This window comes from Ruegeria sp. YTSA075, assembly GCF_059610245.1.
The window spans coordinates 1-55,766 of record NZ_JBXWNG010000014.1; the positions used below are offsets into that span (position 1 = coordinate 1).

At 57.0% G+C, this 55,766-nt stretch carries 56 protein-coding genes and 2 tRNA genes (1 of these 58 running past the window's edge); 20 read left to right on the forward strand and 38 right to left on the reverse strand.

Going from position 1 to position 55,766, the window contains the following annotated elements; all coding sequences use genetic code 11:
• The first annotated feature begins 141 nt into the window (after positions 1 to 141).
• Complete coding sequence (locus tag AC2FGE_RS18360) at positions 142 to 1,413, forward strand: NAD(P)/FAD-dependent oxidoreductase (protein ID WP_496820777.1); 1,272 nt, start codon at positions 142 to 144, stop codon at positions 1,411 to 1,413.
• Between the two features lie 15 nt (positions 1,414 to 1,428).
• On the opposite strand, the gene AC2FGE_RS18365 is transcribed toward AC2FGE_RS18360, so the two are convergent.
• Complete coding sequence (locus tag AC2FGE_RS18365; protein ID WP_496820724.1) at positions 1,429 to 2,331, reverse strand: LysR family transcriptional regulator; 903 nt, start codon at positions 2,329 to 2,331, stop codon at positions 1,429 to 1,431.
• 72 nt (positions 2,332 to 2,403) lie between these two features.
• Between AC2FGE_RS18365 and AC2FGE_RS18370 the strand changes: the two genes are divergently transcribed.
• The 5 genes from AC2FGE_RS18370 (at position 2,404) to AC2FGE_RS18390 (ending at position 9,579) form a co-directional block, all read left to right on the forward strand.
• Entirely contained in the window at positions 2,404 to 5,616 is a 3,213-nt protein-coding gene (locus tag AC2FGE_RS18370) for a reductive dehalogenase (protein ID WP_496820725.1), read from the forward strand.
• A 127-nt stretch (positions 5,617 to 5,743) separates the two neighbouring features.
• Positions 5,744 to 6,610, forward strand: a complete 867-nt coding sequence (locus AC2FGE_RS18375; protein ID WP_496820726.1) for an FAD binding domain-containing protein — start codon at positions 5,744 to 5,746, stop codon at positions 6,608 to 6,610.
• On the forward strand, positions 6,607 to 7,086 hold the full coding sequence (locus tag AC2FGE_RS18380) for a (2Fe-2S)-binding protein (protein ID WP_353010563.1): 480 nt from the start codon (positions 6,607 to 6,609) through the stop codon (positions 7,084 to 7,086). The genes AC2FGE_RS18375 and AC2FGE_RS18380 overlap by 4 nt, the downstream gene beginning before the upstream one ends.
• Positions 7,086 to 9,341: a xanthine dehydrogenase family protein molybdopterin-binding subunit gene (locus AC2FGE_RS18385; protein ID WP_496820727.1), complete on the forward strand. Its 2,256-nt coding sequence runs from the start codon at positions 7,086 to 7,088 to the stop codon at positions 9,339 to 9,341. The genes AC2FGE_RS18380 and AC2FGE_RS18385 overlap by 1 nt, the downstream gene beginning before the upstream one ends.
• The gene (locus tag AC2FGE_RS18390) at positions 9,334 to 9,579 is read left to right on the forward strand and encodes a MoaD/ThiS family protein (protein WP_496820728.1); all 246 of its coding nucleotides are present in this window, start codon (positions 9,334 to 9,336) and stop codon (positions 9,577 to 9,579) included. The genes AC2FGE_RS18385 and AC2FGE_RS18390 overlap by 8 nt, the downstream gene beginning before the upstream one ends.
• Here AC2FGE_RS18390 and AC2FGE_RS18395 read toward each other — a convergent pair.
• Entirely contained in the window at positions 9,576 to 10,283 is a 708-nt protein-coding gene (locus tag AC2FGE_RS18395) for a lysophospholipid acyltransferase family protein (protein ID WP_496820729.1), read from the reverse strand. The two genes, AC2FGE_RS18390 and AC2FGE_RS18395, sit on opposite strands and share 4 nt — an antisense overlap.
• 142 nt (positions 10,284 to 10,425) lie before the next feature.
• Here AC2FGE_RS18395 and AC2FGE_RS18400 point away from each other — a divergent pair.
• Positions 10,426 to 10,501: transfer RNA gene (locus AC2FGE_RS18400), tRNA-Trp, on the forward strand.
• Between the two features lie 80 nt (positions 10,502 to 10,581).
• Entirely contained in the window at positions 10,582 to 11,238 is a 657-nt protein-coding gene (locus AC2FGE_RS18405; RefSeq protein WP_480828163.1) for an imm11 family protein, read from the forward strand.
• Between the two features lie 106 nt (positions 11,239 to 11,344).
• Here AC2FGE_RS18405 and AC2FGE_RS18410 read toward each other — a convergent pair whose 3' ends face one another.
• A complete protein-coding gene (locus AC2FGE_RS18410) occupies positions 11,345 to 12,271 on the reverse strand; it encodes an alpha/beta hydrolase (RefSeq protein WP_496820731.1) in 927 nt (308 codons plus the stop codon).
• Positions 12,272 to 12,441: 170 nt separating this feature from the next.
• On the opposite strand from AC2FGE_RS18410, the gene lptF reads away from it, so the two are divergent.
• Entirely contained in the window at positions 12,442 to 13,581 is a 1,140-nt protein-coding gene (gene lptF, locus AC2FGE_RS18415; RefSeq protein ID WP_496820732.1) for an LPS export ABC transporter permease LptF, read from the forward strand.
• Positions 13,582 to 13,625: 44 nt separating this feature from the next.
• Here lptF and speB read toward each other — a convergent pair whose 3' ends face one another.
• The 8 genes from speB to AC2FGE_RS18455 form a co-directional block, all read right to left on the reverse strand.
• Positions 13,626 to 14,468: an agmatinase gene (speB, locus tag AC2FGE_RS18420; protein ID WP_496820733.1), complete on the reverse strand. Its 843-nt coding sequence runs from the start codon at positions 14,466 to 14,468 to the stop codon at positions 13,626 to 13,628.
• Positions 14,465 to 15,634: a carboxynorspermidine decarboxylase gene (nspC, locus tag AC2FGE_RS18425; RefSeq protein WP_496820734.1), complete on the reverse strand. Its 1,170-nt coding sequence runs from the start codon at positions 15,632 to 15,634 to the stop codon at positions 14,465 to 14,467. Before nspC ends, speB begins: the two co-directional genes overlap by 4 nt.
• Before the next feature lie 117 nt (positions 15,635 to 15,751).
• Positions 15,752 to 16,975, reverse strand: coding sequence for a saccharopine dehydrogenase family protein (locus AC2FGE_RS18430; protein ID WP_496820735.1), 1,224 nt, complete (start codon positions 16,973 to 16,975; stop codon positions 15,752 to 15,754).
• Positions 16,976 to 17,000: 25 nt separating this feature from the next.
• Entirely contained in the window at positions 17,001 to 18,890 is a 1,890-nt protein-coding gene (speA, locus tag AC2FGE_RS18435) for a biosynthetic arginine decarboxylase (protein WP_496820736.1), read from the reverse strand.
• Between the two features lie 101 nt (positions 18,891 to 18,991).
• Positions 18,992 to 20,077 (reverse strand): DUF1513 domain-containing protein, encoded by a 1,086-nt coding sequence (locus AC2FGE_RS18440; protein WP_496820737.1) that lies wholly within the window; start codon positions 20,075 to 20,077, stop codon positions 18,992 to 18,994.
• A 4-nt stretch (positions 20,078 to 20,081) separates the two neighbouring features.
• On the reverse strand, positions 20,082 to 21,092 hold the full coding sequence (locus AC2FGE_RS18445) for an imelysin family protein (RefSeq protein ID WP_496820738.1): 1,011 nt from the start codon (positions 21,090 to 21,092) through the stop codon (positions 20,082 to 20,084).
• Positions 21,093 to 21,095: 3 nt separating this feature from the next.
• A complete protein-coding gene (locus tag AC2FGE_RS18450; protein ID WP_496820778.1) occupies positions 21,096 to 22,643 on the reverse strand; it encodes a di-heme oxidoreductase family protein in 1,548 nt (515 codons plus the stop codon).
• A 271-nt stretch (positions 22,644 to 22,914) separates the two neighbouring features.
• Positions 22,915 to 24,186, reverse strand: coding sequence for an imelysin family protein (locus tag AC2FGE_RS18455; protein ID WP_496820739.1), 1,272 nt, complete (start codon positions 24,184 to 24,186; stop codon positions 22,915 to 22,917).
• A gap of 248 nt (positions 24,187 to 24,434) precedes the next feature.
• Between AC2FGE_RS18455 and AC2FGE_RS18460 the strand changes: the two genes are divergently transcribed.
• Together AC2FGE_RS18460 and AC2FGE_RS18465 are read left to right on the forward strand one after the other, a co-directional pair.
• On the forward strand, positions 24,435 to 24,992 hold the full coding sequence (locus AC2FGE_RS18460) for a ZrgA family zinc uptake protein (RefSeq protein ID WP_496820740.1): 558 nt from the start codon (positions 24,435 to 24,437) through the stop codon (positions 24,990 to 24,992).
• Between the two features lie 141 nt (positions 24,993 to 25,133).
• Entirely contained in the window at positions 25,134 to 25,922 is a 789-nt protein-coding gene (locus tag AC2FGE_RS18465; protein ID WP_496820741.1) for a hypothetical protein, read from the forward strand.
• Between the two features lie 52 nt (positions 25,923 to 25,974).
• On the opposite strand, the gene AC2FGE_RS18470 is transcribed toward AC2FGE_RS18465, so the two are convergent.
• The 7 genes from AC2FGE_RS18470 to AC2FGE_RS18500 form a co-directional block, all read right to left on the reverse strand.
• Positions 25,975 to 26,051, reverse strand: a tRNA-Met gene (locus tag AC2FGE_RS18470).
• An 85-nt stretch (positions 26,052 to 26,136) separates the two neighbouring features.
• Positions 26,137 to 27,111, reverse strand: coding sequence for an alpha/beta fold hydrolase (locus tag AC2FGE_RS18475; protein WP_496820742.1), 975 nt, complete (start codon positions 27,109 to 27,111; stop codon positions 26,137 to 26,139).
• A 4-nt stretch (positions 27,112 to 27,115) separates the two neighbouring features.
• Complete coding sequence (locus AC2FGE_RS18480) at positions 27,116 to 28,567, reverse strand: flavin-containing monooxygenase (protein WP_496820743.1); 1,452 nt, start codon at positions 28,565 to 28,567, stop codon at positions 27,116 to 27,118.
• Positions 28,568 to 28,798: 231 nt separating this feature from the next.
• Positions 28,799 to 29,512: a DNA helicase gene (locus tag AC2FGE_RS18485; RefSeq protein ID WP_496820744.1), complete on the reverse strand. Its 714-nt coding sequence runs from the start codon at positions 29,510 to 29,512 to the stop codon at positions 28,799 to 28,801.
• Positions 29,513 to 29,892: 380 nt separating this feature from the next.
• The gene (locus AC2FGE_RS18490) at positions 29,893 to 30,132 is read right to left on the reverse strand and encodes a hypothetical protein (RefSeq protein ID WP_496820779.1); all 240 of its coding nucleotides are present in this window, start codon (positions 30,130 to 30,132) and stop codon (positions 29,893 to 29,895) included.
• Positions 30,133 to 30,161: 29 nt separating this feature from the next.
• A complete protein-coding gene (locus AC2FGE_RS18495) occupies positions 30,162 to 31,316 on the reverse strand; it encodes an aromatic ring-hydroxylating oxygenase subunit alpha (RefSeq protein WP_496820745.1) in 1,155 nt (384 codons plus the stop codon).
• A gap of 96 nt (positions 31,317 to 31,412) precedes the next feature.
• Positions 31,413 to 32,318 carry a LysR substrate-binding domain-containing protein gene (locus AC2FGE_RS18500; RefSeq protein WP_496820746.1) on the reverse strand — a complete coding sequence of 302 codons (906 nt, stop codon included), beginning with the start codon at positions 32,316 to 32,318 and terminating at the stop codon, positions 31,413 to 31,415.
• 468 nt (positions 32,319 to 32,786) lie between these two features.
• Here AC2FGE_RS18500 and AC2FGE_RS18505 point away from each other — a divergent pair, with 468 nt between their 5' ends.
• From AC2FGE_RS18505 to AC2FGE_RS18520, 4 genes are all read left to right on the forward strand, one after another.
• A complete protein-coding gene (locus AC2FGE_RS18505) occupies positions 32,787 to 34,613 on the forward strand; it encodes a BCCT family transporter (protein WP_496820747.1) in 1,827 nt (608 codons plus the stop codon).
• Positions 34,614 to 34,762: 149 nt separating this feature from the next.
• On the forward strand, positions 34,763 to 36,304 hold the full coding sequence (locus AC2FGE_RS18510; protein WP_496820748.1) for a trimethylamine methyltransferase family protein: 1,542 nt from the start codon (positions 34,763 to 34,765) through the stop codon (positions 36,302 to 36,304).
• Positions 36,305 to 36,444: 140 nt separating this feature from the next.
• Positions 36,445 to 37,176, forward strand: a complete 732-nt coding sequence (locus tag AC2FGE_RS18515; RefSeq protein ID WP_496820749.1) for an SDR family NAD(P)-dependent oxidoreductase — start codon at positions 36,445 to 36,447, stop codon at positions 37,174 to 37,176.
• Positions 37,173 to 37,907, forward strand: a complete 735-nt coding sequence (locus AC2FGE_RS18520) for an SDR family NAD(P)-dependent oxidoreductase (RefSeq protein WP_496820750.1) — start codon at positions 37,173 to 37,175, stop codon at positions 37,905 to 37,907. The genes AC2FGE_RS18515 and AC2FGE_RS18520 overlap by 4 nt, the downstream gene beginning before the upstream one ends.
• A gap of 4 nt (positions 37,908 to 37,911) precedes the next feature.
• Here AC2FGE_RS18520 and AC2FGE_RS18525 read toward each other — a convergent pair whose 3' ends face one another.
• The 4 genes from AC2FGE_RS18525 to AC2FGE_RS18540 all read right to left on the reverse strand — a co-directional run bounded on the left by AC2FGE_RS18525 (position 37,912) and on the right by AC2FGE_RS18540 (position 42,384).
• Positions 37,912 to 39,171 (reverse strand): NAD(P)/FAD-dependent oxidoreductase, encoded by a 1,260-nt coding sequence (locus AC2FGE_RS18525; RefSeq protein ID WP_496820751.1) that lies wholly within the window; start codon positions 39,169 to 39,171, stop codon positions 37,912 to 37,914.
• Between the two features lie 77 nt (positions 39,172 to 39,248).
• Positions 39,249 to 40,745, reverse strand: coding sequence for an aldehyde dehydrogenase (locus tag AC2FGE_RS18530; RefSeq protein ID WP_496820752.1), 1,497 nt, complete (start codon positions 40,743 to 40,745; stop codon positions 39,249 to 39,251).
• A gap of 3 nt (positions 40,746 to 40,748) precedes the next feature.
• The gene (locus AC2FGE_RS18535) at positions 40,749 to 41,666 is read right to left on the reverse strand and encodes a dihydrodipicolinate synthase family protein (protein WP_496820753.1); all 918 of its coding nucleotides are present in this window, start codon (positions 41,664 to 41,666) and stop codon (positions 40,749 to 40,751) included.
• Between the two features lie 7 nt (positions 41,667 to 41,673).
• Positions 41,674 to 42,384: a GntR family transcriptional regulator gene (locus tag AC2FGE_RS18540; RefSeq protein ID WP_480828197.1), complete on the reverse strand. Its 711-nt coding sequence runs from the start codon at positions 42,382 to 42,384 to the stop codon at positions 41,674 to 41,676.
• Positions 42,385 to 42,537: 153 nt separating this feature from the next.
• Here AC2FGE_RS18540 and AC2FGE_RS18545 point away from each other — a divergent pair, with 153 nt between their 5' ends.
• From AC2FGE_RS18545 to AC2FGE_RS18565, 5 genes are all read left to right on the forward strand, one after another.
• Positions 42,538 to 43,488 carry a GlxA family transcriptional regulator gene (locus AC2FGE_RS18545; protein WP_496820754.1) on the forward strand — a complete coding sequence of 317 codons (951 nt, stop codon included), beginning with the start codon at positions 42,538 to 42,540 and terminating at the stop codon, positions 43,486 to 43,488.
• Positions 43,489 to 43,878: 390 nt separating this feature from the next.
• Positions 43,879 to 44,856 carry a glycosyltransferase family 2 protein gene (locus AC2FGE_RS18550; protein ID WP_496820755.1) on the forward strand — a complete coding sequence of 326 codons (978 nt, stop codon included), beginning with the start codon at positions 43,879 to 43,881 and terminating at the stop codon, positions 44,854 to 44,856.
• A complete protein-coding gene (locus AC2FGE_RS18555) occupies positions 44,840 to 46,375 on the forward strand; it encodes a hypothetical protein (protein WP_496820757.1) in 1,536 nt (511 codons plus the stop codon). The genes AC2FGE_RS18550 and AC2FGE_RS18555 overlap by 17 nt, the downstream gene beginning before the upstream one ends.
• Before the next feature lie 7 nt (positions 46,376 to 46,382).
• Positions 46,383 to 47,108, forward strand: coding sequence for a class I SAM-dependent methyltransferase (locus tag AC2FGE_RS18560; protein ID WP_496820758.1), 726 nt, complete (start codon positions 46,383 to 46,385; stop codon positions 47,106 to 47,108).
• A 4-nt stretch (positions 47,109 to 47,112) separates the two neighbouring features.
• On the forward strand, positions 47,113 to 48,006 hold the full coding sequence (locus tag AC2FGE_RS18565; RefSeq protein WP_496820759.1) for a hypothetical protein: 894 nt from the start codon (positions 47,113 to 47,115) through the stop codon (positions 48,004 to 48,006).
• A gap of 116 nt (positions 48,007 to 48,122) precedes the next feature.
• Here the strand turns inward: AC2FGE_RS18565 and AC2FGE_RS18570 are convergent, their stop codons facing one another.
• From AC2FGE_RS18570 to AC2FGE_RS18645, 16 genes are all read right to left on the reverse strand, one after another.
• Entirely contained in the window at positions 48,123 to 49,130 is a 1,008-nt protein-coding gene (locus AC2FGE_RS18570; protein WP_496820760.1) for a tyrosine-type recombinase/integrase, read from the reverse strand.
• Positions 49,131 to 49,295: 165 nt separating this feature from the next.
• The gene (locus AC2FGE_RS18575; protein WP_496820761.1) at positions 49,296 to 49,613 is read right to left on the reverse strand and encodes a hypothetical protein; all 318 of its coding nucleotides are present in this window, start codon (positions 49,611 to 49,613) and stop codon (positions 49,296 to 49,298) included.
• Between the two features lie 498 nt (positions 49,614 to 50,111).
• A complete protein-coding gene (locus AC2FGE_RS18580) occupies positions 50,112 to 50,540 on the reverse strand; it encodes a hypothetical protein (RefSeq protein WP_496820762.1) in 429 nt (142 codons plus the stop codon).
• Positions 50,541 to 50,819: 279 nt separating this feature from the next.
• Positions 50,820 to 51,158 carry a hypothetical protein gene (locus tag AC2FGE_RS18585; protein ID WP_496820763.1) on the reverse strand — a complete coding sequence of 113 codons (339 nt, stop codon included), beginning with the start codon at positions 51,156 to 51,158 and terminating at the stop codon, positions 50,820 to 50,822.
• Entirely contained in the window at positions 51,155 to 52,075 is a 921-nt protein-coding gene (locus tag AC2FGE_RS18590; RefSeq protein ID WP_496820764.1) for a Lar family restriction alleviation protein, read from the reverse strand. Before AC2FGE_RS18590 ends, AC2FGE_RS18585 begins: the two co-directional genes overlap by 4 nt.
• Entirely contained in the window at positions 52,068 to 52,349 is a 282-nt protein-coding gene (locus AC2FGE_RS18595; RefSeq protein ID WP_496820765.1) for a hypothetical protein, read from the reverse strand. Before AC2FGE_RS18595 ends, AC2FGE_RS18590 begins: the two co-directional genes overlap by 8 nt.
• Positions 52,342 to 52,557, reverse strand: a complete 216-nt coding sequence (locus tag AC2FGE_RS18600; RefSeq protein WP_496820766.1) for a hypothetical protein — start codon at positions 52,555 to 52,557, stop codon at positions 52,342 to 52,344. Before AC2FGE_RS18600 ends, AC2FGE_RS18595 begins: the two co-directional genes overlap by 8 nt.
• The gene (locus AC2FGE_RS18605; RefSeq protein ID WP_496820767.1) at positions 52,557 to 52,832 is read right to left on the reverse strand and encodes a hypothetical protein; all 276 of its coding nucleotides are present in this window, start codon (positions 52,830 to 52,832) and stop codon (positions 52,557 to 52,559) included. The genes AC2FGE_RS18600 and AC2FGE_RS18605 overlap by 1 nt, the downstream gene beginning before the upstream one ends.
• Positions 52,832 to 53,143, reverse strand: a complete 312-nt coding sequence (locus AC2FGE_RS18610; protein WP_496820768.1) for a nuclease domain-containing protein — start codon at positions 53,141 to 53,143, stop codon at positions 52,832 to 52,834. Before AC2FGE_RS18610 ends, AC2FGE_RS18605 begins: the two co-directional genes overlap by 1 nt.
• Positions 53,140 to 53,478: a hypothetical protein gene (locus AC2FGE_RS18615; RefSeq protein ID WP_496820769.1), complete on the reverse strand. Its 339-nt coding sequence runs from the start codon at positions 53,476 to 53,478 to the stop codon at positions 53,140 to 53,142. Before AC2FGE_RS18615 ends, AC2FGE_RS18610 begins: the two co-directional genes overlap by 4 nt.
• 372 nt (positions 53,479 to 53,850) lie before the next feature.
• Complete coding sequence (locus tag AC2FGE_RS18620) at positions 53,851 to 54,108, reverse strand: hypothetical protein (RefSeq protein WP_496820770.1); 258 nt, start codon at positions 54,106 to 54,108, stop codon at positions 53,851 to 53,853.
• Positions 54,109 to 54,120: 12 nt separating this feature from the next.
• Positions 54,121 to 54,369 carry a hypothetical protein gene (locus AC2FGE_RS18625; RefSeq protein ID WP_496820771.1) on the reverse strand — a complete coding sequence of 83 codons (249 nt, stop codon included), beginning with the start codon at positions 54,367 to 54,369 and terminating at the stop codon, positions 54,121 to 54,123.
• Positions 54,366 to 54,944 carry an RAD52 family DNA repair protein gene (locus AC2FGE_RS18630; protein WP_496820772.1) on the reverse strand — a complete coding sequence of 193 codons (579 nt, stop codon included), beginning with the start codon at positions 54,942 to 54,944 and terminating at the stop codon, positions 54,366 to 54,368. The genes AC2FGE_RS18625 and AC2FGE_RS18630 overlap by 4 nt, the downstream gene beginning before the upstream one ends.
• A complete protein-coding gene (locus AC2FGE_RS18635) occupies positions 54,944 to 55,441 on the reverse strand; it encodes a siphovirus Gp157 family protein (protein WP_496820773.1) in 498 nt (165 codons plus the stop codon). Before AC2FGE_RS18635 ends, AC2FGE_RS18630 begins: the two co-directional genes overlap by 1 nt.
• Entirely contained in the window at positions 55,438 to 55,677 is a 240-nt protein-coding gene (locus AC2FGE_RS18640; RefSeq protein ID WP_496820774.1) for a hypothetical protein, read from the reverse strand. Before AC2FGE_RS18640 ends, AC2FGE_RS18635 begins: the two co-directional genes overlap by 4 nt.
• Positions 55,674 to 55,766, reverse strand: the end of a protein-coding gene (locus AC2FGE_RS18645; RefSeq protein ID WP_496820775.1) for a hypothetical protein. It continues 129 nt past the right edge of the window; the window shows 93 of its 222 coding nt (coding positions 130–222); the start codon falls outside the window, past its right edge — the gene reads right to left on this strand; it ends in the stop codon at positions 55,674 to 55,676. The genes AC2FGE_RS18640 and AC2FGE_RS18645 overlap by 4 nt, the downstream gene beginning before the upstream one ends.

Below are 55,766 nucleotides of genomic sequence, written 5' to 3' on the forward strand. Positions count from 1 at the left end.
CTTTGCCCGCGCTGGCCCGGCCCCTGCCGTCCGCAGGACGCAAGGCCAAAGGCCGCGCAGATTTTTGATCAGGTTTGATCTTTGGTTGGAATCGGTTGCCATGACGCGCTATGGCTGCATCGAATGACCAAAAAACGCGCCATGAACACTCCCGAGCATCCCCTTTGGCGGACGACCTGTCGCGAAAGCGTCCCAACGACCTCTCTGTCGTCTGACATAAGTGTGGATCTTGCCATCATAGGCGGTGGCTATACGGGCTGTTCGGCAGCTTTGTATGCGGCGCAGCAAGGTGCGTCTGTCTGTTTGCTCGAAGCAAAAAGCATCGGGCATGGCGGGTCCGGGCGCAATGTGGGGCTGGTCAATGCGGGGCTTTGGCTGCCACCGGAAGATATCCGCAACCATCTGGGGCAGGAAGCCGGTGACAGGCTGATCGATCTGTTGGCGCAGGCACCTGCGGATGTATTCGATCTGATCGATCGACATGGGATCAATTGTGAGCCGGTGCGACACGGAACGCTTCACTGCGCGCATTCTGCTTCTGGTTTCCGTGATCTGCAGAAACGACATACGCAGCTAACAACCAGTGGCGCGCCGGTCGAGTTGTTACCAGCGGAGGAAGCGGCACAAAGAACTGGCAGCAGCGCGTTTTTCGGAGCGCTTTTCGATCCACGCGCGGGCACAATTCAGCCGATGGCATTTGCCACAGGCCTGGCGCGTGCGGCCTCCAAGGCTGGCGCGCATATCAATACAGATAGTGCGGTTCGTAACCTGCGACGCGAAGGGGGAAAGTGGTTGCTTGAGACATCTCGGGGAGAGGTACGGGCACAGGCCGTTATTCAGGCCACAAATGCGTATCATCAGGGCCCTGATGATACAGCGCCCGCCTATGTTCCGGTCTATTATTTCCAATATGCGACCGCGCCCCTGTCGCACAATCTGCGAGCCAGTATCCTGCCTGGGGGCGAAGGGTGCTGGGATACAGGGTTGGTTATGACCTCGTTTCGTTTGGACGGGGACGGGCGGATGATCATCGGTGGTATGGGCGATTTGGGTCGTGCCGGGCGGGGTGTGCATGCCGCGTGGGTGAGACGAAAACTGGATCGGATTTATCCGCAACTCTCAGATCAACCCCTTGTAGAGGGGTGGCACGGTCGGATTGCCATGACGTCTGATCACATTCCAAAGATCACGCAGATTGGCCCCAATGCGTTGTCGGCGCATGGGTTTTCCGGTCGGGGCATCGGGCCCGGAACTGTATTCGGGCGTCTGATGGCGCAAAGTCTTCTTTCGGGTGATCCGACCTGCTTGCCTGTTCCGGCTGTACCCAACTACCAAGAACGCTGGACCGGTCTACGACGGACCTTTTTCGAAACGGGCGCTGCGCTGACACATCTGATCAAGGCACGGTTTTGACCGGGTGATTGACGTTCAACTTCTTAACCGCGCTGCGATCTCTTCAATCCGTTTGCGCAACCAGCGATGGGCGGGATCGTTGGCCATGCGCTGATGCCAGACCATGTAGATGGACACAGGTTCGCATTCGAAAGGTAATGGCGCGCTGTCCAGTTCAGATAACGGCCCTTGTTTCATCAGCGCCGTATCGGTCGAAATCAGGGTGCTTCCCTTGACGAATGAGGGGATCGCGTTGAAATGGGGTAAGGTCACGACGGGCGAGCGGATTTGGCTCTGATCCACCCCACGCATCACTGCCCGCGCGCTGCGGCCATCGGGGAACCGCACATCGATATGGTCGCTTTTGCAATAGCTTTCCCAGCTGTCGGGTGCATCGCGTTGGGTTCTGTCGAAGAACACCATCAAGGGGCTGCACAACAGGCGTTTCTGTAGAATATCTGGCCCATCAGGGGGCAGAGGGGTCAGCATCAGCTGGCATCTGTCACTGCGCAGCACATCCGGGTCCGGAACGCCTGAGGCAATGAAGTCGATCCTCAGCCGAACCCCCTCAGTGCGGGTTGCGCGCAGAAGGTCGGGAAAGATCAGTTCGCGCGGCATATCATTGGTTGCGATGGAGATTTTGGTCTCTTCGGATTGCGGATCAAACGGGCGCTCATCGGCAAGCGCACGCATTCCGTCGAGGACGTTTTGAACCGGCTCTTTCAAGGACAGGGCGCGTTCCGTCGGCGTCAGCCCTTGACCTGATCGCACAAAAAGCGGGTCACCCAGCACATGGCGCAGTTTGCCTAATGTATGGCTGATCGCGGATTGGGTCACGCCCAGCCGGTCGGCAGCTTTCGAAACAGAACTCTCTTCAAGGATCGTCAGAAATGCGCGCAGGACCTTCCCGTCAAGATCTGTGAAATCGATTTTCTTCATATGATATATGATTAGGCATGAATGGATTTGCTGTCCACCGGGCGCTAGACAGTCATCAGGCAAGGGGGCTCTATGGGCATTCGATTTTTCTCGGACAAGAACCGACCTGTGCATATGGGTCCATATCCGTTGGAGCGTCTGACGCGCCAAAGCGCCATGCCCAACCTGTCAACGCTGTCTGATATGCCGCGGCTGAGCTTTAACCGGGATGAACAGCCTGAAAGCATCGTTAACGCGATGGGTGAGTTTCAGGCGATGATGGACACGATCCGAGATGGTCTGGTGAACCCGACCGTATCGGATATCCCCGCCGATCCTGCGACCCGCGCGAACCATCTGAAAGCGTTTGGATATTTCAACGATGCGTCAATGATGGGGTGCGGGCCTCTGCCGCGTGACGCTTTCTTGGATCAACCTCGCCGAAATCCCGATATCAACCGTTTGGCGCATGCCTTGCGCAATCGTCAGACCAAGACGTTGGCTTCTGGCATTGATGTGATCATGGCGGACTTGAAGGACAGCGTTGAGGCAACGCCCGGTCCGATCCATAACCATCACCATGTCATTGTTTTTCTGTACGAACACAACCGCGACCCTGATCCGGGTGAACCCGGCGCGGATTGGATCATGGATGCGCAGGACCACCGTGCTTGCCTTTTGGCGACTGAAAACGCGACGGTTATTGCGAACTACATCCGATTGCTCGGCTTTGATGCGCGGGCGCATTCGGCCATGTCCTCGGATGTTGATCTGGGCAAACTGGCCGTGGCGGCTGGATTGGCCACGGTCGAGAACTCGGTGCTGGTAGCCCCTTGGTTGGGGCGGCGTTTTGGGCTGGCTGCGGTCACCACAGAGATGGAGATTGCGCATGATCAGCCTTTGGCCCCAATGGCGCAGCAGCCCTGGTTCCACACTCAAGGCCCTGCTTGGTGGTTGGGCGCAGGGTTTGCCAAAAATGCGTTAAACCGCGATTCTTATGCCAAAAGGCGCTATGTAGACGGCGCTCATCCGTTTGAAGATTTGAAACGGGTCGAAACACCAACCACGTATATCGACGAAGAAAATGTCGCCCGCGTCCCCAAGCGCGCAGATATGTTCGCCCGCGCCCAGTTCGGGGATATGGGCAAACATCTGCAAGATGCTGCAAAGGGCGGATACTATGTGCGCAAATCCGCCCCAAGCTTTGCGCAACGCCGGGCCCTTGGCGCGTTTGTTCTTTTACAGGATGGCGACAGTGCGGATGTGCCCAAACCCTCGGACGCTGCTCGGAACGCCGCCAACATCAAGGCGGCCAGCTACTTTCTGGGCGTCGATGCTGTCGGGCTCAGCCGCTGCCCGGACTGGAGTTGGTACTCCCACGACGCCACGGGCGAAGAAATCGTACCGCCCCATGATCAGGCCGTCAGCATGATCATCGATCAGGGCTATGAAACGATGGAAGGCGCAAGCGGCGATGACTGGATCAGCGTTGCACAATCCATGCGGGCCTATCTGAGGTTTTCGCTGCTGGGCGGGGTGATCGCGCAGCAGATCAGAAACCTGGGCTACAAGGCCAAGGCGCACACGGTGATGGATGGCGAAGTGCTGCAACCGCCGTTGTTGCTGCTGTCTGGATTGGGTGAGGTTAGCCGCATTGGAGAGGTTATCCTGAACCCCTATCTGGGTCCGCGTTTGAAATCGGGGGTGGTGACAACCGATATGCCGATCGATCATGACAAACCCATCGATTTTGGCCTGCAAAGGTTTTGCGAATCCTGCAACAAATGCGCGCGTGAATGCCCCTCGGGTGCGATTACGGCCGGACCTAAGCTGATGTTCAACGGCTATGAAATCTGGAAGTCCGACAGCCAGAAATGTGCGACCTACCGGATCACGACGCCGGGCGGGTCAATGTGTGGGCGTTGTATGAAAACCTGCCCCTGGAACCTCGAAGGCATCTTCAAGGAACGCCCCTTTCGCTGGGCTGCGATGAACATTCCGCAGGCAGCCCCCGCATTGGCACGGCTTGATGACGCAGTTGGAAATGGCGGGCTGAATGACACCAAGAAATGGTGGTGGGATATCGAGTTGCAGGGCGATGGATCTTATCGGCCCTCAACCCATCCACCTAACCGCCGTGATCTGCAACGGGAGCTTGACCTAAAGTACGAGGATCAGACTTTGGCGGTGTACCCTGCCAATCTGGCCCCGCACCCGTGGCCCTATCCCTTTGCCATGGATCGAGAGGCTGGGATCGCCGCGTATCAGGCGATGGTTTCGGCAGATGAATACAAATCCCGCAAGGCTGCGGGGGATTTGTCTGTTGTACATCGCTATCAGATCGCAGGCGACGCACCTGTGATGCGGGTTGCCGTGACCAAGGTCGATAAGATGACAGCGGATGTTACCAAATACGAGTTCGCATCGCTGGATGGTGCGCCCCTGCCGGGATGGACAGCGGGCGCACATCTGGACGTGCTGGTCGCGCCCGAATTCCTAAGGCAGTACTCGATGTCGGGCGACCCTGCGGACCGGACAACCTATCAGATCGGTGTGCTGCGTGAGGATGAGGGGCGCGGCGGATCCGCCCTTTTGCATCGTATCTTCAGCGAAGGGCGAAAAGTTTTCATCTCAAAACCGATCAACCATTTCGAACTGGACGAAGCGGCGACCAAGACCTTCCTGATGGGTGGCGGTATCGGGATCACGCCGATGATTGCCTTTGCCCATCGCTTGCATGCGCTGGGCCAGGATTTCGAACTGCACTATTCCGCCAGCACGCGCGACGGCGCCGGGTATCTTGAAGACCTGGCGGCAGCCCCTTGGGCAGATCGCGTTCACTATCATTTCTCGGGCGAAGGAACCCGTGCCGATCTGGATGCAATCCTATCGGGCTATCGCGAAGGGTGGCACGTCTATACCTGCGGACCGGATCGTTACATGGACGGCGTGATGCAGGCGGCCACTCGACAAGGTTTCCCTGAGGACGCGCGGCATCTGGAGTATTTCTCGGTTCCGGAAACGCCTGAATATGAAAATCACCCGTTCAGCCTCAAACTCGCACTTACGGGTCAGGTATTGCCTGTGCCAGCCAACAAGGATGCGGCTCAGGTCCTGAATGAGGCCGGGTTTCACGTAGATGTGAAATGCTCAGATGGGATTTGCGGGGTCTGTAAATGTGGGGTCCTGGCAGGTGACGTAGACCACCGTGATTTCGTTCTGTCGGCCAAACAACGTGAAAGCGTGATGATCCTGTGCCAAAGTCGCGCTGCAGAGCCGGACGGCGTGATCGAGATCGACCTTTGAAAAGAGTCTGAAAGCGACATCATTTGACATCAAAATAGGTCGCGCGGGCCATGGACGCCGGAGGGCGGCTGAACTAACGTCCATCCGAACCCCAGTGAATCCTGATCCACAGGCGCGAGGTAAAATCATGGATTATCACAGCCCTGCCAGCTTTGCCGAAGCTTCGGCTCTGGCCGCAAATGCAACGGGCATCACACGATTTCTGGCGGGCGGCACCGATGTCTTGGTGCAGCTGCGCTCGGAACTGGTGACGCCCGATACGCTGATCGACATCAAGAAAATCAACGGTGTACACGACATCACGCGCAACGCCGACGGCAGTTGGACACTTGGCGTTGCCACCACGGGTGCCGAGATGAGTGAACATCCCGAGCTTGGCCGTGACTGGCCCGGTGTGGTCGAGGCGATGGACCTGATCGGATCGACTCAGGTACAGGGGCGCGCGACGCTGACTGGGAACCTGTGCAACGGCTCTCCGGCAGCTGATTCCGTGCCCGCCATGGTCGCTGCTGGTGTGACCGTTTCGGTCACCGGACCAGATGGGACGCGCGAGGTTGCTGTTGAGGACATCCCCACCGGACCCGGCAAGACCTCGCTGGCGAAGGGTGAAGTGATCTCGGCCGTCAATATCCCCGCACGGGACGACAATGCAGGCGACGCCTATCTACGCTTCATCCCGCGTACCGAAATGGACATCGCCGTCGTTGGCGTGGGCGTCAACCTGCGTCTGGACGGCGACCTGATCGCCGAGGCGCGCGTCTCGCTGGGCGCTGTCGCCCCAACCGTCTTGCTGGTAGAAGACTGCGCGAACGCGATCATTGGCAGCACACTGGACGATGCAGCGCTCGATGCGCTGGGCGCGGCAGCCTCTGCCGCCTGCAACCCGATTGACGACAAGCGCGGCACCATAGCGTTCCGTACCGAGGTGGCCGGTGTTCTGGCCAAACGCGCCGCGAAAATCGCCTATGCCCGCGCGAAGGGAGAAGACGTATGAGCAAACTTCACGTATCCACCACCGTCAATGGGGACGCGGTTGATTATCTGTGCGACCCGCGCGAAACTCTGCTGGATTGTCTACGCGATAAACTGAATCTGACCGGCGCGAAAGAAGGCTGCGGCACCGGCGATTGCGGCGCCTGTTCCGTCACAGTCGATGGCCGTCTGGTATGCTCGTGCCTGATGCTGGGCGTCGAAGCTGAAGGCAAGCAGATCGAGACGGTTGAAGGTATCGCGGACGGGGACGTTCTGCACCCGTTGCAGAAGAAGATGATCGAATACGCGGCCCTGCAATGCGGCATCTGCACTCCGGGCATTCTGGTCGCGGCCAAATCGCTGCTGGAAAAGAACCCCAACCCGACCGAAGAAGAAACCCGGTACTGGCTGGCAGGAAACCTCTGCCGCTGCACGGGCTATGACAAAATCATTCGCGCTGTGATGGACACGGCGGCTGAGATGCGGGAGGCGTCATAATGGCTCTGGACGATCGCAAAACTGATTTCACTTTTGTTGGCACGCGACCAAACCGCCCCGATGGTCTGGACAAGGTGACAGGCCGCGCCAAGTTTGGTGCGGATATCACCGCGCCCGGCATGCTGCACGGCGCGATCCTGCGTTCTCCCCATGCCCATGCGCGGATCATCAAGATCGATGCGTCCAAGGCCGAGGCGCATAAGGACGTCAAAGCCGTCATCACCCGCGCCGATTTCGCCAATGTCCCGTTCAAGCCCGGTCTGGAAGGCGAATTCTGGAACGTGCTGGAAAACGTCATGGCGGGCGAAAAGGCGCTCTATGATGGTCACGCGGTGGCAGCTGTGGCGGCGACCTCTGCCCTCGCGGCGCGTGATGCGTTGAAACTGATCGAGGTTAAATACGAGGTCCTGCCACATGTCACCGATGTGGATAAGGCGATGGCACCGGACGCGCCGGTGATCCGTGAAGGTGCTGCGGATTATTCCGTGCCTGAAGGCATGCACCCCAACGTTGTGCGCTATCACGAAAGTGGTCACGGAGACGTCGAAGCCGGATTTGCCGAGGCCGATCTGATCGTCGAAGACAGCTTTGTGACCGAGGCGACCCATCAGGGCTATATCGAACCGCATGCCTGTCTGGGCATGTTGGGCAATGACGGCAAAGGTGAGCTGTGGTGCACCACGCAAGGCCACTGGATTGCGCAGAAAACCTGTGCCGCACTGCTGGGGATCGAGACCTCACAACTGCGTGTCACCGCATCCGAAATCGGCGGCGGCTTTGGAGGCAAGACCACCGTCTTCATCGAACCTGTCTCGCTCGCACTGAGCCGTAAGGCGAACCGCCCGGTCAAGATCGTGATGACCCGGTCAGAGGTGTTCCGCGCCACGGGGCCGACGGCCTCGGCATCGATGGATATCAAGATTGGGATGAAGAAGGACGGTACGATTTCGGCGGCACAGGGCGTGTTCCGTCTGCAAGGTGGGGCGTTCCCCGGCGCGCCGGGCGATATGACCGCCATGTGCGCTTTTGCCCCGTACAACCTGACCAACGTCAAGCAGATCGGATATGACGTGATGGCCAACCGCCCGAAACAGGCCGCTTACCGCGCGCCGGGCGCGCCGATGGGGGCGTTTGCCGTCGAATCGGTGATTGATGAGTTGTGTAACAAGCTAGGTCTCGACCCCGTCGATGTGCGCCTGAAAAACGCCGCGCATGAGGGCACCAAAGCCAGCTATGGCCCGACCTATGAACGCATTGGTCTGGTTGAAACGCTGGAGGCGGCTAAAGCCCACGCGCACTACGCGGCTCCGTTGAAGCCGGGGCAGGGGCGCGGAATTTCCTGTGGATTCTGGTTCAACCACGGCGGTGAAACTTCGGTGTCGCTGGCGCTGTCCGAGGATGGCTCGGCGCAGTTGATGGTGGGTACACCGGATATCGGCGGTTCGCGCGCATCGATGGCTCTGATGGCGGCCGAAGTTTTGGGCATTCCCTATGAAAACATCCGTGTAACCATCGCGGATACCGCAACACTTGGCTACAACGACGTCAGCCACGGCTCGCGCGTAACCTATGCCAGCGGATTGGCCACGATCAAAGCCGCGAAACATGCGGTTGAGAAGCTGTGTGAACGTGCAGCGGCTAAATGGGACATTCCCGTCGATGCGGTAAAGTGGGAAAACGGCTGCGCGGTGCCATCCGGGCCCAATGCTGGAAACTTTGACCCAATGCCGCTGGCTGATATCACAGCCAATATGGGGCGGACTGGCGGACCGATCTCGGGCCATTTCGAAGCGACGCCCGAAGGTGCGGGTGTTTCGTTTGGCACGCATATCGTCGATGCCGAGGTCGACCCGGAAACCGGCAAAACCAGCATCATCCGCTACACGGTCATTCAGGACGCCGGTAAGGCGATCCACCCAACCTATGTTGAAGGCCAGTATCAGGGCGGTGCCGCGCAGGGCATCGGTTGGGCGCTGAATGAGGAATACATCTATGGTGAGGACGGGCGGTTGCAGAACTCAATCTTCCTTGATTATCGCATTCCGGTAGCGAGCGATCTTCCGATGATCGATACGGTGATCGTGGAAGTGCCCAACCCCGGCCACCCGTTTGGCGTGCGTGGTGTGGGTGAAACCGGCATCGTTCCGCCCCTGGCCGCTATCGCCAACGCGGTGTCAAACGCCGCTGGTGTTCGGATGAAGCAATTGCCAATGTCCCCGCCGCGCATTCTGGCGGCGCTTAAGGACAATGGTTGAGGTCCACCTTTGGTCTGGCCTCCGGTCGCTGACCGGGGGCCAGCAGGTAGTGGAGGTCGAGGCCAAGACCACCGGAGAGCTTCTCCAAGCTTTGGTCACCGCGCATCCACAATTGCAGGCCCCGATAGATGCAGGCGTTTCTATCGCCATCGACGGACGTGTGATCGCCACGGGTCTGACCGAACCCATCCCCGAAGGCAGCGAAGTCTATCTGATGCAACGTCTCAGAGGCGGCTAAGCCCCGGGCGACCACGGTTCGCGTCCGACCATCCGGTCGGCCTCGGCCGTGATGTCGTTCATGTGTTGCTCAAGGCTCAGCCGCAGCGCCTCGATTTCCTCTTCACTGGCCTTGCGCGGCACCGTCTCGGTCCATTCGCGGCACAGAAACACGCCCTCATTGCGCCAGGGGCGGGGCATCAACAGGCGATCCCAGGTACCTGCCTCGCGACCATGTTTGGCAGAAAAGGTGATGCCAAAAACCCGTTTGCCCGAGGTGCGCGCCCAGACCAGTGGTACGGTCGACAACACCCGTTCCGGGCCCCGCGGGCCGTCAGCGGCAATCCCGATTGAGATACCCCGTTTTATCTTGCCGATCACTTCGCGCGACACCGCGATGTTGTTCGCGTTCTTGCTGGTCATGGCGATCGTGTCCATGCCGAATAGTTTCTGTACGCGTCCAACCATGCTGCCCGCGCGTGCCGAGGATGTGATTGAACAGATTTCGCCTTTGTCTAGTGGGAAGAAATAAGGCGATTGGGCCAGTCTTTGGTGCCACAGCACAACGATGACCGGTTCCCCCTGTTCGACCAGCTGGTCCAGTTCCTCATACCCGATGCGCTGCCAACGGGTGTTGCGGTTGACCAACCGGATATAACTGGCGATCCGCCGCGCAGCCCAATTCAGTAAAACTTCGCTGTCGGCGATTTTCGTGCGGAGGCTCAAACTGGGTTCCTTTTGTTGCCCGAGCTTTGTCTTACCGCACTGCGCGCGCCGCGCAACTTGTTTGTCTGATGACGAACTGAGAAGGATTGCAAAAAAGCCTCTTGAGTCCGCCGCGCGGCTGGCATATCTGGTGGCGCACCATAGGGGTATAGCTCAGTTGGTAGAGCGACGGTCTCCAAAACCGTAGGTCGCGGGTTCGAACCCTGCTGCCCCTGCCATTCCTCCGCTTCAGTTTCGTATATCTTTTATTGGGGTCGTGCCTTTGTCAGCGTCAGCCAACATTGACCCGGACCAATGTGTGTGGATCGCAACCACAACCAACAATATTAACAAAGTGCAACCTGTTGTTCGGCGCGAGTTCATTGACATACCTACCTGGGAGCTTGCGGAGGCTGAACTCAGTAAGTACAAGCCCCTTTTCGATGCTGTTTATAACGACTGGAAGCGCGGAGATATTCTCACCCCGGAAATGGTAGGCGAGGTCTGGTACTATAATTCGAAGGCGGACTATTATACCGCGCCGTTTATCTCTGGTGGCGGATTGCCGATGGTATCGGAGGCTGCCAAACGTGTTCTGGAGCGCTATGATTTGGGAACGACAGTCTTTCACCCGATCACGTTGATGAACTCCGAAGAGACCGCGCGCACCACATCTGAACCCTACTACCTGCTCAATGTCGCCAATAAACGTTCCATGGGAAATTACGACGTGCTTGGGCCGAGAGGCGACTATAGAGCGCCGCTCAACAATCGGCACGGAATTCGTTTTCGTCCTCAAAGTGGCCAAGAGGCAGAACTTGTTGTCATCCCTGAAGCCTTGGGTGGGCCAGACATATGGCTCGACCCCAAAGTCCCAGAAATACTGTTCCTGTCTGATGCGCTGGTTCAGGGGCTCAAGGCGTCCGGCGTCGATAAAGGCTGGGGCCTTGTGCGCTGTGCCGTAGGCACTCTCTGAACTGCAAACTGCCGGGCCTTGATCCGATTGGGGTTCAAAGGCCTTGGGTGAACGAATGCCATCAGCTCAGATTGGACATCACCGCATTAACCAGACCCACACACCATCAAGCCAACAATAATTGGTCCCCGATATTTGTCTTGTGCCGGGTCGGCATCGTTTTGGCATCCCGCCCGTCGATGGTCAGTGACAGATCTTTATAAAACCCCTCGCTATCGAACCACCAGCGATGGGATTTGGCCATCTTGCGCTGCCCTTTCGGCACGTCGCGCTTGTATTGTTCCTCGCAATAGATGTCCCAATGCCCTTTTGAGGTCAGCTTGGGCATTCCAACGCGGCCGACACGTTCCCTGCCACCGTTCACAAGGCCGCCGGATAGCGCCAGAACCTTGTCCTTGCCGCTGTAGTAGTTGGTAAACCGCTTGCTGCGCTTTTTCAGAACCAGATCGCCCCAGGCGCCTTTTTCCAACCAATCCGCATCCACATCACCCGAGGCGAAGGTGACCTGATCTGCCGACCAGATTTTGTTGCCGGGTCCTGCGGAATCACCGAAGTCAGAAAAGGCGCGCAAGACAACCAAAGCCCCCATAGAATGCGCCAGAATGTGCACCTTGGGCTTGGGTGTCATGCCGAGAATTGGCAACATCCCATCCCCAACCAGATGCGGTGCCACAGCTTTGGCATCTGCGCGGTCGCTGTCATAGGTATGCAGCGACCCGTCGCTGGGCCAGTCAAAGGCGACAACCGCGCCCTTAAATCCGTTGGCCCGGACGCCCTTTTCAATCTTGTCCAACCGATCCAGCATATCCTTCTGGCTGGTATTGAAGCCGTGAACATAGATTAAAACGGCAGAGTCTCCGCCTTGCTGCTGCACAAGCTCCAGCCATTTCGCCTTTTTGATGATGCCCCCTTTGCGGATACGTCCGTCGGCGGTTTTCTGAGTGATATGGACGTAACGCGTTTTCGCGGCAGGTTTCAGGGTGAATTTCTTCTTCTGTGCATTGTAGGTGCGGCGTGAGAAAAATAAGGCCATTTGTTAAACTCCTTTATTAATAATCTGCTGAGTGTCGCATGAACCGCGGTGTTCACAAAACGCAATTTCGCAAGGGTTGGACGGTCGAAGCATAAGGAAGGTCGACAGGTTCCCTCTGCCGATCGAATGGCTTATGGTCAGGTCCGGTAGACACAGACACACGAGGACCCATGTCGCGCTTTGACGGATATTTCCTGCGGCAGTTGCTGATTCTGTTTGGCTTTTTCACGTTGGTCCTTGTCGGGGTGTTCTGGATCACCCGATCCGTCAGCCTGTTTGACCGGGTCATCAGCGGCGGGCAATCGGCGATGGTGTTTCTGGAGTTCACAGCCCTGACACTGCCAACCCTGATCCGCACGGTGATGCCGATGGCGGTTTTTGCAGCGGCGGTTTACGTCACCAACCGATTGAGCCGTGAAAGCGAGTTGACAGTGATGTTGGCGACCGGGTCCAGCCCGTGGAGGTTGGCGCGCGCCGTGGTTCTGTTTGGCCTGATCACGGGTTTGATGATGGCGATCATCAGTGTCTTCCTGCGCCCGGCTTCGGTTGAGCAGCTTGAGATCAGACAGGCCGAGGTCGCCGGGGATGTAACGGCACAGCTGTTGAACGAAGGTGAATTCATGCACCCGGCCGAAAATGTAACGGTCTATATCGGGGGCATTGATCTGGATGGAACACTGCAAGAGGTGTTTGTATCCGACCGGCGTGATCCAGAGAATGCAGTCAGCTATTCCAGCGCCACGGCCTATCTGGTGAACAACAGCACCGGTATTCATCTGGTGATGGTCGATGGGGTGGCTTTGCGCCTGAATGCCGAGGGGCGGACGTTGTCCTCGACCCTGTTTCAGGACGCATCCTACGACATCTCGGAACTGGCCAATACAGGCGGCATGACCCGGCGCAGCCTCGAGGCGATTTCAACGGCAGAATTGCTCTATTCCATGAAGACCATCGAGGAAACGGAATTTCACAGCCGTGGGCATCTGATCGAAGAATTGCATCAGCGCTTCTCGTGGGTTGCGATCTGTATCGCGGTGTCGCTGGCGGGGTACGCAACGCTCATGCTTGGCAGCTTCTCTCGTTTTGGGCTATGGCCACAGATCCTGGGGGCCTTCACAATTCTGGTCCTGCTGGAAGGCGTCAGAGGGTTTGTGTCGCCCGTCGTAATCGACGATCCACGGCTTTGGGGATTGCTCTACCTGCCAGCGGTGATCGGAATACTCATTTCGGTTCTGTTCCTACTTGTCGCAGGTCGACCGGTGTTGAAGAAACGCGTCAGGCCAGAGGGGGCTGTGGCCTCTCCGGCCTGAGGTTGTTGGCGACGCGGGCCTGAGCTGGGTGGAGTGCCCAAGAACTAGCAGGATGCCATCAGACGATAGACGATCTGTGCGGCGGTGAAATCCCATGCAGCGTTGCCATCAGGGGCCAGTTCGACCACGTCAAAGCCAACGCATTTACGGCCTTTCAGGGCGTGTTCAACAAGATGCAGCGCTTGGTAATACCCTAAACCACCGGGAACGGGTGTGCCGGTGGCGGGCATTTGTGAGGGGTCCAGGCCGTCGACATCAAAGCTGACATAGACCAATTCGGGGAAATCCTCGGGCAGGTCGACGGCGTGAACGTTGCCGGTCACCAAGTCTTCGGCATCCATGTGGAAGATGTTGTTCGTCAGGCGGCTTTGCGCCTCTTCGGTTGAAAACGCGCGGACGCCGAATTGTGCCAACCGGATGCCTTCCTCAGCCAGCAGGTGCATGACCGAGGCGTGGCTGTGTTTTTCGCCCTGATATGCGTTGCGCAGGTCTGCGTGGGCGTCGATCTGAACCACGCCAATCGGTTGGTTCAGCGCGCGTGCTACGCCCATCACGGCGCCATAACTCAGCGAATGCTCGCCGCCCAAAGTAACCGGCACTTGGCTCGCGTTGATTGCGGCCTCGGTCCGCTGGGCGAGGCGCTCCATCACCTGGGGCAGAGGGCCGTCACAATCAACCGGGGCTTCGGTGAAGATACCCTCAGCGCAAGGTTCCGCGTGGCCGGTAATGCGTTCAAGTTCGTTGCTGGCTTCGATGATCGCTTCGGGGCCTTTCGCGGTGCCTGATCCATAGGAAACAGTACGCTCTAGCGGGACTGGTATTACGCGGAACCGGGCGTCTTCGGAGCGCTCGGATGCGGTTAGCTCACTGTCGAGGAAAATGCTCATGAAAGGCGGTCCTTAAAGTCATCATAGCCGAACTGCTTGATAAGTTTCAGCTCGTCTGTTTCGCTGTTCCACAAGGCGATGGTGGGCAAGGGAACACCGTTGAACGTGTTGGTCTTGACCATGGAGTAATGCGCCTGATCGAGGAAGGCGAAACGCTGGCCGACTTCCAGAGGTTTATCCCATGTATAATCACCGATCACATCCCCGGCCAGACAGGACGGCCCGCCGAGGCGGTAGGTGTGGCCAGTCTCGGCTTCGCCCAACAGGGCGGGGCGATAGGGGGCCTCGATCACGTCGGGCATGTGGCAGGTGGCCGAGATATCGGTGATCGCGAGGGTCATGCCATTGGTCGGCAGGTCAAGAATTTCGCCCACCAAAATGCCCGCGTCCAGAGCGACGGCTTCACCGGGTTCGAGGTAGACATCGATGTCGTGTTTTTCACGGATCGTTTTGATAAAATCCACCAAGCCATCACGGTCATAGTCGTTTCGGGTGATGTGATGTCCACCTCCGAAGTTCAGCCATTTGAGCGCGCCGATGAATGGTGCCAGCTTGGGTTGAACCGCTTCCCAGGTTCGGCGCAGCGGCTCGAAATCTTGTTCGCAGAGCGTGTGCATATGCAGGCCATCGACGCCACGCAGAGTATCGGCGGTCAATTGACTGACCGGGGTGCCCAGGCGTGAGCAAGGGGCGCAGGGATCGTATTTCGGTATCTCGCCTTCAGAGTGTTCCGGGTTGATGCGCAGGCCGACTTGTACGCCTGCCGTTTGCGCTTTGGCGAGGAACCGGTCTTTTTGAGCGGGAGAGTTGAAGATAATATGGTCAGACAGGGACAGGATTTCGTCGATCTCGGCGTCTTTGTATCCGGCGCAAAAGGTTGCGACCTCACCACCATATTCCTCGCGGCCCAACCGTGCCTCATAGATGCCGGAGGCGCAGGTGCCGCCGAGGTGTTGGCGGACCAATGGGGCCAGCGAGAACATCGAAAACGCCTTGAGCGCGCTGAGCACATGCGCGCCGGAGCGGGTGCCGATTTCGGAGAGGATGGTCAGGTTCCGCTCGACAGCTTTTTCGTCGACCACAAAGCAGGGTGTGGGGACGCGGCTGAGGTCGAAATTGCGGAAGGCACCAGCGTCACCGGCTTGGGTTTTCATCATGTCGGACATGTCCGGCGTCTCCGATTGTGCAGAGGCCGGGGGCGCTACCGTCGCCATTGGTGCTCGGACCAATGGCGCATCAATGGCGACCCCCGAGGTATTTTTGAACAGAAGAAGTTCAGGAGATTAGAATTCGACCGGGCCGTCGAGTTCGTGGACCTGCCACGGCAGGCCGTGATCGTTCAACATATCCATAAAGTCATCGGGGTCGAGCTGTTCCATGTTCCAAACGCCCGGCTCAGTCCAATTACCTTTCAGCACCTGTGCCGCGCCGATCATGGCGGGGACGCCCGTGGTGTAGCTGACGGCCTGGCTGCCGACCTCGGCATAGCATTCCTCGTGGTCGCAGATGTTGTAGATGTAGAAGGTTTTCTCGCCCGATCCGTCCTTGGCCTGACCTGTGGCAATGTCGCCGATGCAGGCCTTGCCTTTGGTTTCCGCCCCCAGATCGCCGGGATCGGGCAGCAGGGTTTTCAGGAACTGGATCGGGATGATCTCCTTGCCGTCATGCATCACCGGGTCGATGCGTGTCATGCCGACGTTTTCTAGGACCTTGGCGTGCATGATGTAGGCGTCGCCGAAGGTCATCCAGAAACGGGCGCGCTCGATCTCGGGGAAGTGGGTGCTGAGCGATTCCAGTTCCTCATGATACATCAGGTACATGTTCTTGGGGCCGATGGCGGGGAAGTCGAACTCGACCTTGTGGGTCATGGCGGGGGAGTGCTTCCACTCGCCACCTTCCCAGTGGCGGACCTCGGCCAGCACTTCGCGCAGGTTGATTTCCGGGTTGAAGTTGGTCGCAAATTCCTGATCGTTGCTACCGCCATTGGCGTCCAGCACGTCGATCTGGCGGATGGTATCCAGCTTGTGCTTCTTCAGCCATTTCGCGAAGACGGATGTCACGCCCGGATCAAAGCCCGAACCGAGGATGGCGGTCAGCCCGGCCTCTTTGAACCGCTCTTGATAGGCCCATTGCCAGTGATATTCGAACTTGGCCTCATCCTCGGGTTCGTAATTCGCAGTGTCGAGGTAGTGGATGCCGGCCTCAAGGCAGGCATCCATCAACACCAGATCCTGATAGGGCAGGGCGAGGTTTACAAGGATTTCGGCTCCGGTTTCCTTGATCAGCTTGACCGTGTCTTCGACCTTGTAGGCGTCCAGTTCTGCGGTGGCGATATCAACACCCACACGCTCTTTCACAGCTTTAGCGATGGCGTCGCATTTCGACTTGGTCCGGCTGGCCAGAGTGATCTCGGTAAAGATGTCCGAGTTCATCGCCATCTTGTGCACGGCAGCGTGGGATACGCCGCCAGCGCCGACAACCAGTGTTTTTCCACTCAAAGAACCCATGGGGGTCATCTCCTCTCACAGGGGGTTATTCGTAATAGGTGTAGCCGTTGATCGAGTCGCGATAGGCGCTCATCAGGGTTTTGCGGTCCTTGGCTTGCAGAGTACCGGTCGAGATCGCCTCGTCCACCATTTTGCGGAAGGCAGCGACGCAATCCTGCGGGTCGAATTCGACGTAGGACAGGACCTGGCTGATCGTGTCGCCCTCTTGTTCATGCAGCAGGTCGAACCCGCCATCGGCGCGCAGGTCGATGGTGACGACGTTTGTATCTCCGAACAGGTTGTGCAGATCGCCTAGCGTTTCCTGATAGGCGCCGACGAAGAAGACGCCCATGAAGTACTCGTCCTCATCCGGCAGCGAATGCACCGGCAGGCTGGGTGAGACACCGTCGGCCAGAATGAAACGGTCGATCTTGCCGTCGCTGTCGCAGGTGATGTCTGACAGCACGGCGCGCCGGTCAGGCGTTGTGTTCAGACCTTGCAGCGGGACGATCGGGTGTAGCTGATCGATGGCCCAAACATCGGGCAGGGATTGGAACAGTGAAAAGTTGCAGTGATAGATATCGGCCACTTTCTCAAGCTGATCATCGACATCCGTTTCCAGGCCGTCGCGGGCGGCCAGCGCCTTGAGGCGGGCCATCAACGAAAGGTAGATGCGCTCTGCCCGGGCCATTTGGCGCAGGTCGACATAGCCGCGCCGGAAGAGGGCGCGAAGTTCGTTGCGATAGAATGTGGCGTCATTCCAGCATTCCTGCAGGCGATCCTTGCTGAGATAACCGTGCACGGCGGCGAGGTCCGAGACCATATGATGGTCCTCCGGTTCAACCTCAGGGCCGTTGGGGGCATCATAGAGCGTGCTTTCCAACACGTTGAACACCAGCATCGAGGATGTTGCCACGACGGCTCGACCGCTTTCAGTCACCAGCGTGGGGTGGGTGATCTCGGCCTCATCCATCGCGTAGGCGACGGTTTCGACCACATTGGCGCAGTATTCTTCGACCGTGTAGTTGATCGAGTTTTCGGCTGCTTTCTTTTCGCCCGTATAGTCCACGCCCATGCCGCCACCGAGGTCGAGATGGGTCAGCGGCACGCCCTCGCGGGTCAGTTCGGTATAATAGCGGCAAGCTTCCCCGACAGCGCGACGCACGTCATTGACGTCCTGTACCTGAGAGCCCAGATGCGAGTGTTGCAGCTTCAGGCAATGCAGCAGGCCCGCGTCGCGCAGTTTATCCACGGTGGTTACCAACTGGTCGGTGTTCATGCCAAAGGCAGATCGGTCGCCCGAGCTTTCCTCCCATTTGCCGCTGATCTGGTTGGTCAGTTTGACCCGCACACCGATCAGGGGTTCGATGCCCAGTTCTTTAAAGACTTCGATGACCGTGTCGGCCTCTTTCGGGCTTTCCAGAACAATGACAGTATTGAAACCGATCTTACGGGACAGGATTGCCAGTTGGATGAACTCGGCATCCTTGACGCCGTTGCAGACGATCAGCGCCTCAGGCGCCAGCCGGTGCGCAAGAGCCACGACCAGTTCCGGTTTGGACCCCGCCTCAAGCCCGTAGTTGTATTTCTTGCCAAACTCAACGATCCGATCGACCACCTGCGCCTGCTGGTTTACCTTGATCGGGAACACCCCGCGATAGGTGCCTCTGTAGCCCACGCGCGCGATTGCAGATGCAAAGCTTTCGTTCAGATGCGCGATCTCGTGTTCCAGATAGGACGCGACGCGCAAAACCATCGGCGCTTTGATCCCCCGGTCATCCAGATCGCTGAGGATACCGGGCAGGCTGATCGCCGCCGTGTCCGGAGACAGCGGATTGCGCAGACCGATCTCGCCCTGCTCCGTCACCTCGATGAGGCCTTTGCCCCATTTCTCAACCCCGTAGATGAAATGCGGTGCGTCGGGCGTCTGTTTCAATCAGGTCGATCCTTAACATGAGCGTGCCAGCTTCGCGCCCGCCAATACGGCAGCAGTTTGATTCTTCCAAGTGTAAACTATGTGACGGGGATTGCCGAGTTTCACGCGAAGCTACGGATCGGGATCAGATGATTGTCCCATTGGCAATCCGAACGCGACAGAACCTTCGGATCTTCGGGGTTTAATGTGCCAAATAGCCCGGTTCCAGTTGTGAAGGTCAACCCATCGGGGCCCGCGCCAAGCCCGCAAACGTCTTGCAGTGCCGAGGCGTCTGTGAATGTAGCGGTCTGCACGTTGAACCGATGCAGCGCATTGCCGCGCGGGCAGGTGATGGCAATGGTTGCGCCGTCGGACGAGAAGGCAACGCTGCCCGCATATCCCTGTAGATGGCGTTGTTTTGCAACCGGGGCGGACAGCAAGACCGGGTCTTGGCTTATTCGGTGTAGACCCAGTAGCGGCGGATGCTCGGTCTGGTTACCTTGCCACTGCATGGCAAATCCGACGAGCCCATCGCCGCGCACAGCCAGATGCCGGATCGAGTTCTTGTGCAGTGCGCTGGGCAACTCCATCTTGTCCAGCACTCCGCCTGTCAGGCTCAGATAGCTGAGGTTCGGGCGCATTACCGGCAGGTTCAGCTTGGTGCGGCCGGTTTCAGGGTGGGTTTCAATACCGCCATTGGCAATCACAAGGGTCTGCCCATCTGGCATCAGGCGGATGTCGTGAGGGCCAATGCCACCAGATGAGAACTCGTCGAGCCGCTCGAAGGTTTTCGCATCCCAGACGCTGATGCGCCCTTCTCCGCTGTCATAGCTATTCTCGGTGGCAAAAAACCGGGTTCCGTCTGCCGAGAACGTGCCATGCCCATAGAAATGAAGACCTTCAGGGGCCTCAAGTCGGGTCAGTTCTGTACCGCTGGCGCAATCAATCACAACCGCAAATGTGCCGGGGCGCCGTGCGAAGGCTACGGCTTGGGGCTCTGACGGATGCGCGGCGGCGGCGTGACCGCGAGCGGGTAGGGGCAGGGCGAACAGGATATCCCCTTCAGCGCTCAGACCCGCCAGTCGAAAAGACCCATCCGGGAAAAGCCCAGCTGCCAGGTAATCTGGTGCACCTGCCGCGGCCCATCCTCGGATCGGGGCGATGCTGGCAGCAGCGAGACCGGCGAGGAAATGCCTGCGACTGGTCAAGGGCTTAATCTCCGTCCAATGAGTTGAAGCCGGCGCTGATGCCAAGTGTCGGGCTAAGCTCGGTCGTAGCGATCTGGCGAATATCATTGATCGACTGTTGCAGCGCTTCTACCCGAAAGCGACCCTGGGGATCTGCAACACCGGCCAAAGCGGGGTCGTCTATCGACCGGGCACTCTCGATCGCGCGGTTGAAAGCTGTTTCCAGATCGGCGGCGATTTCCGGGTGATTGGCAGACAGGCGCGCCGCAAGGTCACGCGCTGAGACTAGCGAAAGCTCAACATGGCGTAAGGACCGTTCGGAACGACGCGCCTCGGCCCGTTTGGGGCGCGGTCGGTCAAACGTGCCCAGCGGCCGGCCCAGACGTGTCTCGGATGTGAACTGCAGTCCGGTCGACAGTGCCTTGAACAATTCCTGCAGGGCCTCATCTTGTGTGCGATAGGGACCATCAGCCCCAGGTTGGGTCAGGTCGGGCGCATAGGTTTCCCAGTCGGCAGCCATAGCATCGGCATTTGCATCAATATCAGCACTAATCGCCTGAATCAGGGCACAGCGATAGTCGGCGCTGCCTTGCTGGGCAAACTCAGGGTCATAGAGCATCCGTTCCAGCGCAAAGAATCCACGCCCGGCAATTGAGGTTTCGGCATAGGCTTCAGCTGAGGCGACGGCGGCATCTTCGATAGCGATGTGTTTTGACAGGGCTTTGGGGGTAAAGCCCTTGGTGTCCGGCCAGAAAGCCATCGCAAAGGCGCGATCATCGGTTTCGGTCGGCCCAAATCGCAGGTGGCTGGCCGAAATCCATGCGTCGAATGCTGTGCTATAAGCGGCCCGAAGGGCTTGCGATTCCGGGGCACAATCCGTCTGCGCTGTCATGGCCAGAACGTCTGTTGCTTCGGAAAGGGCCGTGAAGCGTGGCAGGATGTGGTTTTCAGTCACATCGACCAGCGCGGGCGTGCGGTCCTGCGCCGCGGCGGACAGCGGAAAAACCAAGGCTGCGATCAGGGCGAGTTTATACATGTGTCACAGGCTCTCCAAAAAACGGATAAGGGCATCCCGGTCGGCTTTGGGCATAGAAACGACCTTGTCCCGGGCGGCTTGCGCCTCGCCGCCATGCCACAGAATGGCTTCTAGCAGATTGCGCGCGCGGCCATCATGGAGGAATTCTGTATGGCCCGAAACACGTTCGGTCAGGCCAATCCCCCACAACGGGGGGGTGCGCCACTCGCGGCCTGTTGCACGTGCTTCAGGGCGGTTGTCGGCCAGACCTTCGCCCATATCATGAAGCAGAAGGTCAGTATAGGGCCAGATCAACTGGAAACTATGTTCTTCGCGGTCTTCCAGGCGGTGGGTCACATACGACGGAGTGTGGCACGAGGTGCAGCCGGAGCTATGAAACACCTCTTTCCCTTTTAGCACCGCAGGGTCATCTACGTCGCGGCGGCCGGGTACACCCAGATTGCGGCTGTAAAAGGCCACTAGGTCCATCCCGACCTGATCAATCTCGAAACCTCTGTCGTCATTATCGCCATGCGGTGCTTGCACACAATTGGTCTGCGTATCGGTGCAATCCCCATAGGGTGCAGGAAACAAGGGGCTGGACATGCCGATATCCCCCGCAAAGGCCGCCGCGGATTGTTCCATGACGGTCGGCATTCCGGCTTTATGGCCAAACCGTCCCATCATCGGCGCATCATATTCCACCGACCAAACGATGTTCGGGCGGCCTGATATCCCATCCCCATCCGCGTCCTCTGGATCGGCCTTGGCCAGCAGGTCCTCGACCGGGATCGCCTCCAGCAATCCCAGGCCGATCATCTGCGGTGCGACCCGGGGACTGAGCATGGCATCCGGATGCAACGGGCCATAGCCCAGATCGGCGGCATGGTAGGTCGGGCGGCGCAAAGAGGCGGTTTCTCCCTCCGAAAGCGTAACGGGAACCTCGCTGTATGTGATGTCCAAGCGGTATTCTGCCGGATGCCCCGCCAGTGCAAAATCCTGCATCTGACCGCCATAGGTGGGATCGGGCAGGGTGGCGATGTAATCCGCGATCTCGGCATAACCGTCTTCCGCCGTGCCGGGGATAGAGACCCGCAGAAACATCGAAATCGCGGTGTCATCCGGCCCATTTGGCGTATGCCCGCGCCCGTCCTTGATATGGCAGCGCTGGCAAGAGCGTGCGTTGTACAGCGGTCCCAACCCATCTGAGGCAAGTGTCGAGGATGGTGATGAAACCCAGATTTTCCTGAACAACCCGTTTCCGACTCTGAAATCCAGCTCCTGCTCAAAGCTCAGGTTGCGCGAAGGCAGGGAAAACGCGTCGGCATCGTTGCGCGCACGGACTGTCGCGGCCCCTGCGGGCAGGTCTTCAAAGCGTTGCGGGGTGGTGAAATCCCGTGGTGGCGCGGTGGCTTTGGATATGCGGTCCAGCTCTTCGTCGGTGCGGGGAATGACGGACAGGTGCAGGTCCTGGAGTTCGGACGGCAGAGCGGGGGTGGCGGCCAAAGTGCTTAGCGTCAGCGCGATAATGCCACACGCCTTTGTCCAATTCTGGAGTATTGAGTTACGCATAGGTGGCTGTGCTGCGCCGTTCAGGCAGATCAGCTGGCGTTTCCAGAGCATTGATGTGACTTTCTTCATCAGTGATCAATCGTTTGATCAGTACCGTACAGGTAGGGTCAACTGAGTTTGGCAGCCAATCGCATTTCCACGTACAAGGCTCTAGTCTAGCTCTCTTTGAGCTGCGGCTTGGCGCCCAGGATCAGAAACAACGGTACGAGGCATAAGGCAATGCCAATATGACCAGAGGCGCGGCTTTACGCCTCTGGTCACAGGGTTTTGACTATTGGAACACTGCGTCCGGGTTATCCAGACTGTCCGATCCTTCGAATTCGATATTCTCTAGCTCAAGCGCAGCAACGATACGTTCGATCGTTTTGGTCTGGTCGATCAGACCGTTCACGCCACTCATGATCAAAGCTTCGCCTCCGGCATTGCCGCGTTCCAACATCTGGTCATAGGCGAACCCCGCTTCGGCGGTGGATTTCATCGCGCCCAGGGCCAGCATGGTGTTCGCCAGTTTGGCTTTCATCTCGGTATCCAGCGCGGGGTCGCTTGCGATGACCAGATCAGACAATGACGCACCGCTGACTGGGGTCCCGTCGATCCGAGTGTAGCGACCCAGATAGACGTTCTGGATGCCAACGCCGTTGTAGTAGTGGTCGTTATGGGTGTTGTCGGCAAAGCAGGAATGCTCCTCTTCCGGATCGTTCAACATCACGCCAAGACGCATCCGCTCACCTGCGGTTTCACCGTATGAAAGCGAGCCCATGCCAGTCAGAATCGCGCTGATGCCGGTGTCTTCGTTTTCAGTCAGCGCGTCGCGCGCGTCGCCACCTTCTGCCCATTGTGCCGTCATCCATTCCAGATCGCTGACCAGCAGATCGGTTGCGGCACTCAGGTACTGGGCGCGGCGGTCGCAGCTTCCGTTGGTGCAATTGTCATTTTGTGCAAAGTCAGTCCACGGGCGGTTGCCAGCACCAGTGCCATGACCATTCAGGTCCTGACCCCAGAGCAGAAATTCGACTGCGTGGTAACCGGTTGCCACATTGGCTTCGATCCCATCCGCCTCATGCAATGTCTCTGCCAGCAGTTCAGGAGTGATTTCAGATGCATCAACAGCGTTGCCAGACAGTTCGAAACTGGGGTTGGCGATGACGTTCAGTGCAGCAAACTCGTTCTCGTCACTCGGGCCGCCATAGGACGCGTCGACATAGTCGATCAGACCTTCGTCAAGAGGCCAGGCGTTTACCTTACCTTCCCAGTCATCGACGATCGCGTTGCCGAAACGATAGACTTCGCTCTGTTGATAAGGCACGCGCGCGGCAAGCCAGGCGGCGCGCGCCGCGTTCAGGGTAGCATCTGACGGATCGGCGATCAGAGCGCTAACGGCAGATTGCAGCGACATCGCAGCGATCAGGCTGTCAGCGTAATTGGCTTCGGCGATATTCGCGTAAGTATTCAGGATATCTGATTTTGCGGGGGCATCGGCGGCCGATGCGGCGGTTGCGGCGCAAAGGGTCAGGGCGCTGGCAGCGACAATAAACTTCGTCATGGGGTTTGATCTTTCCTGTCAGTGAAAGGCAGTGCGGTCAGAGGCGACACATTGTTCTAACGCCTAAAAGCTGAGTGAATAAGTCAGAATTGTCAACCTGAGTTTTATTGTCAGATATACGCCTGCGCATGGGCAAACTGCCGCATATCCCCATATCTAGCGATGCGTGCCGTAGCGACCCGCGTTGCGCCCCCCGCGATTCGGGCTAAACTCTGACCTGTGATTCTATTTTTGGTGGTACGTGGTTAATGAAGCGCCTGGTTCTTCTTTTGTCTTTGTTGTCGGCGGGGGTGGCAGCCCATGCGACGCAGCAGGACGGCCAACGTAAACACGGAACCGGACAGCTTGGCATGGTGTTCGCCGGGGCAGAGTTCGCGCTGTCACTGGCCGTTCCAAGCTCAGATATCGTTGGGTTCGAAAGCCAGGCCGAGACAGATGAAGATCGCGCTATGGTTGCGGTTGCCATTTCGGATTTGTCTAAGCCTTTGGAGTTGTTTGTCCTTCCCGAGGACGCAGGCTGTTTTACTGCATCTGCCAATGTTGCATTGACGTCAGAGGAAATAGCCGACCAAACACAGGCCGCGGAAGCCAGCGATGGGGCAGCGCAGGGGCCGGAACATTCTGAGTTTCGTGCGGACTATGTTATCCAATGCCAGGACATGGCAGCGCTGACGACAATTGAGTTCGCCTATTTCAGTCGTTTTGAAAGAACGCAGAGCCTTGAGATCAGCATCACCTTGCCTGACAGCTCTCATGAGTTTGCAGTAACGCGCGCGACTCCGTTGATTGATTTGACCGGTCTTTAGAAACAGTATCGATTCCTGAGGGCTATTGTTCCATTTTTGGCCCGATAGATCATGGTTTGCAGCCTCAGAAGAACGGAGTATCCGCTTTATCTGGGAACGAGGTGGTTCAAGCTGGAGAAGGCTGACGGCTAGGGGGCTGGGATGAAAGTTGTCATTCACCAGGGCTTTCACAAAACAGGGACCAGAACCCTCCAATCAATGCTCCACAAAAACCGAAGGGTTCTGAATAATCGTTTAAACATGCTTTTGCCACGGGACCTGAAAGAGGCTGGATTTTCGGCGCGCCGATACGCCGTCCTGCCTCAAGATCGCGTGCTAAAGGGTTTTCGCAAAAAGCTGCACACGGTGCTCGAAGCCTTTGTCGGCCAAGAAGACAAACCCCTGTTGATCAGTAGCGAAGAATTCGCAGGCATGATCCCGGGCCGCAAGAACGTCTGGTCATATACTCAGACCCATGTACTTGCACGGGTTCAGTTGGAAGAGGTGCAGCGGCTTTTTGGCAGGCAGGCGCAAGTGACTTTTTTCTTCACAACCAGAAATCCATCCGATTGGATCAGAAGTGTATATTGGCAAAACCTTCAGGCAAGCAGGCTGATGGAGGAGCTTTCGGATTATAGCCAACAGCTCAAGGCTGCTTCCGATCTGGATGCGGTGGTAAGCAGGGTCGAACAAACGGTCTCGACCCACGCGCGTGTCGCGCGGATCAATGTCTCAGACGCTGACGACCGATTCTTGGCGCTTACCAAGGTGCTGTCGATACTTAATGTGCGCTCAGATGATCTGACCCCCGTCAAAAATGCGAATGTCCAACCCCCTGGGGCCGCCGCATATTTCCGTGAGCTTAACCGTTCAGATTTAAGCGATGAAGAGGTTCAGATCGAAAAACGGGCCTATCTGGATGGTTTAAAGGCGCGCAAAGCGAACCGATAGCGGTTTCAAATCAAGGCTTTGCGGATGGTTTGATTAGGATATTTGGGGGAGGTGGTAGCGGAGGAGGGACTTGAACCCCCGACACGCGGATTATGATTCCGCTGCTCTAACCAACTGAGCTACTCCGCCATGAGTGAGAGGCGATGTAAGCGAGCCGTCGGAGAGGGTCAAGGGGGAAATGGTCGGTTCGACAGGGAATTTTTCTGATCTAACCTCAACCGACATCAGTTGATGTATTGTCTGCTTTCGCAGCGTTCTGGATTACCCTGCGTATGAAATCTGCACATGTTTCCGGCACGGTGATGGGGGTCATATGGCCCAGACCATCGACCTCTTCATATGTCAATCCAAACTGCTGCATTTGCGGCCCGTGCATTGCGGGGGACAGGATCGTATCCTGTGCCCCGTATAAAACTCCTCCGGGCGTTTTCAGTTCAGGATAGCGTGCGCTTTGGGCTGCGATGCTGTCATCTACCCCGACGAGATCCTGTGATGCGGTGATAAAGGCTGACGGGCGCAAGCCGAGCGCGCCACCAGCACGTTCCAGGAAATCATCCGGGGCTGTTTCGGGGTCAAAGGCCACCTGCAAGACGTGGGGTGCCGTTTTGGACGCAATGGGAACAGCCAGGGTGTTTCCGATCAGGCGGCGTATCCAGGCCGTGCGGATTTCAAGGGATTTAAACACCTCTGGCGGCTTTGGCATTTGATGAGTCAAGGGCGCAAGCAGGGCTAGGCTGGACACGCGGTCCGGGTAGTCCAGTGCGATGGCAAGTGAGACCGCTCCGCCCAGTGAATGCCCGACTAACACGGCATCAGTGACGCCCTTTGCATCGAGGAATTCGGTGATCATGCGGGCCTGTTCGGGCAAACGGCCCATCTCAGCCGTGTCGCGGGTAGAATATCCACAGCCTGATCGGTCCAAGGCGATCATGTGATACTCATCCGCAAGCTCATCCATCAGCCCATAGGTGAAATGCTGCAATTGCCCGGCCAGCCCGTGGATCATCACAATCGTTTGTGCGTTGGGGTCGCCTTTTTCAACGTAATGAATGCTGCCGCCTGAGACCGGGATTATCTGGCCCAATTGAGGAACGGTCTGAAGGCCAACCTTGGTCAGATGCCTTGTCCAGAGGTGCATACCCAAAAGAAAGACCACGAGAAGTGCCAGCACGCTCAGAACAATTGTCATCTCATCAGTCTCCTTTTGCGTCGGACAAGGGTACGTAGTGTTCGATGCCCGCGGCGGCCATACGTCGCTGGAACTCAGCAGCGGTTCCGGGCCACAGGGCCGTATTGTGACCTTTGGCATCCTGATACCATGATGTGCAACCGCCGTCTTGCCAAACAGCGTCCGCGTGCCGGTTTTGCATTTCCTGTGTAAATGCGGCTTGCTTTTCTGCATGCGGGTTGATCGTGCGAATGCCTTGATCCGACATTGACGTAAGCACTTCGCCGATATGACGCACCTGCGCCTCGATCATCAAAATGACCGAGTTGTGGGCCAGCGTTGTATGCGGTCCCAAAAGGATGAAAAAGTTCGGGAACCCTGCAACTGCGGTGCCCAGATGGGCTTGCATCCCGTCTGACCAAGCGTCGCGCAGTGTCAGACCGTCTGCGCCCTTAATGTCCAGACGTTCAGCAATATCGGTCACGTGAAAACCGGTTCCCCAGACCAGAACATCGGCCTGTACCTTTGTCCCGTCGCTGGCTGTGATCGTATCACCCTCGGTCGACGCGACGCCCGAAGGGATGATATCGACATCGTCGCGCATCAGGGCTGGATACCAGTCATTCGAGCTGAGGATACGTTTGCACCCGATCTGGTAGTTCGGGGTCAGCTTTTCCCGCTCTGCCGGGTCCGATACTGCGGAATGCAACGCTTTGTGCCACAGGTGCATGGCGTATTTCACCATAAGCTTCTCGCGCCGGAACACGCGGTGGCGGAATTCAAAATAGGCAAAGATCAGGCTTCGTCTCATCCGCGCGAGCAGCGGAACCTGCCGATACAGCCGTCTGACCCATGGCGCGACCGGTCCATCCATACGCGGCAGAACGTAAGGGGCGCTGCGTTGGAAGACAGTTACCCGCTTCGCGATCTTTGCGATTTCCGGGACAAACTGTATGGCCGAAGCACCTGTGCCAACAACAGCTATATTTGCGCCGGTCAAATCAACATCGTGATCCCATTCGGCGGAATGAAAGCTGGGTCCGGCAAAACTTTCTGTACCCGGAATTTTGGGGATTTTGGGTATATGCAGCGCTCCGATGGCCGAAACCAGGAACTGAGCAGTCCAGCGCTGCCCTTCATCTGTTTCAACGTACCAATGATCACCGCGCCACCTGGCGGATTTCAGGCGCTGGTTGAACTGGCAGAGGTTATACAGGTTTTCTTTTTGTGCAATGCCTCGCAGATATGCCTGTATTTCGGCCCCACCTGCATAGACCTGACTCCAATCCGGGTTCGGATGGGACGCCATGCTATAAAGATGCGATGGCACATCGCAGGCAACCCCGGGATAAGTGTTCTCGCGCCATGTCCCACCGATATCATCTGCCTTTTCCAGAATGGTGATATCGCGGATGCCCAGTTTGCGCGCCTCAAGTGCCATGGTCATCCCGGCGATGCCAGCGCCTATGATCAACATATCCGTTTTTTGATCCAAGCTCTCGCCCCTTAGCACAACCATATGGTGATCACCCCAGCATAGATAAGGATGCTGGGGTAAGAAGCAAGCTGTCGTTTGTTCGGTTCAGAACGCTGGTGTGGAACGTCGTGCATCTTTGACCCGGACCAAGCGTTCAAAGTGCCGTGATCGCTCAATACAGCGCGGATTTTGCGGACATTCAGCGAATGCCCGCAAAGCAGGTCGACCAGCTTATGCCGCCATTTCTATCTGAACTTCACCGTCATGTAAGAAGCACCTTAAATCGAAAATCGACAGATCGACTGGATTTGGCAATCGAATGTCATCAATGCTTGGCAAATTACCTGACGACAGCTCAAATGAGCGGTCAATCTGTGAGATTATGACAATAATCACCCCGCGTTTGGCAGCAAATTTTTTGAGTGCCCGGACTTGTTCATCAAGTGGTGGATTGCTTCGCCGTTGATCCAATAGCTGTAGGTAATCAACAACGACCAGCGCGTCATCAGCCGTTGTGCTGACGCATTCGATAATATGAGCTGCGCAGATGCTGTCCGAGGTATCAACGACAAGAGGACGGTCAAAACCCTGAGCGTCAAATCCGAGCTTTTCAAGTCGATCCCAAACGTCCATTTCATTGTAGTCCAAGGTGAAAACATATCCTGTGCGATTGTTTTTTTCAGCCAATGCAGCCAGCTCCAGCCCTAGAAGTGTTTTGCCGTGTCCTGGGCGCGCGCCGATAAGCACCAAATCACCTGATTGCATCTGCCTTATGATTTCTTTTGCAGGTGATGCTTTAGAGTAGTTGGACGCTAAATGACTCCAGTCGTTGAAGCCCTCTTTCGCGGCAATCTGATTAAGTGCCTCGTGGAGTCTAATGTCGCTATCACGAGCCAGCAATTTGGCATGACGCTTTAATTTGTAGATTGGAGATGAAAGTTTCATCTTGAACCTCCTTATTCGAGTGGTCTCCGCAATCCCTCCTTATGCGCGCGCTCGAACAGGTTGGGTTCGACTCAGTATCGCTCTGCATGTTGAATGCTGCCCCAGTGGAGGGGGGAGGCCCGAGCAAGGCCATGCGCAGATATTACCTTGAATGGTTGCAACACTCAATTGGGTTTTGGTTATTCTCCGCACGCTGACGAAAGCTCTATTTGGGCTGAGAGCAGCCGTATTGTGTGCTGTCCTTCTAAGCCTTGGTGCCGGAAATTGCAGAATTTCGCAGGGGCCGAGCGGGGTCAGTAATGTGGCTGAATAGTCGAACATCTCTGTCGTTCAACAACCGGGCGCACCTCAAAGGACACGGGTTGGCGGCTGCTCGGAGATCACAGTTCTAGGCGATCGGCCCGACCATGGCGCACCAGACGCAGATTGAGGATATCAGCCTCAGGTGCGCCGTGCTCCAGCGCAAAGACAAAGGCGTGGGTCAGGAAAAAACAGGCCGCATCGATGTCGCCTGCGCCTTCGCGCTCATCGGCGGCCATCGTATAATATGCGACAAGGGCAGCCGGATCATTGCGCGCATGCGCGGCCAGCAACAATTCATCCAGCGCTGCCCTGTCCATTTCTTTCAGCTCCATGTGCGATTTCGAGACTATTCGGAGCGTCCATTCTCTATCTGTGTCGCGACCCAATGGTGGAAGTTATGCGTTGGGCCATCCATCGCGGGCGAGAACCGGCCGCCGTCAAACAGCATACCATGTCGGCCTTTTTGCATGCCTTCGACGACAAAAACATCTTCTTCGAAAACGGTTTTCCACAATTGTGCGTTCGAGGCACGCAGCCCGTCATGTTCGGGCGTCTCGCTTTCGCTTTTGGCATAGTAGAGCTCGATATGCTCGACAGTATTGCCCTGATCGACTGGTTCCAGGATGATTGCAAAGCTATGATCGCGCTGAACGCCCAGCAAGACGTTCGGATAAAGCGCGATGTATTCCGCGCCTTCATTCCATTTGTCGCTGAGATCCGGAAAATCGGGCATTGTTGCGCCGTCCTGATCGGTCAATTGCCGATAGACCAATGTGCCCTGACCCGAATAATGCCCGCGCTTTTCGATATTGTAGTGATCTTCCAGCCGAGAATAGCTGTTGAGCCCCGGATGGACCCACGGCAGGTGGTAGCTTTCGCAATAGTTTTCGACCGCCAGCTTCCAGTTGGTTTTGACCTCAAGCTTGAAAGAGGACTCATCGCCGCCATGGAACAGTGGAGTTTCGAACTCCTTCCAGCGCTCCAGCAACTCCCGATGCGCATCCTCAAAGGCCGGGGCATTGCCGTCGACATTCACAAAGATCACATCGCGCCAGACATGCGAACGAATACGCACCAGCCCAAGGTCTTCGTTTTTGACGTCTTGATGTTTGTTCTGACCGGGGCCGCCAACATGGGGTGTCGCGCGCAACTCGCCCTTCAGGCTGTAGCACCAGCTGTGATAGGGACAGCGAATGGCGCCGCCAATTTTTTTGGGCGCATCCACAAGGATCATCCCGCGGTGGCGGCAGGTGTTTTGAAATACTCCAATCTCGCCATCACGGTCGCGGACGATCAGCAAGGGCATACCCAGGAAATCCACTGGTTTTGCATCTCCGGCTTCAGGGACATCCTTGCCAAATCCGATGCCGGACCAGTTTGCGTAAAGAACGGATTGCCGCTCCTCGGCGAAAACGCCGGGGTCGACGTAATGTTCGTTTGGCAGACCGTTGGCAGTGTTCACATCGGCCAGAACCGATGAAAGCGGGCCATGTTTATTCATCAGGCTCTCCTGCGACTGAATTGCATTGCAAACCCTATTGGCGGAGAGAATGGGGTTTCCTCAATATCAGAAAACCTCATCACAGGTTGAGTTGAATTAAACCGTTCCTTCGCGCACCTCTTGAATGATCCAATCTTTGAGCGCGCGGGCGTTGTCGGACAGCTCATCATCTGGCCGCCCGACAAGATAAAACTGATTTGGGGCAGTCAAGTAATGCGAACCGATGGGAACCAGTTTGCCTGACTGCAACATGGGTTGAATCAACCGCTGCCACCCCAAAACCAGACCTGCCCCCTTGCGGGCCAGTTGCAAAGCCACCGAATAGCTATTGACCCTCGCCTCGGATGTCAGCCGTTCCTCGTAGCCCAGTTCGCGGAACCAATCTGGCCATGTGGTCCAGCTGTTGTCTTCGGAATCGAGATGTATCAGGCGTTGGGCTGCAATATCCTTTAACCCTGTTCGGTTCAGGCGCTCGGCCAATTCCGGGCTGCCGACCGGGATCAGGTTGTCACGATACAGTGAGGTGTGGTCCAGGCTGGGGTCTCCGTCGCGCCCGTAGCGGATAAAGAAATCCAGGTCAGGGCGATCCCGAAAGGGCCTGTCTTGCGAGATCTGGTCGACGCTGATCTCGGGCGCGTCCCGCCAGAATCGGATCACCGATGGGGACAGCCAAAGGGCTGCAACGGCAGTGGTCGAGCCCACGGTCACTTTTCCGCCAAGTGAGCGATCCCGTATGGTAGACAGGGTCTTTGAGATACGGGCGAATGAGGTCGACAGCGCCTGGTACAGGGCTTTGCCATCGTCGGTCAGATCGACGCTGCGGTGTTTGCGCTGAAACAGCGGTGCCTCCAGATACCCTTCGAGCGCTTTGATCTGGTGGCTGACGGCTCCGGGCGTTACCGAAAGCTCCTCGGCGGCGTTTTTGAAGCTGAGGTGGCGCGCCGCGGCCTCGAACGCCGCAAGGGTGGTCAGGGGCGGCAGTTTATAGTGGCGTCGGGACATTGCGGGACCTGGCTGATTACGGATTAGTCTTGTTCGCGTGACTATGAAAATTTTTGCCATTGAAAGAAAGCAATTGATGCATGGACAATGCTGCAAATTACCAGAGCCGCGATCCATGGGTCGTCTACACCTTCTAAAAGGTCGGTTTTGGTGCGACAATTTGGCAAGGGGCGCTTTAGGCAGACAGATGAACTTGGATCACGATCGGCAGGAAATGCAAAAATTCACCTGCCGAAACTGTGGGCCGCTCCACCAAGGACCTGCAACATGCGGGTCTGAATTGTCGCAATTGCGAATCAATGGGCAGTCGGGCCTGGTGGGCAAATTCAAGGAAAACAAGAATTGTATGCGCGTCTGAACACACGGCTTTGGAAGCAGTAAGCAAACGATAACATCAAGAATAATGAGAGGGCATCGCATCTGCGGCAGCTCTCCGCCCCCCTCGCATCGACAACACGGAGGAGAGATATGTCGGTACCTGAACCATTCACGGATCTTGAGATAGAAACGGCAGATGCCGGTTTCTATGAAAATTACAGCGTACCGATTGCGCTGATCAGTAAGGGCATCATGGTGGCCCTTGTGCTGTGGGCGCTGGTTTGGCCTGCGAATGCCAACAGCACTTTGGGCAGCTGGAACGGTCGCTTGCTGGAAAGCTTCAATAGTTTTTATGTGATTATTGTTGGTCTGTTCTTCTTCTTTCTGGCGATCGTCGCCATTATCCCTTCAACCGGTAAGCGGGTCATGGGTACGCCGGGTGAGAAGCCCGAGTTCTCAAATTTCTCCTGGTTCTCGATGATGTTTGGGGCCGGTTTGGGTGTCGGGCTGATGGTTTTTGCCACGGCTGAACCGCTGGGCCTGTGGGGATCGAACCCAGTTGTTGTCTCGGGCGCGGTCGAGGGTAACAGCCCCGAAGCGCTGCAGTCGGCTTATCGCTTTACCTACCTTCATTATGGTTTCCATGCCTGGGCCATTTACGTGGTGACGGGTCTGTCGCTGGCATACTACGCCTATACGCGCAACATGCCGTTGACGATCCGCGCCGCACTGACCCCTTTGTTTGGTCGTTTGATGAACGGCTTTCTGGGGCATGTCGTTGACGTTCTGGGCGTCGTGGCAACCATCCTGGGCGTCTCGGTGACCATTGGTTTCGGGGTCAGCCAGTTCATCGATGGTTTGTACGCCATCACGGGTATGCAGTGGATTATGGACCTGAGCGGAGATGTTCCAGCGCCCAGCAAAGTTGGTCTGATATCGGGTCTGCTGGTTATCATGAGCCTGTCGATCATCTCAGCTGTGTCTGGTGTCGGGCGCGGGGTTAAGTACCTGTCGAACCTCAATCTGGTTCTGTCGATCATCCTGCTGGGGACATTCGTAGTGTTTGGTTCATTCGTCTTTGCGATGACAACCTATGGCACAGCGATGGTGGACTACATCATTCACTTCCTGTCACTTAGCTTTGGCGCCTATAGTCCGATGTCCGCGGATGCCTTTGCCGCTGGTCTGCCGGAAGCGGCGAAACCGTTGGCAGGTGATCTGATGGCTGGTGCGACCAATGCCTGGGGCAGCTTTGATGGTTTCAAGGATGGTCTGACAGGTGCAGCCGCCGAGCTGGATGCCGACACTCTGTCTGCCGTCTATGCCGCTGGTGAACAGGGCCGTCAGTTCGGCTGGCAATCGGGTTGGACCACGTTCTACTGGGCCTGGTGGATTGCGTTCTCGCCCTTCGTGGGCCTGTTCCTGGCGCGTATCTCCAAGGGCCGTTCGGTGCGTGAGTTCATCTTGGGTTGTGTCTTCGCACCGGCGCTGGTGTGCTTTGCATGGATGACTGTTCTGGGCGGCACAGCGATTGATCTGGAACTGGCAGGTGCAGCGGAAGGCGCGATCATCGGCGCATCGAACACCAACAAGCTGTTCGTGACGCTGTCTTACATGATCGATGGTGGGCTGCTATCCATGCTGAACGTCATGTGCGTGATCCTGATCATGACGTTCCTGGTAACCTCGGCGGACTCGGGCATTCTGGTGATGAACACCATCATGTCGGGTGGCAGCCAGGAAACCGGGATCAAGCATCGTATCATCTGGGGTGTTATCCTGACGGCCGTAATCGGTGCGCTGATCCTGGCCGCAGGCGACAACAATCCGATGGATGCTTTGCGTAATGCAATGATCATCGGTGCACTTCCATTCACCATGGTGATGGGGCTGATGTGCATCTCGCTGGCCAAGGCGCTGTTCCGTGACGGACAACGCGACAAACGTGAAGCCGCAAGCGCGCAGGCCGCTGAATAAGCTTAAAGCCTGATATGCAAAACCAGAGCGCCGCCCCTTTGGGCGGCGTTTTTCGTGTCGCTTCCTGCAATCACATATCGCAATCAGAGAGGTAATCCCCGGTCGACCCCGCCAAAGTAAGCAGGAAGAAGGAGGATTGCCCCGTGAACATGCGTACAACAACACGCGCGGGTGGACGTTCGGCCCGCCGCGCCATGCGTACCGCTCCAAATTTTGAGATGCTGCCGGGTCTGACCCGTGGCATCCCGCTGTGCGAGGTGATGGACGGAAGCCAGGTTGAACGCATCGACAATGCCTCGATGGACATCCTCGAAAACGTCGGCGTGCAGTTCCGCGACCCAATAGCGTTGGAGGACTGGAAGCGGGCAGGGGCCAAGGTCGAGGGTGAGTTGGTCTATCTTGATCGCGGCCTGGTGCGCGAATTGATCACGACGATCCCATCGGACTTCACATATCACGCGCGCGATCCAAAAAAGAACGTGCGGTTGGGGGGGAAGCATTCAATCTTTGTGCCGATGACCGGCGCACCTTTCCTGCGCGATCTGGACGATGTGCGCAGAAACCCCATGCTGGACGATCTGGCGATGTTTCACAAACTCAGCCACATGATGCCCGCACTGCATTCGTCGGCCCATCACATCGTAGAGCCTTATGATCATCCGATCAGCCAGCGGCATCTGCGCATCACCTATTCGTCGATGAAACACTCGGACAAGACGTTCATGGGCATGACGACCAGCCCCAAGAACGCGGAGGATGTCATGGAGATGTGCGCGATCCTGTTTGGTGAGGACTTCCTTGAGGATCACCCTGTCACCACCGGCAATTGTAACGGCAACTCACCATTGGTTTGGGATGAAACCATGCTGGGGGCGATGCGTGCGTTCTGCCGCCGCAATCAGCCCGTACTATGCTCTCCGTTCGTGTTGGGTGGGGCCAACACGCCAGCTTCCGTTCCCGCCACCGTCGCGCAGTTGAATGCCGAAGCACTGAGCGCGCTGGCCTATACGCAGGTGATCCGCAAAGGGGCTCCCGCGATCTATGGTCATTACCTGTCGACGGTTTCGATGAAATCCGGCGCGCCGATGGCGGGCACGCCAGAGATTAGCCTGATGAACTTCATGATCGGCCAGATGGCGCGATATTACGCGGTACCTTGGCGCACCTCGAACACGCTGGGCGGGGCCAAGACCTTTGATGCGCAGGCTGGCTATGAATCGGCCACGACGCTAGGGGCGGTTATGCATGCCGGGGCCAACTACATCTGGCACAGTGCAGGGTGGAACGAGGCCGGGATGCACTGCTCAGTCGCCAAATTCATTGTCGATGCGGAACAATGTGCGATGGCTTATCGCATGGCGGAAGGGCCAAAATGGGGCGATTTCGACGAAGCATTGGCTGCGGTTCCCGATGTTGGTCCAGGGGGACATTATCTGGGTCATCCGCACACGCAGGACAATTTCCAGACGGCTTTCTTCATGCCTGAGATGTTTGACAACAACTCGATCGAACAATGGGTGGCCGAAGGCGAGGTTGAGGTTACCGAACGTGCCTTGAATCACGCGCGCAAGTTGCTGGCCGAGTATCAGGAACCAACACTCGATATCGCCAAGAATGAAGAGTTGTTGGATTACATCGCACGGCGCGAGCGAGAGATCCCGGCAGCGGATGAGCTGAATCAGAGTTATTAAGTAAACTCCCCGACCTGGCCCGCCGCATATTGGCGGGCCTTTTTTCGATCAGGTCCTGGAGGTAGATCTGAGGCTTGCAGACACTGTCAAAGACCGGAAAGGCCAAAGGTTGAACTCGGCCCGATGCATTGGATGAAAATATGGAACTAAGTGGAAAATCGGCCCTTGTAACCGGTGCGGCAGGTGGGATCGGCACGGCCTTGGTGCAGCGTTTGCGCGGCGCGGGCGCACGTGTTGCCGTGGCAGATCGCAACGTGGATGGGATCGATGCCGAGGCACATCTGCCGGGGGATCTTTTGGCCCCTGACTATGTGGACGATCTGCCAAATGCCGCCGCCTCGGCCTTAGGTGGTTTGGACATCGTCATAAACAATGCCGGTGTCATCACGCGCGGCTCGGTGACCGAGACGTCAAACAATGATTGGTCTTTGTCGCTGGGCGTGAATGTCGAGGCCCCGTTTCGCATCTGCCGCGCCGCGATCCCGATCCTGGCCAAAGCAGGGGGCGGAGCTATCGTCAACACGGCCTCTTGCTGGGGTTTGCGACCGGGGCCTAACCATGCGGTCTATTGCATGACTAAGGCGGCGATCGCCTCCCTGACCCAATGCATGGGGATGGATCACGCGCATCAGGGCATTCGCATCAATGCGGTTTGTCCGAATGAAGTGAATACGCCCATGCTGCGTTCGGGCTTTGAAAAACGCGGGTTTGATCCGGTTACGGCGATCACTGAACTGGGGCAAACCGTACCACTGGGTCGGATTGCCGAGCCCGAAGACATTGCCGATGTTGTCATGTTCCTCGTCTCGGATGCGTCACGTTATGTGTGCGGCACGTTGGTCGAAGTGAACGGAGGCAAGCCTGTTACATGATGCGATTTGAAGGTAAAACTGCGCTGGTTACAGGCGGTCGCAGCGGGATTGGCCGCGCTGTCGCGATACGGCTGCAACAAGAAGGCGCGCGCGTTTTTACAGTACAACGCGGGACGGATGCTGATTTCGAAGGGATCACCGCGGATTTTATCGATCCTGATACGCCGCAGCGCGTGATTGACGCGGTCATCGCCAAGGCCGGGCGTCTGGACGTTCTGGTCAATAATGCAGGCATGATGCAAGAGGCGTCGGTTGAAGAGATGAGCTTGCATGACTGGCAGCGCACGCTGACTGTCAATCTGACGGCACCTTTCATGTTGATCAAAGCCGCGCTGCCGCATCTGCGCAAAACACAAGGCTCGATTGTGAATATCGGATCGATTGAGGGGCTGGGCAGCAACCCGGGCCATGCCGCCTATTGTGCATCAAAGGCAGGGTTGCATGGTTTGACCCGCGCGGTGGCCGTCGATCACGGGGCCGACGGCATTCGATGCAACGCAATAGCGCCGGGTTGGATCGATACCGATCTGAATCTGGACTATATTGACTCGATGCCTGACCCGAATGCGTTTCGTAGCAACATAGGCGGTATTCATCCGGTCGGTCGCACAGGCCAGCCCGAAGAGGTTGCGGCCTTGGTTGCGTTTCTGGCGTCAGACGATGCGTCTTTTGTTACCGGGCAGGTATACACAGTGGACGGGGGGCGTATGGCCAAGCTGAGCCTGCCTTGACGGGTTACTCTTTGCCAGAGCGCCACTCTTTCCACTTCAGGTAGCTGTTTGCGCCAATAGACGCAAAGGGTTCTGGCGGTAGGCGTGTGGGCATGGGCTGTGCGGTGAAATGATCGGCGATTTCGGATTGGCCCTGAAGAATGAGTTCCGCCACGCCCATGCCCTGCAACGTCCCGCGTGCGATGCCCAGCCCGTTCTGACAGCAGGCCGAATAGATGCCGCTTTCAATCTCTCCAAACGCAGCGGATCCGTTCCGGCTGAGGCACAACATCCCGGCCCAACGATGCTCCATCTGCAGATCGGGCAGTTGAGGGAACCGTTCGCGGAACTTGCGATCATGCACCTGGCCAGCCTTGCGTAGCCGCGCCTCAGATGTCGCAAGGTCGGGATGAAAGCTGGAGCAGGTGCGGATCAGAATACGGTCGCCAGAGCTACCAGAGATGCGCCTGACTGATGTACCCATGGGATTGGCAGGGGTCACAGACCAGCGCGACTGCCCGCCAAGCGTTTTGATCTGTTCAGGTGTCATAGGTTCGGTCAGCGATGCATAAAGACAGATATGCATCAGGCGCCGCGCGTAGAATCCGAAGCTTTCGAGATGGCCATTATTCGCCAGAATGATGCTGCCGGTGGCGACTTTTGCCTTGGGCGTCTGAACAAGCCACCCGTTGCCTTGCTTCTCGAACGCAGTGACCGGAGTGCGTTCGAACATCCGCACCTGTTCCGACATCCGCTCGCCCAAAGCGCGCACATAAGCTGCGGGCTGGATCATCACGGTTCCAGGTGCATAGAGCGCTGAGGTGTAATGAGGGCTGCCGGTGATCTCGCTGATCTGATGGCGGTCATACAGCGTATGCGGCTCGCCCAGCTTTTTTAGGTGCGCGGCGAACTCCAGGTTATGGGCGTCACCGGCGGGTGTTGCGGCTGCATTGAACTTGCCACATGGATCAAAGGCTTCCTGCGGCAGATCGCATTCAGTGGCGACATGGGTCGCAAAGGCGATGGCTTTGCGGTTCAGCGCAATGGCCGCGCGATCCGATTCCAGCGCATCGCCGGCATAGTTATCCGAAGCCAGATCATGCGGCAGGTCGATCATGAACCCCGAATTGCGCCCAGCGGAGCCTTCGGCAAACAGGCCAGCCTCAAGCAGGACAATCCTGAGTGACGGGTCGATCTGATGCAGGCGCCGTGCAGCGCTGAGACCCGCGAAGCCGCCACCAACAATGGTGACATCGGCGCTCAGGCCCTCGCTGAGCGCTGGCAAAGCTGTCCGAGGGGGTAGAATAGCGTTCCATCCTGCTGGGCCTGTTTGCCGAGGGAGCCGTTTGGCCTGGAACCGAGTCAATCCACGGCCTCGTCCGCATCATCCGCCAGATCAATCCAGATGGTCTTTAGTTGGGTGTACTGATCATGCGCATGGACCGAGTTGTCACGCCCACCAAAGCCCGACTGTTTGTAACCGCCAAACGGGGTCGAGATGTCACCTTCGCCAAAACTGTTCACGGTAACCGTACCCGCACGGATTGCTCGTGCGCCGCGAATGGCGCGTTTGGCGTTGGCCGTGAAGATAGAGGCGCAAAGGCCATAGTCGGTGTCGTTGGCGATCTTGATGGCTTCGTCAAAGCCGGACACTTCGATCACGGACAGGATGGGACCAAAGATTTCTTCGCGCACCAGGGTGGCATCGTTTCCGGCAACCTCGACCACTGTGGCCTCGACAAAGCCATCTGCAGCCTTGCCACCGATCACCACATTCTCGGCCTGATCCAGATACCCGCAAACCTTGGTGTAGTGCCCTTCGCTGACCAACGCCCCCATGCGGGTTTCCGGGTCCAGCGGGTCGCCAGTATTCCACTGTTTGGCATGATGCGCGATGCGTTCCAGCAGTTCCGCTTTCACGTCCTTGTGCACGATCAGACGGGACGAGGCCGAGCAGTTTTCGCCCATGTTCCAGAACGCGCCGTTCACCACATGGGCCGCCACGCGGTCGAGGTTTTCGGCGTCGTCCATCACGATCGCGGGGTTCTTGCCACCCATCTCAAGCACCACCTCTTTGGCGTTGCTTTCGGCCGAATAGGTCAGGAACCGTTTGCCCGTCACGGTCGAGCCGGTGAAGGAGACCATGTCGATATCCATGTGCCGCCCGATGGGTTCTCCGACCTCTGCGCCACCTCCTGGAACGATGTTCAGAACGCCGCGCGGAAGACCCGCTTCCATCGCCAGTTCGGCCAGTCGCAGGGCCGTCAGCGTTGTTTCAGTTGCTGGTTTCACCACTACCGAACAGCCTGCCGCCAAAGCGGGTCCGATCTTCCACGCCAGCATCAGCAAGGGGAAGTTCCAAGGCAGCACCAGCCCCACAACGCCAATCGGTTCCCGCACCACCATTGCGATGTGATCGTCGCTGGCTGGCGAGACCTGATCGTAGATCTTGTCAATCGCCTCGGCATGCCATTTCAGGCAATGGATTGTCTCGGGCACGTCCACGGTTTCGCAGTCAAAGATGGTCTTGCCGCTGTCGATGCTTTCCAGCACCGCCAGTTCCCGCGCATGGCGGGTCATCAGTTTGCAGAGCCGGATCAGCACATCCTTGCGGTCGGACGGGTGTAGCTTCGACCAGCGCCCATCATCAAATGCCTCACGCGCCTTTTCGACGGCAAAGTCCACATCCGCCGCACCGCAGGCGGCGATATCGGTCAGCTTGTCGCCGGTTGCCGGGTTTGCCGTCTCAAACATATTGCCCGAGATTGAGGGCCGAAACGCACCATCAATGAAGGCTCCGGTGGGCAGGGTCAGACCTGCAGCGATGGATTTGTATTCGTCCAGTGTCAGCAGTTCCATGCCTTAACCCTCCGCCACAATATCTGCGATTTTCTTTTTCAATACCCGCGTCACCTGTTCCAGCGCGCGTTTGTCGTCTTTGTTCAGGCCCTTCAGCGGAGGCCGCATCACACCTGCGTCGATCCCGTTCATGGTGACGCCGTGTTTGATAGTTTGGATGAACTTGCCGCCCTGTTCCAGCACCCGCATCAGCGGCATCATGGCCGACATGATCCGGCGGCCCTTGGCAAAGTTGCCCTCGATCACGCAGGCTTGATACAGCGCAACATGTTCCGCAGGCAGAAAGTTAGACCCGCCGCAGACCCAGAAGGGTGCGCCCCAGGCGAAGAATTCCAGCGCCTGATCATCCATGCCGCAACCCAGCTGAACATGCGGGTAATCCCGCGCCAGCAGATGCACCCGGTTGATATCGCCTGAGCTTTCTTTGATGCCGCAAAAATTCCGACTGCGCCCAACGCGGTCCAGAAACTCTTCGCCCATCATCGTGCCGGTCCGATGGGGATAGTTGTACAGCATCACCGGCAAGTCAGCGGCCTTGTCGATGGCCAGAGCATTGAGCGCATTTTCACGATCTGTGGGCACCGAGTAGGGAGGGCTGGCCAACAAAATAGCATCAGCGCCGATTTCGCGCGCACCCGTCGCCAAAGCTATTGAGTCCGGCGTCAGCATCGCACCGGTCCCAACGACCAGCGGCACACGACCTTTCAGTCGGTCATGCGTAAACCGCGCAAGCTCCAACCGTTCTTCAACGGTTTGCGCATAGTTTTCGCCAGTCGAACCGCCTGAGATCAGGCCATGTACGCCATGTTCGATCAGGTATTCGATCACTTGCGCCAGCGCGTCCCAATTCACACTGCCATCGTCGTGATAGGGTGTGACCACCGGGGTATAAATCCCCTCAAACTTGAAAATCGGGTTCATTCGGTCCTCATGCGGGTTTCGAAAGCGGGGACAGGCCCAATGGCACATCCAATGCGTCTGGCATCACGAACAGTTCGATCTGATCGCGGGATAGGTTCCAGTGCTCGTCGGCCAGCTGCGCAGCAGCCGCCTCATCGCCTGCCTCGATGGCGGCGATGATGGCGTCATGCTGGGTGCTGGCTTCCGATAGGTTTTCGGACATTTTTGCGGTTTGTGGCCTATAGAACGTCATCCCGATCCGGGCGTGATCAATCAACAGCCTGTTGAAGGACGGCAGCAGGTAGACGTTCCCCGACATCTCTCCGGTCAATTCATGAAAACGATTGTTGGCGAGTGCGCGATCCGCTGCCGAACCAGTGCGTAGGGCTGATTTGAAGGCCAGCTGTGCCGTTTTCAGGTCTTCGATTTGGGCAGGCGTTGCATTGCTGGCCGCCAATCGCAACACCGCGCCATAAATCATGGGGGCGGCCAGAAAGAAGTCGCGCAAGGTGGTATAGGACATCTCGGACACCCGCGCGCTGCGATTGGTGCGCAGCTCTAGATAGCCTTCGCCCCCCAATTGCCTGAATACTTCGCGCAAAGGGGTTCTGGACAGGCCAAATTCATCGGACAGAAGCGCCTCATCCAGGTCCGTGCCGGGCTGTAGGCGCAATGTCAGGATCGAGACTTTCAAATGCTCCATCAACTCGGTTTTGCGAGATTTGGGATCGTCTTTCATCTGACCTCCGTGATTTAGAAGTATTCGAATCAGGGACTTCACACCTCAGATGTGTATGCGTAAAAAATACAACTTGTATACAGTAAAAAATAATGCAGCATGAACCATCGGTGACAAATCCGGCCGGAATCGGCCTTTCGAGTGGAAGCCCCAATGCGCCAGACGCGGCATATTACCTTTATTTTGGTCGAGGAGTTTTCCCACCTCGCGTTTTCATGCGCGGTGGAGCCGCTGCGCATCGCGAATTGGGTCAGTGAAGAGCAGCTGTATGATTGGTCTATGATTTCCGAAGACGGCGAGCGCGCGGTCTGTTCAAATGGGCTGGTCACGTTGGTTCATGGCGGTCTGGAGGACCTACCCAAAACTGACCAACTGTTTGTTTTGTCAGGTATTCACATGCGCAATCACGTCACGCGGTCTTTGCTGGCAACACTTAGGCGCGAACGTGCGCAGGGCACACCCATTGGCGCTTTGTGTTCGGGCGCTTGGGTGTTGGCCAAGGCGGGGTTTCTGGACGGGATGCAAGCCGCGATTCACTGGGAATATCACGATGCGTTTATGGAGGCCTTTCCCGAGGTCAATTTGGTGCGCAGTGTTTTTGTTGCGGATGAGAAGCATATCACCGCTTCGGGGGGGACCGCGACCGCTGATCTGCTGCTGCATCTGATCGAACGTGACCATGGTGCCGAACTGGCCGTCGCGGTGGCAGATCAGATGGTTTACAATGCGGTGCGCAATGCGACCGCGAAGCAACGCGTTTCGCTGCAATCGCGCAATGGCATGCGCAACGCCCATTTAGCCAAGTCTATCGAGATCATGCGCGACAGTATCGAAACGCCAGTGTCGCCGTCTGAGATTGCGGAGAGGCTGGGAATCTCAACTCGTCAGCTGGAGCGTTTGTTCGGCAAATACCTGAATAGCTCCCCCAAGAAGTATTTGATGGAGATGCGACTGGAGCGTGCACAGAAGCTGCTATTGCAGACCGAAGCCTCGATCACCGAGGTCGCGTTTGCCTGCGGATTTGAAAATCCGGGCCATTTCTCGCGCGTGTACAGGTCAAGCTTTGGTGTGACACCGCATTCTCAGAGAAACAAATTGGATTAGTCGTCACCGCGATGCGGTGGGGTGAGCATAATGGTCGCAAAAATGGGGACGCAATATGCCCACCCCCTTGGCCGACCATGAACCCCCTCGTTAAAATCTGACTAGTAAACTGATCGATCGGATAAGGCTGAACTACACAGCGAAACTGGCAGAACTATTACAATATCATGACAGTTTTGGGCGTGATTGTGACACAATGATTAATTTGTTGCCCTCTTTGTTAACGTAGCCTGTACTGCGCAGACTTGGCTAGGGTCTTTGTGTCATGAGCAGTGCAATCAGGTCGCAGTTGGGTTTCGGCTTCTCGGGCTGATGGTGACAACTCAGAGAAAATAGACAACACTCGCCAAGCGATCGCAGAATGTCGTGTCGGGCAGGTAGAGTGAACAAATGACGCTAAAGGCGCTTCCTAAGCTTGTGGTTCAGATCCCGTGTCTGAACGAAGAAGAAACCTTACCTGCCGTTATTCGCGACATCCCGCGCGACATCCCCGGTGTGGGCAAGGTCGAGCTCCAGGTGATTGATGACGGATCAACGGATCGCACCAGCGAGATTGCAAAAGAACTTGGAGTTGAGCACGTCGTGCGTAACCGCGGCAACAAAGGGCTTGCCCGTTCGTTTCAGATCGGGATCGACAATGCCTTGGCTCAGGGGGCGGACATCATCGTTAACACAGATGGTGACAACCAATATTCCGGCGCATCCATCCCCGATCTGATTGCACCCATTCTGGCCGGGAAGGCTGACGTGGTCGTTGGAGATCGGAAGCCTGGCCAAAACCAATCGTTCTCGCCCGTTAAGCGAATATTGCAACGGGTTGGCAGCCGCGTTGTTTCGGGCTTTGCGGGGCTTGAGGTCAACGATGCCGTTTCAGGGTTTCGCGCTTATTCGCGTGATGCGGCGTTGCATATCAACGTCATGACAAAGTTCAGCTATACAACCGAAACACTTATCCATGCCGGACAAACTGGCCTGAGCGTTGTGACGGTGCCGGTCGAGGTCAATCAGGTCGAACGACCTTCGCGTCTGTTCAAATCCATGCGGTCCTTCATTTCGCGCCAGATGGGGACCATCTTGCGCAGCTATGTCATGTACCGCCCGCTCAAGGCCTTTGCCACAATCGGGCTGGTGCTGCTGCTGATCGGGATCATTCCGATCGCGCGGTTCGTCTTTTTCTATCTGATGGGGGATGGCGACGGTAAAGTTCAGTCGCTTGTCCTGGGCGGTGCGTTTGTGGTGATGGGTTATTTTACGATCATCATCGCAATCCTGTCGGAAACGATTGCTACCAACCGGCGCTTGCTTGAGGCGACCTTGCGCCGGGTTCGCGAGTTGGAACAAAGGGCGGAGCATGCAGATCGTGCATAACGCTTCGCAATCGGGATTTGTGGCATTTTGGGCGAGCAGACCGTTTGCGGCTGTTGCCCTTATCGGATCAGCCTACCTTGCGGTTTTGTGCTGGCTTGCGCCGGGCCTTTACCCTGATCCGTTTTTTGGGGGCGCAATCTACGATGGTTACTATCACGCCATCCTGAACGGGCATTTCGATTTACCGCCCCGGCTTCTGCGGTTCGAAGGGCACTATACACCCGACGCTGAAGGCTATCTCTATCATGGTACAGGACCCTTACTGCTGCGCTTTTTGCTGGGCTGGGTTTGGCCGTTTGAAACGGCTTCGATGACAGGGTTTGCGATCTGGTTTTGGACCGTACTTGGAACCCTAGGCTATCAGTTAGCACTGAAAGACCTGATTGCTCAAACCGCGACACAGATGCAAAGGGGCGCGCAAGGTTGGGCAGTCTTTTTTGCAGCGGCTTTGTGGGTTTGCGGGCCTGCGACCCTACTTGTCGTCAATCAATCACTCTATCACGAACCTATCGCGCTGGCATATGGCGCGGCGGGTGCCTTTGTTGCGGTTTGGGTGCGCTTTGGTCAAGACAAACTGCATCCCCTGCTGGCGTTTTCGGTATTGGCTTTGTGTGCCGCTATCACGGTACATGCCCGCCCAAATCTGGCGATCGGACTGTATCTGGCACTAACCGCCCTATGCGGTTGGTGCGTGATTAAACACGGTGTGAAAATGCTGCTACCCGCGTTGCTCGCAGGTGCAATCCTGGGGGCAGGGGGGCTGCTCTATCTGGGTTTGAACACGCTCAGGTTCGGCGGGGCCGCTGAGGTCCATGGCTCGTTCGAGGCAAGCGAAACTCAATATGGCACGGTCTTCTGGGGGATAGAGCCTCAAGATTCCCCGCGTGCACGGGCCTTTACCGAACATGGCCGATTTAATGTTCAGCGTATTCCGCCAAATACAGGATTGTATGTGCTTGACCTGCCTGCTCTGGAACTGACGCACCGGCCGTCGATGTCGATGTACAACCTATTCAAACGGGCGACCGAAGATCGTCTGGGTTATATCAGGGTCGAAGGGCCACGTTACGGGCTTTTGTGGCTTTGGTTGATTTGGGTCGGGTTCGCAGCCATCGGTTTGACGCAGGTCAGGCGCGCAGAGCATCTGGTGCTGGCGGCCGGATTGTTGATTGGGGCTTTGGTGACGCTGTCTTATGGGACAATCACGCTGCGATACCGCTTTGATCTGTGGCCACTGATTGCATTCCTGAGCTTTCTGGGGATATCCCGCGTTTTGGCGGGTTTTTCGAATGATCAACGGTCGGGTCGCTTTAAGCGACTGGTCACCGCAGGGGCGCTGATTGGAACGACAGCCACAGCCATGGCCGCGTTTCAATACACGGCTATGTTTCGGGAGGCTGAGGGCAGCTTCTTCGCACCCTGGAGCGACAGCTACTGCACCGGTTTGGCTGAACGCGCAGGGTTGCCGTTTGATCAGATGCCCATGATCTGTCGGGCACCGACCGAGTTGAAGGGATAAGTTTGGGATGCGTCTGATCAAATCCATCTATGTCAGCCTGTTGCGCATCTTGGCTGCGCTGGCCCGAGCAACGGGACTCGCAGGATTTCTGGAGCGGCGTCGCGACAAAGGGCGTGGCTGGCATTGGATGTCCAGCCTGTTCGCTATCTACGACATCGACGCGATGGTCGGCCTTGACGTGCCATGGTGGACTTATGACGCAATCGAGCAAGTGGATGCGTTCTTGTCTTCGCGCCCCGTACGCGTTTTCGAATACGGTTCTGGTGCCAGTACCGTCTGGCTGGCACGCCGAGCCGCCTCTGTGACCAGCGTCGAACATGACGTGCCTTGGCACAAGGCCGTCACTGCCAAACTGCCGACGATCGGAGGTTTGTGTTCAACCCAGGTCAAGCTGGTTGAGGCAAGCAGTGATGTACCCGCCGATGCCGTGTATTTCTCAGAAAAGGCCAGTGGCCCCCAGGCAAATTTCACTGCCTATGCCAACGCAATAGATGAGGAAGATGGCCTATTTGATCTGATCGTCGTGGATGGCCGCGCCCGCCCGGCTTGCCTGAAACATGCAATCCCCAAGCTGGCACCGGATGGGATCATCGTGTTCGACAATTCACATCGTGCGCGCTACCGCAAATTGATCGATGAGTGCGAGTTGTCAGAAACGAGGCTGCGCGGGTTGGTTCCAACCCTGCCTTACCCGGATCAGACCTCGATCCTGCGCGCCAAACCGGCGGGCTAGGCGGATGCCGATCACGCATCTGCTTAAGAACGAGGTGCTGCGCCGAAGGCTGGCGCGAGGGCTTGGCCTGCTGATCTTGGCGCTGTCCGTCATTTTCATCAGCCGGGAAGTTGCGCGCAATTGGGAGGCGCTGACGAGCTTCGATGCACCCGAGGGGTTCTTTATGCGCTGCATGGCGATGGTTGCTATCTATTCAGCCTTGCTGTTGATGCTGGCAGAGATGTGGCACCGCATCGTACAACTGTTCGGCTCCGAGCCGCGCCGCCGGACTTATCGGTCGTTCACCCTGTCTCAAATCGCGCGCTACGTTCCCGGCAATGTTGTCCACCTTTTGGGGCGCGCCGTCTTACTGCGCGGTGGGGCGTTGAGCGACAAACAGCTGGCCATGGCGACGTTGGTTGAACTGATTTGCCTGCCCGTTGCTGCTTTGACGATCCTGGCGGTTGGCGTTTGGTTCGTGCCATCTGGCATCCTGCCTTTCGATTCCATCAACCCTGTTTGGCTTGTTCTGGTGATGTCAGCCATTGTTGTGCTGGCCTTGACTTGCGGCTTTCTCGCCATCAAACAGGAGCTCACCCTCCCTGCTTTGCTGACTATCATGTCTTTGGCGATTGTCTTCCTTCTGGGTCTTAGCGGCATTGCCGCCTGGATCCTGAGCACGATCGACCATGTGCCAATAGGTTTTGCGATGTTCGCAGGCGTTGTTTCTTGGCTGATCGGCTATGCAACACCTGGCGCGCCAGGCGGTCTGGGTCCTCGCGAGGCCGCGTTCGTAGCCTTCCTAACCAGCGTAACGACGCCTGGGTCGGCGTTAATCGCCGCTGCTGTTTTTCGACTTATTACGGTAGCCGGAGATGTTGTGTGCTTTGGGATCGGGGGCGCGGTGTTTCGGCGTTAGAAATGGGTATTTGGACACCCCATTCGATACTTTTGAATTACCGTGCAGCGGGATGGTGCTGCTGGAGAGAATTGAACTCTCGACCTCTCCCTTACCAAGGAGGTGGTCACATCTATCTAAGTTCCTGTTTTATCGTCTTTTTGCTCTGGTGTCCGTTTCGGCTTTGCCAATTTCTTGCCAAAATGCCTTGCCGCCTTAGCCTGTGCATCTACCGGATGTTCGTAGGTTTCGGCTACCAAGCGGGTAGATTTCCACCCCCCGGCTTCGGCAATGGCCTTACTGCCCCAACCAGCCTCTGACAGGCTCGTCGCGAAACTGTGACGGCCCGGCTGATGGGTTCCGAGGTATTCGACATTGGCGTGCTTTTCGTCACAAGCGCGGCGCAGAGTGTTGTAGATGCTACTGCGGTGAACATACCCAAACACCCTGCCATGTCGGGGCTTAAGTTCAGCAATCAATTTAGCCAACTCTGATGTTATGATAACTGTAGCAGGTTCCCCGTTTTTGGTTTCTGGAATGAATATTCGCATCGCTTCCAGATCCACCCAATCGGGGCGCATCTCAACGGCGTCACCAACCCGCCGCCCGGTCTGATACAGAAACAGCATCAGGGCATAGGTGCGGGCCGGTAGATGGGGCTTTAGCTTTTCCAGGTAGTCGCGCCCCACAGCTTTCCTCTGGGTGCGTTTAACTGGGAATCCTTCTACCTTAATCGGCGCACACCATCCTTGAGCATGTCCGTAGTTAATGACTGCTTTTGCTGGCGTGATGCCTTGTCGATTCATGGTGGCGTTTGAGCAACCCAGATAAGCTTCTTTTGCTGCTTTCCGTATGTCTCTTGGAGTTATTTCCTTGAGGCGCATTCCCTTAAGCTTCTCAGTAATCTTTACAAGAAACCGGGGGTCGCCTCCATCTTCAGCATAGGCAACGGCGCACTCATCAAAGGTGACGACTTCACCGGGGCCATATAGCCCAACGCGCCAGAGCCGGGCTTCTACCTGCGCCCGCTTTTCTTCCGCTCTGCGAGGATCACGAGTTTTGAGAGATTGTCGGATGCGCCTTCCGTCTGGACCGGTCCCGTGGACATAGGCCCATCCGTTTTTCCATTTGACTTGGAGGCGCATTCGTTCATGTCCCTTCTAAGCTGTGAAATATGCTCTGGGTAAAAAACCTTCTTTCGGCCCCGCAGCTCATAATGCGGGTGGACCTTGAGTGCGTCAAATAGGGTGCGTTCGGAGACCCCTAACGCGACCGCAGCGCCCTTGATGTCCAGAGGTTGAACCGCCCAGTTAGGTAGTGTCATTTATCCCCTCCAGTGCCTTGCGGGCGGCTTTGTTCCACTCCGTCTCAAATTCAGTTTTATCCTCAATTGCGTCTTTAAGCAGTTCCTCAAGTTTGACAGTGTGCTTACTCAGGACGGCCATCGCATCCAGAAGCTCCGCTATCCTCGCCTGTGCGGCCTCTAGGGCGTTGGCGGCTTCGTCCATTAGGGCGTCGTTGGCTTCATAGTCCGCGCTTCCGCCTAGGTCGGAGTGCGTGTCCCCGCTCCACCGGCGAGCGTGTTCGATAACACCAGCCCGCAACCGCTCTACTAGGGTGTCAGTCATGCGGGGCCTCCTGAACCGTAAGTGAGACCAACGTGCATTCGCAATTTGAACACTCGACTTTCGGCATCTCTGATGCGCCATGCTTAACGACCTTGAAGGTTGCTGATCCACAATCAGGGCAATTTAATAACCTGCGGTGATCTCTTTGGGTTCCAATGAAATCCAAAACGCTCATGGCCACTTATCCGCAAATTTTCGCAAGTCGGGCAGATCAACATACACACGCCATGGTCGACCGTCCTTCATCAGAAGATAGGACGCGGCGATAAAGTGTTTTTGGTCTGCGAGTATGACGCTCGGGGGTCGCTGGTTGTGACCGCAGCAGCAACCGCGCGTTCGTATACCGGCTTTCCATAACCCCTCGATCACATCGGCAATACATGCATCCACGCAAATCGTCGCTCGCTCAGTGTCTGGGAAGTACTTCGCGTGATCCAATATTACCTCAGGAATTGATCCCGTGCTTTCCGGCAAGTTGTATGATTGACAATCGCACATCTACCCCTCCCCCTCTACTAGGGCTGCGCGGATGCGGATATTGCGGTGTGACTCCGCTACGTTCTTGAGACCTTCGAGGCTCAGCAGGCTAAGATTTTCGCTTAACAGGCGTTCCGGTTTACCGTCTTCATCCCGATTTCCGTAGAAATAGAGACTCGCCACGCGCTCTGGTGTTATGACGATTTCATAGGCCCCGCTGTTGAGGCCTTTCCACCTCATAGGCTTCACCTCGCGCGCCGCTGCCAATTGGGCGCGAAGAGAGGCGTTTTCGGCGTCGGCTATGTCCTTGCGGATGTATTGGACTAAGCTTTCTGACCCATCGAATTCAGTGTCAAAAAACACCTCGTCGCCAATTGTCAGCACCCCAAATTCCTGCTTGGCGTGATTTTCACTAACCCAAATCTGCCCTGGTGCGTCTGTTTTAGTCATTAGCTGCTCCACCACTGGCAAGAGTTGCAGACCATCACACCCCAGCCCATCCAACCGGGAGCTAGATGCGCCCACCCAAATCTCCTGCGGCACTCGCTGCATTTGAATGACTTTGCGTCTGTCTGTGGTTCTGTCTGGGTCATGATGTCCGCTCCCAAACCCACGCGTTGCAACAACGGCATTGAAAACCGTGATAGCCTGTGGGTTCAAATCCAATGTTGTAAATCGCACCACAATTACTGCATTGCCAACGAACAAAGGACGGCACGTAAATCTGCATCACTCACCCCCTTTGCTCAGTGCGCGCAGGATTGCGAGTAGCCATGCGCGGGCGTAATCAATTCCCTCTCCGTCGCAAGCTGAGTAATCGGAGACGTGTGTTTCAGGATTGCTGACACATGCCCCCCAAGTCCCGCACGACGCGAACCACCCCGGCAATACAGCGTCGTGAAGTGCCTTGGCGGCGTCTAGGGAACCGTTATATGCTTTCTCAGCCCAAGTTCCGTGATGGTCACGGCCCCAGCTATCGCGCAAGAGTAACACCTTTTGGATGTCAAACTTGCCAACACTACCCGCTTCAACCTTCTCCGACAGTTCTTTCAGTGCTTCGATGTTCATGCCTGGCTCTCCTCTGTGAGGGCGCGGAGGGCAGCGGCAAGAGCCTCACGGATCACGGTGTAGGATTTGTTTTGCCCACTGAAATCTAAGAGGTCGGAAAGGCTTTCAAACTGCCCCTCATCGTCTCTTGCGCGGCTCTCAAGCGCTGCTCGTTCCATCGCATAGTTGGGCATATAGTCGAGCAGCATCTGCGCCGCCTCCCGCACACCCTGTCCCGGCTGTTCCCCTTGCTGATCTGGGTGCGTTCCGTCTTCACGCATCATCTGCTCTGAGACGAGGAAATCGGTCAGCTTATCCCCGTGTACCGTTGGGCCGTGGTGGGTGTAGGGGTACGGCTGTTCCCCGCTTTGTGTAACGGGGGTGAGGGTGGATAGGATGCGGGCCGTGTGATGCGCTTGCGCGGCGCGCTTGGCTTCATCTACGGAATTGCACGGGGTGCTTTCCAAACCGCCCATATTTGGCAGCCGAATAAGGCAATAATAATTGTCGGGAACAACTCCGACTTCATAACGCAATTGCCCGTCCATGTCCCGCGCTGTGTCGCGCAAGTGTTCGCCCTTAATGGTTGTCGGAACCCATTCCAGCGGCTTCACCGTCACCGCAGCGGGGGGCACAGGCGCGGGGGCTATGGCTTCGAGAATGGCGTCGACTAGCTCAAGGTCTATCGGAAAAACACCCTCGTCATTGTTGAAATGCTCTTTACGATATTCCGAGACAAGGCGCGCAATCGCTTCTCTATCCACCGCAGGGGGTGTGGGGCGGGTGTTCCATTTGACCACTTCGTCATCACAATTGAATCCATCGAACCAAACGCCGCATTTGCGACAACCGCAAGCATGGTTCTCTTCAACTGTGTGGTCATGATCGTAATCGGCTTCACCCCCGCAGAACGGGCAAGGCTTTAGCTGCTCAGTCATTGCTGGTCTCCTTGAGGGCTTCGCGGGCCTTTTCTGTTTTCTCCATGAGGCAGGAGAAGTTTGTGTTTCCGATAACGGGCCGAAGTTCGTGTTCAAACGCACCCAGCATCCCCGAAGTCTCTTTTTCCAAGCGGTTAAGAACCACACTCAACTCCTCCACGCGGGCTAAGAGGGCGCGGAGTGTTTCAGCAGTTAGCCGTTCAATTCCGATGGTGTTCTTGCTGAAATTGCTTTCGGCCAGTCGCTCTACTTCGTCTCGGGTGATGTTAGTCATTGGGATTGCCCCCATGGTTTCGATAGAAGTTGAGTGCGGAGCAAATGAGATGAGCATCGCTATCCGTATCGACAGTACAAAGCGGAGCTTCGTATTCGGTGCCAAAGGGGGTGAAGCGTTTCTTGCCCACACCGTAGACTGCGGGCTTTCCGCTCAATGTGTGACCCACCTCAAATGGCCCTCTGGTTTCGTCAGGAAACTTGTCCATCACATCACCTGCGCCCATCTCGGGCTCCCTGTTTGAATTACGTTGTCAATCGCGGCTGCTGCCTGCTCACGGGTGGCGCGGGGCTGGTCGATAAACAGGCTTTCCGCCACCTCATCAGACAGGCCCAGAGCGTCGGCATTGCCGAATAACCGCGTGGCCCAGCCCGATATGCAGTAACCCCATGTGGCCATGGAAAAGCAGTTGTCGGGATTGAGGATTGCTGCCTGTACCGCAAGCATGTGTTCGACGTTGCAGTGGGTGATGCGTTTGAGCATTACTTTATCCGCCCCTCTGCGTAGTGAATGGAAAGCGTCTCACCCAAGGCCCTGAGAATGTCGTCATAGCCCCACTCAGCATCTGTAACGCGGCGGTCTAGCGCGTCGTGGCAACTGGAGCAGGCGTACACAGCCAGGAAGTCATGCGGCTTGCTCGCCATAGCGCCCCAGCCAAACATGCGCAGGTGGGCGAGTACGGTTGTCTCAGGGTTTCCGTTGCAACAGTTAAGGCGCAGGGTACAGTTCTGACCTCTTGCACTTTCGCGCCATTTCTGAGACTTGAACGTGGGTGTTTTGAAGTGGGCGGTCATGGCGCACCCCTCAGGTTGCTGTTTAAGCTTCTCCAGACGTCTATGAGCGTCTCTGCCGCCTTCCGGGTGCCAAGAGCCGTTTCATGGGCCACAATCGCCGCTATGTGGTTGTCCACGGCTTCCATGTACTGGGGGGTTGTCTTGGCGTGTTGCCTGCGGGCCTCTGCGCTTCCCTCGGCCAACTCAAAGGCCAAGCCCTCGGCGCGCTTCACCATGTATTCCGCACGGTCCCGCTCACCCTTGAGGCGGGCAATGTGAGGCGCATTCTCAACCAGCCATTCGGTGGCGAGTTGTGCGCGCTCTGCTGTGATTGGGCCTTGGATTGCGAAAGTCATGAGTTCACCGCTCAATGTCGAAAATCTGGGCTGTTGTCGTAGGCGTCCTTGCAGAACTGACAGCAAAACAATTCCTCGTTGCCCGGCCCGCCTTTGAGCCAACCGAGTTTCTTTGCGTGTCGCCACATGTCGCGACGGGGAATAGGGCCGTAGGTGTGCTGGCCACAGGCGGTTCTGCTGCAATTCGCGCAAACCAGCTCAACCCATACGTCAAATGCCATTATCTCCACCTCGCTGTTAGCTCGTCTTTCTTGGCCAGGTACTGCTTCTCGTATTCATCGTTCCAACGCTCTTCCCTCTTCGCCCAACTGCGCAGGGCATACAGTTCTGCTGTAGACTTCTGTGCTGCTATGCGGGCGGAGAGGGGGTCGGTCATGAGGTGGTCGCTTTTCTGGCTGCCCGCGCCTTCACCAATGCCTCTTGCCGCTTGATGTAAGCCGCTTCGTGCTTCTCAATCGCTTCGGCCCTAAAGGCTTCTGCCTTGCCGATAACTTCATCCTCAGACGCGCCCTGAAACAGGATTGGCCAGCCCTTATCGGGGGAGAACCTAGCTATCCAAGCCGGGCCTATTTCTGACTGCTCAGAACGCTGGTACGTGACGATTTCGAGGGCGCGAATGGGGTGCTGCATCGTTGCTGCCTCCTAAAACGGTATTTCTGAGTCATCGACGCCACCACTCGCAGGCGGGCTGCTATACCCGCCCTGTTGGTTGTCGCGGGGTTTTGGTTCGGTCATAAGCACCGTCACGCGTCCCTCCGCGTCTGGCAGGGGCAGGGCATCGAAGACCAGTGAAAACCCGCCCTTGTCGCGCGGGAACGCTGCACCCACCTTTTGCCAGTGCGTCTTGCCGTCCTTGCGGGGCCGGGGTGAAATAAGGTCGTAACGGGTCATGCCGCCTCCTTCATTAGTTCTGCTTTGCGTTTGTCTTTTGCCTGCTGAAAATCGGGGGCCTTTTGCCACTGAGCGTTTGCCGTCCAGACCGTTTGCAGGGCTTGCAGGTCCATTGCGCCCGACACGGCGTCCAGCACCTCCTGAGGCGTCTCATAGCCCACCTCACGGGCGCTCTTGTCCTTCTCGTAAAGGGCGAGGCCAAAGGTGTTTCCGAAGGTGCGCAGGGCTCGCTTAAGGGCGTCTGTGACGGCCTCCTTAACGGCGCTGTCATGGGCATCACCCTCACTTTTGCCGAAGCCCTGCCCATGCCCAACGTCAGTGCGCGAGACGCCATCCACTACGACGTTGACGGTAGATAGGTATCCAACCCGATGCTTCCCGCCGTCTGCTGTTGCGTTGGTCAATTGGAGTGACCGAACATCGTAGGACCAACCATCAAAACCGAAGATCCGGTTAGCTTCGCGGATGACATGCAGGGCCTCAACGTATTCACCAAACTTGCCCTGCGGGGGAGGTTTGATTGCGTCGGGATTCAGTGGCTTAGAAAGCTCTTTTGATACTGTTTCCCAGTCCATCACTTCACCCTTACGGTCAGGCCCGGCTCACCAGACACCAGTTCAGCACCCGGCACGGTTTCACCCGCTTCGAGTTGTTTCTTGATTGCTGTCAGGTCTGGTTTGACGGTGGTTACGGTTAGCTGAGACGGGATAATGGTCTCATCGAACACCTTGGCCGATACGCGCGGTTTAGTGCGCGAAACAGTTCCTAGGGGGTGCATTACCTTTGCCTCACCTGTAGCGTCCAGGATTTGCCCTAATGCCTTGCTGATGGCCACCTGTTTGTCGGCCATGCGCTGCTTTCGGCTGGCGTAGGTGTCGGCGGCTTCTTTCGCTGCTGTCTCGTGGGCCTTAGCTTCGACGCGCTGACGGATTAGATGGCCGATAACGTCCATCGCGTCTGTTTCGCCGTCCAGTGAGTCCCAAAATGTTTCTGTGTCGAAGTCTTCGCCCAGCATTTCGCGCAAGACGGCACTGACTTGTTCGATGTAGTTTAGGTTTGCTTGCATGTTCATTGCTTCAATTCCCCCAACTCTTCGAGGATTGCTTTTGCCCGCTCGTAATCGGCACGGTTGCGGTAGAAAATCCGGCGCTTAGCGGCTCTCCACAGTGGGTTGACGTATCCCACCGAAAAGGCGTCGTTCACGGACTTACCCATTTCATCCACCGACAAATTCATGCGGATACGAGCGACTACAGCCTGTCCGTTGTTGAAGGGGTCGGCGTAAAACTGAGGTGTTGTGTGTCTCATTGCTCACCCTCCCAATCGGCCCCAGAGGCATCAGACACGGCACCTCCGGGACCGACGTACTCACCGTGTGCGGGTGAGAACAGAATGGG

What these genes read in the sequence shown, in the direction of transcription:
- AC2FGE_RS18550 (WP_496820755.1), top strand. Translation starts at nt 43,879, where the DNA reads ATGACGCTAAAGGCGCTTCCTAAGCTTGTGGTTCAGATCCCGTGTCTG.
- speB (WP_496820733.1), bottom strand. Translation starts at nt 14,468, where the DNA reads ATGAGCATTTTCCTCGACAGTGAGCTAACCGCATCCGAGCGCTCCGAA.
- AC2FGE_RS18455 (WP_496820739.1), bottom strand. Translation starts at nt 24,186, where the DNA reads ATGACGAAGTTTATTGTCGCTGCCAGCGCCCTGACCCTTTGCGCCGCA.
- AC2FGE_RS18535 (WP_496820753.1), bottom strand. Translation starts at nt 41,666, where the DNA reads ATGAACCCGATTTTCAAGTTTGAGGGGATTTATACCCCGGTGGTCACA.
- AC2FGE_RS18515 (WP_496820749.1), top strand. Translation starts at nt 36,445, where the DNA reads ATGGAACTAAGTGGAAAATCGGCCCTTGTAACCGGTGCGGCAGGTGGG.
- AC2FGE_RS18635 (WP_496820773.1), bottom strand. Translation starts at nt 55,441, where the DNA reads ATGAACATGCAAGCAAACCTAAACTACATCGAACAAGTCAGTGCCGTC.
- AC2FGE_RS18475 (WP_496820742.1), bottom strand. Translation starts at nt 27,111, where the DNA reads ATGACAATTGTTCTGAGCGTGCTGGCACTTCTCGTGGTCTTTCTTTTG.
- AC2FGE_RS18570 (WP_496820760.1), bottom strand. Translation starts at nt 49,130, where the DNA reads ATGCGCCTCCAAGTCAAATGGAAAAACGGATGGGCCTATGTCCACGGG.
- AC2FGE_RS18495 (WP_496820745.1), bottom strand. Translation starts at nt 31,316, where the DNA reads ATGAATAAACATGGCCCGCTTTCATCGGTTCTGGCCGATGTGAACACT.
- AC2FGE_RS18370 (WP_496820725.1), top strand. Translation starts at nt 2,404, where the DNA reads ATGGGCATTCGATTTTTCTCGGACAAGAACCGACCTGTGCATATGGGT.
- AC2FGE_RS18500 (WP_496820746.1), bottom strand. Translation starts at nt 32,318, where the DNA reads ATGTCCCGACGCCACTATAAACTGCCGCCCCTGACCACCCTTGCGGCG.
- AC2FGE_RS18620 (WP_496820770.1), bottom strand. Translation starts at nt 54,108, where the DNA reads ATGCAGCACCCCATTCGCGCCCTCGAAATCGTCACGTACCAGCGTTCT.
- AC2FGE_RS18580 (WP_496820762.1), bottom strand. Translation starts at nt 50,540, where the DNA reads ATGACTAAAACAGACGCACCAGGGCAGATTTGGGTTAGTGAAAATCAC.
- AC2FGE_RS18590 (WP_496820764.1), bottom strand. Translation starts at nt 52,075, where the DNA reads ATGACTGAGCAGCTAAAGCCTTGCCCGTTCTGCGGGGGTGAAGCCGAT.
- AC2FGE_RS18610 (WP_496820768.1), bottom strand. Translation starts at nt 53,143, where the DNA reads ATGACCGCCCACTTCAAAACACCCACGTTCAAGTCTCAGAAATGGCGC.
- AC2FGE_RS18625 (WP_496820771.1), bottom strand. Translation starts at nt 54,369, where the DNA reads ATGACCCGTTACGACCTTATTTCACCCCGGCCCCGCAAGGACGGCAAG.
- AC2FGE_RS18560 (WP_496820758.1), top strand. Translation starts at nt 46,383, where the DNA reads ATGCGTCTGATCAAATCCATCTATGTCAGCCTGTTGCGCATCTTGGCT.
- AC2FGE_RS18505 (WP_496820747.1), top strand. Translation starts at nt 32,787, where the DNA reads ATGTCGGTACCTGAACCATTCACGGATCTTGAGATAGAAACGGCAGAT.
- AC2FGE_RS18545 (WP_496820754.1), top strand. Translation starts at nt 42,538, where the DNA reads ATGCGCCAGACGCGGCATATTACCTTTATTTTGGTCGAGGAGTTTTCC.
- AC2FGE_RS18520 (WP_496820750.1), top strand. Translation starts at nt 37,173, where the DNA reads ATGATGCGATTTGAAGGTAAAACTGCGCTGGTTACAGGCGGTCGCAGC.
- AC2FGE_RS18540 (WP_480828197.1), bottom strand. Translation starts at nt 42,384, where the DNA reads ATGAAAGACGATCCCAAATCTCGCAAAACCGAGTTGATGGAGCATTTG.
- AC2FGE_RS18430 (WP_496820735.1), bottom strand. Translation starts at nt 16,975, where the DNA reads ATGGGTTCTTTGAGTGGAAAAACACTGGTTGTCGGCGCTGGCGGCGTA.
- AC2FGE_RS18490 (WP_496820779.1), bottom strand. Translation starts at nt 30,132, where the DNA reads ATGGACAGGGCAGCGCTGGATGAATTGTTGCTGGCCGCGCATGCGCGC.
- AC2FGE_RS18605 (WP_496820767.1), bottom strand. Translation starts at nt 52,832, where the DNA reads ATGCTCAAACGCATCACCCACTGCAACGTCGAACACATGCTTGCGGTA.
- AC2FGE_RS18585 (WP_496820763.1), bottom strand. Translation starts at nt 51,158, where the DNA reads ATGAACATCGAAGCACTGAAAGAACTGTCGGAGAAGGTTGAAGCGGGT.
- AC2FGE_RS18640 (WP_496820774.1), bottom strand. Translation starts at nt 55,677, where the DNA reads ATGAGACACACAACACCTCAGTTTTACGCCGACCCCTTCAACAACGGA.
- AC2FGE_RS18480 (WP_496820743.1), bottom strand. Translation starts at nt 28,567, where the DNA reads ATGTTGATCATAGGCGCTGGCATCGCCGGGATGACCATGGCACTTGAG.
- lptF (WP_496820732.1), top strand. Translation starts at nt 12,442, where the DNA reads ATGTCGCGCTTTGACGGATATTTCCTGCGGCAGTTGCTGATTCTGTTT.
- AC2FGE_RS18380 (WP_353010563.1), top strand. Translation starts at nt 6,607, where the DNA reads ATGAGCAAACTTCACGTATCCACCACCGTCAATGGGGACGCGGTTGAT.
- AC2FGE_RS18460 (WP_496820740.1), top strand. Translation starts at nt 24,435, where the DNA reads ATGAAGCGCCTGGTTCTTCTTTTGTCTTTGTTGTCGGCGGGGGTGGCA.
- AC2FGE_RS18575 (WP_496820761.1), bottom strand. Translation starts at nt 49,613, where the DNA reads ATGACTGACACCCTAGTAGAGCGGTTGCGGGCTGGTGTTATCGAACAC.
- AC2FGE_RS18630 (WP_496820772.1), bottom strand. Translation starts at nt 54,944, where the DNA reads ATGGACTGGGAAACAGTATCAAAAGAGCTTTCTAAGCCACTGAATCCC.
- AC2FGE_RS18615 (WP_496820769.1), bottom strand. Translation starts at nt 53,478, where the DNA reads ATGACTTTCGCAATCCAAGGCCCAATCACAGCAGAGCGCGCACAACTC.
- AC2FGE_RS18465 (WP_496820741.1), top strand. Translation starts at nt 25,134, where the DNA reads ATGAAAGTTGTCATTCACCAGGGCTTTCACAAAACAGGGACCAGAACC.
- AC2FGE_RS18445 (WP_496820738.1), bottom strand. Translation starts at nt 21,092, where the DNA reads ATGTATAAACTCGCCCTGATCGCAGCCTTGGTTTTTCCGCTGTCCGCC.
- AC2FGE_RS18555 (WP_496820757.1), top strand. Translation starts at nt 44,840, where the DNA reads ATGCAGATCGTGCATAACGCTTCGCAATCGGGATTTGTGGCATTTTGG.
- AC2FGE_RS18510 (WP_496820748.1), top strand. Translation starts at nt 34,763, where the DNA reads ATGCGTACAACAACACGCGCGGGTGGACGTTCGGCCCGCCGCGCCATG.
- AC2FGE_RS18565 (WP_496820759.1), top strand. Translation starts at nt 47,113, where the DNA reads ATGCCGATCACGCATCTGCTTAAGAACGAGGTGCTGCGCCGAAGGCTG.
- AC2FGE_RS18600 (WP_496820766.1), bottom strand. Translation starts at nt 52,557, where the DNA reads ATGGACAAGTTTCCTGACGAAACCAGAGGGCCATTTGAGGTGGGTCAC.
- nspC (WP_496820734.1), bottom strand. Translation starts at nt 15,634, where the DNA reads ATGTCCGACATGATGAAAACCCAAGCCGGTGACGCTGGTGCCTTCCGC.
- AC2FGE_RS18595 (WP_496820765.1), bottom strand. Translation starts at nt 52,349, where the DNA reads ATGACTAACATCACCCGAGACGAAGTAGAGCGACTGGCCGAAAGCAAT.
- AC2FGE_RS18450 (WP_496820778.1), bottom strand. Translation starts at nt 22,643, where the DNA reads ATGCGTAACTCAATACTCCAGAATTGGACAAAGGCGTGTGGCATTATC.
- AC2FGE_RS18530 (WP_496820752.1), bottom strand. Translation starts at nt 40,745, where the DNA reads ATGGAACTGCTGACACTGGACGAATACAAATCCATCGCTGCAGGTCTG.
- AC2FGE_RS18365 (WP_496820724.1), bottom strand. Translation starts at nt 2,331, where the DNA reads ATGAAGAAAATCGATTTCACAGATCTTGACGGGAAGGTCCTGCGCGCA.
- AC2FGE_RS18385 (WP_496820727.1), top strand. Translation starts at nt 7,086, where the DNA reads ATGGCTCTGGACGATCGCAAAACTGATTTCACTTTTGTTGGCACGCGA.
- AC2FGE_RS18360 (WP_496820777.1), top strand. Translation starts at nt 142, where the DNA reads ATGAACACTCCCGAGCATCCCCTTTGGCGGACGACCTGTCGCGAAAGC.
- AC2FGE_RS18390 (WP_496820728.1), top strand. Translation starts at nt 9,334, where the DNA reads ATGGTTGAGGTCCACCTTTGGTCTGGCCTCCGGTCGCTGACCGGGGGC.
- AC2FGE_RS18410 (WP_496820731.1), bottom strand. Translation starts at nt 12,271, where the DNA reads ATGGCCTTATTTTTCTCACGCCGCACCTACAATGCACAGAAGAAGAAA.
- AC2FGE_RS18485 (WP_496820744.1), bottom strand. Translation starts at nt 29,512, where the DNA reads ATGAAACTTTCATCTCCAATCTACAAATTAAAGCGTCATGCCAAATTG.
- AC2FGE_RS18375 (WP_496820726.1), top strand. Translation starts at nt 5,744, where the DNA reads ATGGATTATCACAGCCCTGCCAGCTTTGCCGAAGCTTCGGCTCTGGCC.